The organism is Kitasatospora herbaricolor, from assembly GCF_030813695.1.
Taxonomy (GTDB): Bacteria; Actinomycetota; Actinomycetes; order Streptomycetales; family Streptomycetaceae; genus Kitasatospora; species Kitasatospora herbaricolor.
In genome coordinates this window covers 3,194,013-3,251,683 of the sequence record NZ_JAUSVA010000002.1, presented here as the reverse complement: position 1 = coordinate 3,251,683, position 57,671 = coordinate 3,194,013, and the positions used below count along the sequence as shown (strand labels likewise).

General features: G+C 71.5%; 46 protein-coding genes, 3 rRNA genes and 1 pseudogene (2 of these 50 cut by a window edge). 37 read left to right on the top strand and 13 right to left on the bottom strand.

The features are described from left to right. Positions 1-816, top strand: partial view of a hypothetical protein gene (locus J2S46_RS14590; RefSeq protein WP_191293160.1) — the 3' portion only. Its footprint begins 519 nt before the window's first position; the window shows 816 of its 1,335 coding nt (coding positions 520-1,335); its start codon lies off the left edge, out of view; its stop codon occupies positions 814-816. A gap of 141 nt (positions 817-957) precedes the next feature. Here the strand turns inward: J2S46_RS14590 and J2S46_RS14585 are convergent, their stop codons facing one another. Beyond that, positions 958-2,370, bottom strand: coding sequence for an APC family permease (locus tag J2S46_RS14585; protein ID WP_191293159.1), 1,413 nt, complete (start codon positions 2,368-2,370; stop codon positions 958-960). Positions 2,371-2,854: 484 nt separating this feature from the next. Next, positions 2,855-6,802, bottom strand: a complete 3,948-nt coding sequence (gene eccCa, locus J2S46_RS14580) for a type VII secretion protein EccCa (protein WP_191293158.1) — start codon at positions 6,800-6,802, stop codon at positions 2,855-2,857. Positions 6,803-7,311: 509 nt separating this feature from the next. Here eccCa and eccD point away from each other — a divergent pair. The 20 genes from eccD to J2S46_RS14480 all read left to right on the top strand — a co-directional run bounded on the left by eccD (position 7,312) and on the right by J2S46_RS14480 (position 32,240). Further along, complete coding sequence (gene eccD / locus J2S46_RS14575) at positions 7,312-8,772, top strand: type VII secretion integral membrane protein EccD (protein ID WP_073926541.1); 1,461 nt, start codon at positions 7,312-7,314, stop codon at positions 8,770-8,772. A 208-nt stretch (positions 8,773-8,980) separates the two neighbouring features. Next, entirely contained in the window at positions 8,981-9,271 is a 291-nt protein-coding gene (gene rpsO / locus J2S46_RS14570) for a 30S ribosomal protein S15 (protein ID WP_073926540.1), read from the top strand. Positions 9,272-9,712: 441 nt separating this feature from the next. Further along, on the top strand, positions 9,713-11,929 hold the full coding sequence (locus tag J2S46_RS14565; protein WP_073926539.1) for a polyribonucleotide nucleotidyltransferase: 2,217 nt from the start codon (positions 9,713-9,715) through the stop codon (positions 11,927-11,929). 93 nt (positions 11,930-12,022) lie between these two features. Continuing rightward, entirely contained in the window at positions 12,023-13,375 is a 1,353-nt protein-coding gene (locus J2S46_RS14560; protein ID WP_229913207.1) for a M16 family metallopeptidase, read from the top strand. A gap of 64 nt (positions 13,376-13,439) precedes the next feature. Then, on the top strand, positions 13,440-14,186 hold the full coding sequence (dapB, locus tag J2S46_RS14555; protein ID WP_191293156.1) for a 4-hydroxy-tetrahydrodipicolinate reductase: 747 nt from the start codon (positions 13,440-13,442) through the stop codon (positions 14,184-14,186). A gap of 7 nt (positions 14,187-14,193) precedes the next feature. After that, on the top strand, positions 14,194-14,655 hold the full coding sequence (locus J2S46_RS14550) for a tetratricopeptide repeat protein (RefSeq protein WP_191293155.1): 462 nt from the start codon (positions 14,194-14,196) through the stop codon (positions 14,653-14,655). Positions 14,656-14,699: 44 nt separating this feature from the next. Beyond that, positions 14,700-15,434 carry an FAD-dependent thymidylate synthase gene (gene thyX, locus J2S46_RS14545; protein WP_191293154.1) on the top strand — a complete coding sequence of 245 codons (735 nt, stop codon included), beginning with the start codon at positions 14,700-14,702 and terminating at the stop codon, positions 15,432-15,434. 239 nt (positions 15,435-15,673) lie between these two features. Continuing rightward, on the top strand, positions 15,674-16,573 hold the full coding sequence (gene dapA / locus J2S46_RS14540) for a 4-hydroxy-tetrahydrodipicolinate synthase (protein ID WP_191293153.1): 900 nt from the start codon (positions 15,674-15,676) through the stop codon (positions 16,571-16,573). A 172-nt stretch (positions 16,574-16,745) separates the two neighbouring features. Continuing rightward, positions 16,746-18,431, top strand: coding sequence for a ribonuclease J (locus J2S46_RS14535; RefSeq protein ID WP_073926534.1), 1,686 nt, complete (start codon positions 16,746-16,748; stop codon positions 18,429-18,431). Positions 18,432-18,913: 482 nt separating this feature from the next. After that, positions 18,914-20,437 (top strand): 16S ribosomal RNA (locus J2S46_RS14530). Positions 20,438-20,724: 287 nt separating this feature from the next. Beyond that, positions 20,725-23,846, top strand: a 23S ribosomal RNA gene (locus tag J2S46_RS14525). A gap of 91 nt (positions 23,847-23,937) precedes the next feature. Next, positions 23,938-24,054, top strand: a 5S ribosomal RNA gene (gene rrf, locus J2S46_RS14520). Together the 16S, 23S and 5S rRNA genes form the textbook arrangement of a ribosomal RNA operon. Before the next feature lie 176 nt (positions 24,055-24,230). Next, positions 24,231-24,953: a SigE family RNA polymerase sigma factor gene (locus J2S46_RS14515; RefSeq protein WP_229912568.1), complete on the top strand. Its 723-nt coding sequence runs from the start codon at positions 24,231-24,233 to the stop codon at positions 24,951-24,953. 16 nt (positions 24,954-24,969) lie between these two features. Next, positions 24,970-26,031: a hypothetical protein gene (locus tag J2S46_RS14510; protein WP_191289326.1), complete on the top strand. Its 1,062-nt coding sequence runs from the start codon at positions 24,970-24,972 to the stop codon at positions 26,029-26,031. Between the two features lie 416 nt (positions 26,032-26,447). Continuing rightward, complete coding sequence (locus tag J2S46_RS14505; protein WP_191289325.1) at positions 26,448-27,509, top strand: ABC transporter substrate-binding protein; 1,062 nt, start codon at positions 26,448-26,450, stop codon at positions 27,507-27,509. A gap of 6 nt (positions 27,510-27,515) precedes the next feature. After that, positions 27,516-28,340 (top strand): ABC transporter ATP-binding protein, encoded by an 825-nt coding sequence (locus J2S46_RS14500; protein WP_191289324.1) that lies wholly within the window; start codon positions 27,516-27,518, stop codon positions 28,338-28,340. After that, positions 28,337-29,311, top strand: a complete 975-nt coding sequence (locus J2S46_RS14495) for an ABC transporter permease (protein WP_229912567.1) — start codon at positions 28,337-28,339, stop codon at positions 29,309-29,311. Before J2S46_RS14500 ends, J2S46_RS14495 begins: the two co-directional genes overlap by 4 nt. A 10-nt stretch (positions 29,312-29,321) precedes the next feature. Then, on the top strand, positions 29,322-30,920 hold the full coding sequence (locus tag J2S46_RS14490; RefSeq protein WP_191289323.1) for an FAD-dependent oxidoreductase: 1,599 nt from the start codon (positions 29,322-29,324) through the stop codon (positions 30,918-30,920). Then, positions 30,917-31,276: a 4Fe-4S dicluster domain-containing protein gene (locus J2S46_RS14485; RefSeq protein WP_191289322.1), complete on the top strand. Its 360-nt coding sequence runs from the start codon at positions 30,917-30,919 to the stop codon at positions 31,274-31,276. Before J2S46_RS14490 ends, J2S46_RS14485 begins: the two co-directional genes overlap by 4 nt. Before the next feature lie 73 nt (positions 31,277-31,349). Then, positions 31,350-32,240 carry a TauD/TfdA dioxygenase family protein gene (locus J2S46_RS14480; RefSeq protein WP_191289321.1) on the top strand — a complete coding sequence of 297 codons (891 nt, stop codon included), beginning with the start codon at positions 31,350-31,352 and terminating at the stop codon, positions 32,238-32,240. 110 nt (positions 32,241-32,350) lie between these two features. Here the strand turns inward: J2S46_RS14480 and J2S46_RS14475 are convergent, their stop codons facing one another. Further along, positions 32,351-33,685 (bottom strand): LLM class flavin-dependent oxidoreductase, encoded by a 1,335-nt coding sequence (locus J2S46_RS14475; RefSeq protein ID WP_191289320.1) that lies wholly within the window; start codon positions 33,683-33,685, stop codon positions 32,351-32,353. Positions 33,686-33,809: 124 nt separating this feature from the next. Beyond that, entirely contained in the window at positions 33,810-35,030 is a 1,221-nt protein-coding gene (locus tag J2S46_RS14470) for an ROK family transcriptional regulator (RefSeq protein ID WP_191289319.1), read from the bottom strand. A 948-nt stretch (positions 35,031-35,978) separates the two neighbouring features. Here J2S46_RS14470 and J2S46_RS14465 point away from each other — a divergent pair. The 4 genes from J2S46_RS14465 (at position 35,979) to J2S46_RS14450 (ending at position 40,717) form a co-directional block, all read left to right on the top strand. Then, on the top strand, positions 35,979-38,615 hold the full coding sequence (locus tag J2S46_RS14465; RefSeq protein ID WP_191289318.1) for a DUF4118 domain-containing protein: 2,637 nt from the start codon (positions 35,979-35,981) through the stop codon (positions 38,613-38,615). A 158-nt stretch (positions 38,616-38,773) separates the two neighbouring features. Next, complete coding sequence (locus tag J2S46_RS14460; protein WP_073927870.1) at positions 38,774-39,454, top strand: response regulator; 681 nt, start codon at positions 38,774-38,776, stop codon at positions 39,452-39,454. Between the two features lie 67 nt (positions 39,455-39,521). Continuing rightward, positions 39,522-39,929 (top strand): OB-fold nucleic acid binding domain-containing protein, encoded by a 408-nt coding sequence (locus J2S46_RS14455; protein ID WP_190210074.1) that lies wholly within the window; start codon positions 39,522-39,524, stop codon positions 39,927-39,929. Further along, a complete protein-coding gene (locus J2S46_RS14450; RefSeq protein ID WP_191289317.1) occupies positions 39,926-40,717 on the top strand; it encodes a DUF3159 domain-containing protein in 792 nt (263 codons plus the stop codon). The genes J2S46_RS14455 and J2S46_RS14450 overlap by 4 nt, the downstream gene beginning before the upstream one ends. Before the next feature lie 113 nt (positions 40,718-40,830). Here J2S46_RS14450 and J2S46_RS14445 read toward each other — a convergent pair whose 3' ends face one another. After that, complete coding sequence (locus J2S46_RS14445; protein ID WP_073927868.1) at positions 40,831-41,508, bottom strand: potassium channel family protein; 678 nt, start codon at positions 41,506-41,508, stop codon at positions 40,831-40,833. Then, complete coding sequence (locus tag J2S46_RS14440) at positions 41,508-42,176, bottom strand: potassium channel family protein (RefSeq protein WP_073927867.1); 669 nt, start codon at positions 42,174-42,176, stop codon at positions 41,508-41,510. Before J2S46_RS14440 ends, J2S46_RS14445 begins: the two co-directional genes overlap by 1 nt. A gap of 236 nt (positions 42,177-42,412) precedes the next feature. Here J2S46_RS14440 and J2S46_RS14435 point away from each other — a divergent pair, with 236 nt between their 5' ends. Both J2S46_RS14435 and J2S46_RS14430 read left to right on the top strand, forming a co-directional pair. Then, positions 42,413-44,491 (top strand): APC family permease, encoded by a 2,079-nt coding sequence (locus J2S46_RS14435; protein WP_073927866.1) that lies wholly within the window; start codon positions 42,413-42,415, stop codon positions 44,489-44,491. Between the two features lie 392 nt (positions 44,492-44,883). Continuing rightward, the gene (locus J2S46_RS14430; RefSeq protein ID WP_073927945.1) at positions 44,884-46,248 is read left to right on the top strand and encodes a class I SAM-dependent RNA methyltransferase; all 1,365 of its coding nucleotides are present in this window, start codon (positions 44,884-44,886) and stop codon (positions 46,246-46,248) included. A gap of 293 nt (positions 46,249-46,541) precedes the next feature. On the opposite strand, the gene J2S46_RS14425 is transcribed toward J2S46_RS14430, so the two are convergent. Together J2S46_RS14425 and J2S46_RS40845 are read right to left on the bottom strand one after the other, a co-directional pair. Beyond that, positions 46,542-46,691, bottom strand: a complete 150-nt coding sequence (locus J2S46_RS14425; RefSeq protein WP_229912566.1) for a WD40 repeat domain-containing protein — start codon at positions 46,689-46,691, stop codon at positions 46,542-46,544. Positions 46,692-46,739: 48 nt separating this feature from the next. Then, positions 46,740-46,826, bottom strand: a pseudogene (locus tag J2S46_RS40845) (hypothetical protein); the annotation flags it as partial. Positions 46,827-47,075: 249 nt separating this feature from the next. Between J2S46_RS40845 and J2S46_RS14415 the strand changes: the two are divergent. Beyond that, on the top strand, positions 47,076-47,585 hold the full coding sequence (locus tag J2S46_RS14415; RefSeq protein WP_191289316.1) for a hypothetical protein: 510 nt from the start codon (positions 47,076-47,078) through the stop codon (positions 47,583-47,585). A gap of 125 nt (positions 47,586-47,710) precedes the next feature. Beyond that, the gene (locus J2S46_RS14410; RefSeq protein ID WP_191289315.1) at positions 47,711-48,007 is read left to right on the top strand and encodes a hypothetical protein; all 297 of its coding nucleotides are present in this window, start codon (positions 47,711-47,713) and stop codon (positions 48,005-48,007) included. Positions 48,008-48,168: 161 nt separating this feature from the next. Here J2S46_RS14410 and J2S46_RS14405 read toward each other — a convergent pair whose 3' ends face one another. From J2S46_RS14405 to J2S46_RS14390, 4 genes are all read right to left on the bottom strand, one after another. After that, a complete protein-coding gene (locus J2S46_RS14405) occupies positions 48,169-49,014 on the bottom strand; it encodes a hypothetical protein (protein WP_191289314.1) in 846 nt (281 codons plus the stop codon). Between the two features lie 271 nt (positions 49,015-49,285). Continuing rightward, complete coding sequence (locus tag J2S46_RS14400) at positions 49,286-49,474, bottom strand: DUF6126 family protein (RefSeq protein ID WP_191289313.1); 189 nt, start codon at positions 49,472-49,474, stop codon at positions 49,286-49,288. Beyond that, positions 49,471-49,860 carry an ArsR/SmtB family transcription factor gene (locus J2S46_RS14395; RefSeq protein WP_191289312.1) on the bottom strand — a complete coding sequence of 130 codons (390 nt, stop codon included), beginning with the start codon at positions 49,858-49,860 and terminating at the stop codon, positions 49,471-49,473. The genes J2S46_RS14400 and J2S46_RS14395 overlap by 4 nt, the downstream gene beginning before the upstream one ends. Positions 49,861-49,862: 2 nt before the next feature. Then, positions 49,863-50,057, bottom strand: coding sequence for a hypothetical protein (locus tag J2S46_RS14390; RefSeq protein ID WP_191289311.1), 195 nt, complete (start codon positions 50,055-50,057; stop codon positions 49,863-49,865). Between the two features lie 387 nt (positions 50,058-50,444). Between J2S46_RS14390 and J2S46_RS14385 the strand changes: the two genes are divergently transcribed. Together J2S46_RS14385 and J2S46_RS14380 are read left to right on the top strand one after the other, a co-directional pair. Further along, the gene (locus J2S46_RS14385; RefSeq protein ID WP_073927859.1) at positions 50,445-50,687 is read left to right on the top strand and encodes a toxin-antitoxin system HicB family antitoxin; all 243 of its coding nucleotides are present in this window, start codon (positions 50,445-50,447) and stop codon (positions 50,685-50,687) included. Then, positions 50,684-51,106 (top strand): fic family toxin-antitoxin system, toxin component, encoded by a 423-nt coding sequence (locus J2S46_RS14380; RefSeq protein ID WP_073927858.1) that lies wholly within the window; start codon positions 50,684-50,686, stop codon positions 51,104-51,106. The genes J2S46_RS14385 and J2S46_RS14380 overlap by 4 nt, the downstream gene beginning before the upstream one ends. Positions 51,107-51,210: 104 nt before the next feature. Here the strand turns inward: J2S46_RS14380 and J2S46_RS14375 are convergent, their stop codons facing one another. Continuing rightward, complete coding sequence (locus J2S46_RS14375; protein ID WP_229912562.1) at positions 51,211-52,086, bottom strand: GNAT family N-acetyltransferase; 876 nt, start codon at positions 52,084-52,086, stop codon at positions 51,211-51,213. 220 nt (positions 52,087-52,306) lie between these two features. Between J2S46_RS14375 and J2S46_RS14370 the strand changes: the two genes are divergently transcribed. From J2S46_RS14370 to J2S46_RS14345, 6 genes are all read left to right on the top strand, one after another. Then, positions 52,307-53,308, top strand: a complete 1,002-nt coding sequence (locus tag J2S46_RS14370) for an ATP-grasp domain-containing protein (protein ID WP_191289309.1) — start codon at positions 52,307-52,309, stop codon at positions 53,306-53,308. Further along, entirely contained in the window at positions 53,305-54,204 is a 900-nt protein-coding gene (locus J2S46_RS14365; protein WP_191289308.1) for an ATP-grasp domain-containing protein, read from the top strand. Before J2S46_RS14370 ends, J2S46_RS14365 begins: the two co-directional genes overlap by 4 nt. Before the next feature lie 97 nt (positions 54,205-54,301). Next, positions 54,302-55,129: a putative RNA methyltransferase gene (locus tag J2S46_RS14360; protein ID WP_191289307.1), complete on the top strand. Its 828-nt coding sequence runs from the start codon at positions 54,302-54,304 to the stop codon at positions 55,127-55,129. 84 nt (positions 55,130-55,213) lie between these two features. Continuing rightward, positions 55,214-56,797 carry an AAA family ATPase gene (locus J2S46_RS14355; RefSeq protein ID WP_191289306.1) on the top strand — a complete coding sequence of 528 codons (1,584 nt, stop codon included), beginning with the start codon at positions 55,214-55,216 and terminating at the stop codon, positions 56,795-56,797. After that, positions 56,794-57,180, top strand: coding sequence for a nucleotide pyrophosphohydrolase (locus J2S46_RS14350; protein WP_229912553.1), 387 nt, complete (start codon positions 56,794-56,796; stop codon positions 57,178-57,180). The genes J2S46_RS14355 and J2S46_RS14350 overlap by 4 nt, the downstream gene beginning before the upstream one ends. A gap of 152 nt (positions 57,181-57,332) precedes the next feature. Then, a protein-coding gene (locus tag J2S46_RS14345) for a DUF6099 family protein (RefSeq protein ID WP_191289305.1) crosses the window boundary here: on the top strand, positions 57,333-57,671 show its 5' portion. It continues 774 nt past the right edge of the window; the window shows 339 of its 1,113 coding nt (coding positions 1-339); its start codon is at positions 57,333-57,335; its stop codon lies beyond the right edge, outside the window.

The window sequence follows — 57,671 nt, the reverse complement described above, 5'->3', positions numbered from 1 at the left end:
CGGCAGGCCCCGGGTGACGAGTCGCTCCTGGAGCAGGTGAAGTGCCCGGACCTGAAGTTCCAGCCGCCCGGGGTCGTCTGCACCAGCGCGCCGCTCGCGGACGGCTCCACGCTGATGGTGCTGCAGGGGTACGAGTACCCGGACCGCCGGGTCGACACCTTGGCCTGGTCCGCCACGCTGGCCGGCAAGGACGGCCGGCTGATCCAGCTGCAGGAGTGGAACGCGGCGAAGGAGAAGGACGCGCCGGTCACCCGCCCGACCCCGCCGCTGACCCCCGCACAGCTCGGCGTCCTGGTCACGGACAAGTCCTGGGACACGGTGGTGGAGGCCCTGCCGACGCCCGCGCCGCAGCAGCGGAGTACCGGCAAGGAGTACTCCGCCGAGGAGATCCTGGCGATCACCGCGAAGCTGCTGCCGGCCGGGCTCACCGAGTCCGAGACGGGTGGGCAGCCCGGCTACGCCGACTTCGTGCTGAACGACGGCAAGGGCAAGAGCATGGTGGAGCTCAACGTCCAGGACTGGAGCCGGGAGCTCAAGGACCACCAGCAGGGTTCGGCGAAGAGCGGCGATGTGATCGAGCAGCTCTTCGCCAAGGCGAGGACGCTGCCGGACGGCACCAAGGTGGTCTTCGAGAAGGGCGGCGACAAGGCCGCGGTGTGGACGGTCGACAGCCTGCGTCCGGACGGCATGCGGGTGGTGGTCGGCGCGTACACCAGCGGTGGCCCCCACCAGCCCTCGGTGCGCAGCGCGCCGGTGCTGACCGAGGCCCAGCTGGAGGCGATCGCCACCAGCCCGCTCTGGGTGCTCAAGAAGTAGCCGCCCGCCGCCCGCGTCGTGCCCGGTCGGCGGGCCGGGTGACGGCCGTCCGCCCCCGGTGCGCCGCGCACCGGGGGCGGACGTGTCGGTGCCCCGGACTCGGCGGAAGTCCGGGGCACCGACGGATCGCGGCCGCGAGGGTCAGACCTGCTCGTCCTCGGGCAGGGTGATCACCCAGCGGGTGTCCTGGCGGGGGCGCAGGTAGAACAGCCAGTAGAGGGTGGCCGCCGCGGTGATGCCGCCGGTCCAGAGCAGCGGCTGGGCGCCGAGCTGGGTCATGATGCCGAGCAGCACCAGGATCAGCAGGACGGGCGCGGCCGGCCAGAGCGGCATCCGCCAGGCGGCGGCGTGCTTGTGGGCGCCGCGGCGGGAGAACAGCGTGGCGACGGCGACCAGCAAGTACATCCCGGTGACGGCGACGCCGGTGATCTCGGTCAGCATCTCCGCCTTGACGAAGCACAGGGCCGCGCCGGGCAGGCCGACCGCCAGGGTGGCGACCCAGGGGGAGCCGAACCGGCCCAGGGTGGAGAAGGCCTTGTTGACCGGCTCGGGCCAGGCCTTGTCGCGGGCCGAGGCGAACAGCACCCGGGAGTTCTGGATGACCATCACGATGCCGGCGTTGATGATGGCGAGCGCCACGCAGAGGCTGATGAAGGTGCCGACCGCGGAGTTGCTCCAGGCGGTGACCAGGCCGGAGATGTCGCCCTCGGTGAGGGTCTGCAGGTCGGGGGCGCCCACGGTGATGGCGGCGACCGGGACCAGGATGACGGCGGTCGAGATGGCGAGCGTCCACAGCACGGTGCGCGAGACGTTGCGGCGCGGGTTCTCCAGCTCCTCGGAGAGGTACACGGCGGTGCTGAAGCCCTGGGTGATGAAGAGCGCGATGCCGATGGCGCCGACGACGGCGCCCATGCTGACGGTGGTGGCGACGCCGCCGTCCCCGGCGACCACGCCGTGGATCAGGCTGGGGGCGCCGGCGTTGGCGTGGCTGAAGCCGAGCACCGAGACCACACCGGCCGCGATGACCTCCAGGACGAGGAAGATGCCGGTGATCCAGGCGTTGGCGCGCAGGTCCAGCAGGCCGGCCAGGGTGGCGGCGAGCATCACGGCGGCGCCGGCGACGGGCGCGCCGACGTGGACGATGGGCGCCAGGTAGTCGGCGGTGCCGAGGGCGATGACCGAGGGGACGATCATCACCACGATCAGCGACAGGACGAAGACCAGCCAGCCGGCCAGCCGCCCGGCGAGGGTGCCGACCATCGCGTACTCGCCGCCGGCGCTGGGGATCAGCGTGCCGAGTTCGGAGTAGCAGAACGCCACGGCGATGCAGAGGATCGAGCCGATGGCGATGGCGAGGGCGGTCGCGCTGCCGATGCTGGAGAAGAGGTCCGGGACGATGACGAAGAGCGTCGAGGCCGGGGTCACACAGGACAGCGTGAGCAGGGTGCCACCCACCACGCCGATCGAGCGCTTGAGCTTCTGGGGGTGGGTGCCGGCGCCGTCGAGCGCCGGGTCGGCGGCTACGGCGAGTGGCGGGCGAAGCGTGTCGGTCATGGGGCTTCCGATCGGCTCTGTGCGGTCCTGGGGAGGGGAGCGGTATCGCCTCCGCTGACTGGGTCTCGTGGGTGTTGGTCCTGTCGCTCCCGAGGCGCAATGGAACCTTGTGCGTATTGATTGCGTCAACGGCCGATCAGCTTCGGAATCCGTCGCCGAAGGCCGCTCAAACACTCGATCTCATGATCACTCTTCGTAATTGTCAACTATGTCCGACTTGTTAGTTCCCTTGATTCCGAGATGAATCCAAGGTGAACGGCGTATTGATCGGACGATTCAAAGGCCGATGGGCCTGATGGGGGTCGGTCGCCCAGGCGGGCTCCGGAGGCCCCCGCCGCCCAGGGCGGAGTGCGGGAACCGCAGCCCGCGCCCGGAAGAAACTCCATAACGTTTCGGCCCGTGGACACCGAAGGGCCGGACTCCCGAAGGAGTCCGGCCCTGGTGGTCACTACGGGTCACCGAACGGCGGGCCCGTGCCCCTGCGTCACGCCGACGGCAGCCAGCCCGTCTGGACCATCTGCCCGCTGGCGATCCGGCGCGAGACGAACATGCCGCGGCCCGGCGGCAGCTGCTGCGGCTTGACGGTGCCGAGCAGCGCGCCCTCGTCCTTGTTGCCGGACAGGATGATGCCCTGGCCGCCCAGCTCCTTCATCCGCTGCATGACCGGCTCGTACATCGAGCGGCTGGCGCCACCCGCGCTGCGGGCGATGATCACGCGCAGGCCGATGTCCCGGGCGAACGGCAGGAACTCGGCGAGCGGCGCCATCGGGTTGCCCGACTGGGTCGCCACCAGTTCGTAGTCGTCCACGATCACGAACATGTCCTTGCCGCTGTACCAGCTGCGGTTGCGCAGCTGCTCCGCGGTCACGTCCGGGCCGGGCAGACGGCGCGAGCAGGCGCCGCGCAGCATCTCCACGATGCTGGTCATCGCGGGGGCCGCCGCCGCGTACTCCACCAGGTACTCCGGCGGGACGGTGCCCAGCAGCGCGCGGCGGAAGTCGCCGACCACGATGCCGGCCTGGTCCGGGGTGTACCGCTCGGTGATCTGCTTGATCAGCATGCGCAGCAGCGCGGACTTGCCCGACTCGGTGTCGCCGAACACCATGAACAGCGGGTCGGTCTCGAAGTTGACGAAGGCCGGAGCCAGCTCCAGCTCGTCGACGCCGAAGGCCACGCCGCGCTCCGGGTGCTCGAAGCCCTTGGGCAGCGCGTTCCCGTCCAGCACCGTCGGCAGCATCCTGACCTGCGGCGCGCGCGGGCCGGTCCAGGCGGCGCCGACGGCCTGCACCAGGCCGGCCACGCCGTCCAGCAGGTCCGCCGCCGAGGACGAACCGTCCAGCCGCGGCAGGCCGGCCAGGAAGTGCAGCTTGCCCGCGGTGATGCCGCGGCCGGGCTGCCCGGCGGGCACGTTCTGGGCGACCTTGCGGTCCACCTCGGACTCCATCGCGTCGCCGAGGCGGAGCTCGGTGCGGTTCTGCAGCAGGTCCTTCAGCGCCGGGCGGACCTCGGCGTAGCGGGCGGCGGTGACCACCAGGTGGACGCCGTAGCCGAGACCGCGCTGGGCGATGTCGCCGATGATCGGCTCCAGCAGCTCGAACTCCTGCTTGAAGGTGAGCCAGCCGTCGATGACCAGGAAGACGTCGCCGAACTGCTCGTCGGGCAGCTGGCCGGCCGCCCGCCGGGTCCGGTAGGTGCCGATCGAGTCGATGCCGGTCGCGCGGAACAGCTCCTCGCGCCGGTTCAGGACCCCGTGCACCTCGCTGACCATGCGCCGGACCTTCTCGGCGTCCAGCCGGCCGGCCACCCCGCCGACGTGCGGCAGGTCCTGCAGGCCCTGGAAGCCGCCACCGCCGAAGTCCAGCAGGTAGAACTGCGTCTCCACCGGGGTGTGGGTGACGGCGAAGCCGGCCACCATGGTGCGCACCAGGGTGGACTTGCCGGACAGCGGGCCACCGACGATCAGACCGTGGCCGGCCGCGCCGGAGTAGTCCTGGTAGAGCACGTCACGGCGCTGGTCGCGCGGCTTGTCGACGATGCCGACCGGCACCACCAGGCGGCCCAGAGCGCCGAACTCGGGAGAGGTCAGGCCGCGTTCCGGCGTGGCCTGGAGCGGCGGGACGAGCTGGTCCACGCTGGGGGACTCGTCCAGCGGCGGCAGCCACACCTGGTGCGCGGCCGGGCCCTGGCCCTGCATCCGCTGCACGAACACGTCCAGCACGGTGTCGACCAGAGCGTCGTCGATCTCCTCGACCTCCGGCTCGATCTCCTGCACGACCGGCTCGACCACCGGCACCTCGGCGGCGGTGAACAGCACCGGCCGCGCGGTGACCACCCGGCCGCTGACCCGCTGCTGCCCGGGGGCGCGGTACGGGCCGGAGACGTACGCGGCCTTGAACCGGTCCATCACGTCGGTGCCGAACTTCAGGTAGCCGACACCGGGCACCGGCGGCAGGTGGTAGGCGTCCGGGACGCCGATCGCGGCGCGCGACTCGGCGGCCGAGAAGGTCCGCAGGCCGATCCGGTACGAGAGGTAGGTGTCCAGACCGCGGAGCTTGCCCTCCTCCAGACGCTGCGAGGCCAGCAGCAGGTGCACACCCAGGGATCGGCCGATTCGGCCGATCTGGATGAACATCTCGATGAAGTCCGGCTTGGCGGTGAGGAGTTCGGAGAACTCGTCGATGATCAGGACGAGCGAGGGCAGCGGGTCGAGCGCGGCGCCGGCCGCCCGGGCCCGCTCGTACTCGTTGAGGTTGGCGTAGTTGCCGGCCGACCGCAGCAGCTCCTGGCGGCGGTTCATCTCGCCCTCGATCGCGTCACGCATGCGGTCGACGAGGGTGAGCTCGCCCTCCAGGTTGGTGATCACGGCCGAGGTGTGCGGCATGTCCGCCATGCCGGCGAAGGTCGCACCGCCCTTGAAGTCGGCGAGGACGAAGTTGAGGATCTCCGAGGAGTGCGTCATCGCCAGCGCCAGCACCAGGGTGCGCAGCAGTTCGGACTTGCCGGAGCCGGTCGCGCCGACGCACAGGCCGTGCGGGCCCATGCCCTCCAGCGCGGCCTCCTTGATGTCCAGGTGGACCAGCTCGCCGTTGGCGCCGACGCCGATCGGCACCCGCAGCCGCTCGTGGCTGGGGCGCGGACGCCAGGTGCGGGAGACGTCGAAGGAGCCCGGGTCGCCGGAGCCCATCAGGTCGGTGAAGTCCAGGTTGGACAGCAGCGGTTCGTCGTCGCCGCCGGCCGAGATCCGGTACGGCGCCAGCTGGCGGGCCAGTGCCTCGGACTGCCAGGAGGAGAGCACGTCCGGCTGGCCGGTGTACGAGGCGCCGGAGGCGGACTGCAGCAGCAGTTCGTCCGGCGTGACGGTGACGACCAGGTGGCCGGTGGGCTCGTCCAGGTCACCGGGGACGACCTCGATGATGGTGACGCCGTGCACGCCCTCGGCGCTGGCCAGCAGCGAGTCGTGCGGCACGGCCGCACCGTCCATGATCACGATGATGTGCGGCTGGTCCGGGCTCGGCGTGGCGTCCCGGGTGAACCGCTGGCGGCCCGACAGCTCGTTGTCCAGCAGCAGCTCCAGCTCGCCCAGGCCGCCGGCGATCAGGCGGCGCGAGCCGGCCCCGTCGTTCTCCTTGCGGTGCTGGGTGTGCGGCAGCCACTTGGTCCACTCCCACTCGTCCACCGCGCCCGGGGCGGCGGCGACCGCCACCATCAGGTCCTCGGGCGAGTGCAGCGTGGTCAGCTGGGCGATCATCGCCCGGACGTTGCCGTACACGGTGTCCGGGTCGCCGCACACGGTGATGTGGTAGAACGCCCGCAGCGAGACGGCCAACGGCAGGTCCTGCAGCGTCCCGTGGGACTTCAGGAAGGTGTGCATCGCCGCCGCCGCCAGCGGCTCCAGCTCCTCCATCGGAGCGGTCTGCGGCGCGACCAGCGGCGTCGACAGCTGCTGGGGCCCGCGGCCCAGCCGGATCTGCGCGAAGTCGGGATCGCTCGGCCTGCGCTCCCACAGCCGCCGGCCCTCGGCCACGATCGACCACAGCTGGTCGGGCTCCGGGTGCAGGAACAACTGCGCACCGCGCTGGCGGTCGGCCGTGCGGCGGACCTGACGGCGCATCTGCTGCAGGTACTTCAGGTAGTCCCGGCGCTCGTCGGCGGTGCCGGAGTTGCCGCCCTTGCGGGAGCGGATGATCTGCGCGACCGCCATACCGACGGTCGAGGCGATCATCAGCCCGCCCATGATCTTCATCGGGCCCTGTGCGCCGGGCGAGAAGAAGAACGCCGCCGAACCGCCCATGCCGAGCAGCGGCAGCATGTTCATCATCCAGTCCTCGCCGCCCATCCTGGGCAGCTCGGGCGGAGTAACCAGCTCCACCGGCGCGTCCGGCACCGCGGGCGGATACGCCCTCGCCGGACGCTTGACGGTCACAACGCTCACAACAGCATCAGCCCTCACGCAACTGGATACGTACGGGTGAGGACGCCCCGTGTGATGACGCCGCCCCCGCTCCGCCGACCGCAGGCAGCACGGAGGGGCGCTTCCCACCCCCGTCGCCTTGCGCAGGGGCCGATCCTACTGGTCGCCCACGGACACCCCGCCGCCGGGCGGGCCCCGGGCCCCGGGGCGGCCGGGCCGTGCGCGCGAACCGCGAAGGATTCGTGTGCCCCGGCGGGACGACCCGCGCGGGTTCGGCGTGAACACCCGTCCCCCGCAACGGCGGCGGCCCGCCCCGCCCGTCCGGCGCCCGGGGAGCGCCGGGGCGGCCCGTCCGGAGCGGGCAGGGCCCCCGGACGACGGGGGCGGGGCGGGCGGTAGGGTAACGCCGCGCCAACTCTCGGCCGGATCGTGTCAGTTCCGCCGGTCCGGGGACCGGCGCGACACGGGAAGCTGACCGAAGCCCGCAGGGGCCTCAGTCAACGAGGCACAGTCAACGAGGGGGAGCGCTGGTGAGCGCCAACGCAACGACCGGGTTCTGCCGGGTCACCGTTGTGGCACCGGACAGCCGGATCGACGTCGCACTGCCGGAGGACGTCCCGCTCGCGGACGTCTATCCCGAGGTGCTGAGGCTGTCCGGGCAGACCCAGCCGGACGGCGCCCCGACCGGGTTCCACCTGGTGCGCCGCGACGGCACCGTGCTCGACAGCGGCCTGCCGCTGGCCGCCCAGCAGGTCCGCGACGGGGACCTGCTGAGCCTGCGTCCGTTCGCCGAGTCCCTGCCGCCGGCCGTCTACGACGACGTGGCCGACGCGATCGCCACCGCCGTGGAGGCCGACCGCCGGTTCTGGAGCCCCGAGCTGATGCGGGCCTTCGGCCTGATCGGCGCCGGCGTGCTGCTCGCACTGCTCGGCTTCGCGCTCTGGTTCTCCGACCTGCGGCACGACATGCACGGCCTGGCCGGGATCCTCTCCGGCGTGACCGCGGTGGTGCTCACCTCCTTCGCCGCCGTCCGGGCCCGGGTCTACCAGGACCACGACGCGGCGCTGGCGCTCGGCCTCGGCGCCCTGCCGCACGCCCTGATCGGCGGCAGCGGCATCATCGCCGTCGCCACCCTGGGCGACGGGCCGGGCCGGCTGCAGTTCCTGACCGGCTGCGTCGCCGTCCTGGTGGTGTCCGTCCTGCTGGTGGGCCTGCTGCCGGAGAAGGACTCCATCTTCGTCGCCTCCGCCTTCCTGGCGGCCGCCGGCACCCTCGCCACCTTCGCCGCCGTGCTGCTCCCGGGTACCGCGGCCAGCCACATCGCGGCCGTCACCGGCGTCGCCGCCGTCGCGGTGATCGGCTTCCTGCCGGGCCTGTCCGCCCGCTTCGCCCGGCTGCCCGTCGGCTTCAGCGCCCCGGGCCAGGCCCGGACCCGCAGCCGCGACTACGACGAGGAGAGCTCCCGCGCCGAGAGCGTCCAGTACGAGCGGATCGCGCAGCAGGCCCGCCGCGGCCACGAGGTGCTGGTCGGCCTGGTCGGCGGCTGCGCCGCGGTGATCGTCGGCGCCTGCACCGTGCTGGGCTTCACCGACGCGCTCTTCCCGCAGCTGCTCGCCCTGACCATCGGCATCTCGACCATGCTGCGGGCCCGGTTGTTCCGCTACACCGCGCAGGTCTTCAGCCTCACCATCGCCGGCCTGCTGGGTCTGTCGCTGCTGATCCTGGGCCTGTCGCTGCACACCCCGCTGTTCCTGCTGAAGGTCCACCCCGGCAGCACCTCGGCGGACCTGCGGACCATCTGGCTGGGTGCCTCGATCGCGTTCGGCGCGGCCGTGCTGACCGCGATCGCGCTGGTCGTCCCGCGGCTGGGCGTCTCGCCGTTCTGGGGCCGCATCCTCGACCTGGTCGACAGCCTCACCCTGATGGCGCTCGTCCCGTTGACACTGGCCGTGCTCGACATCTACAACCTGGTGCGCGGCGCCACCGGCTGACCGCCGCCGCCCGCAGGCCCGTCCGGTGCCCGCCGCCGACCCCGTCCGGGGACCGGTGGCGGGCACTGGTACGCTTGGCCATTGAGCGCAGCCGTGCGCCCTGGCCCGAGGCCGGGCGGTCGCGGCGGCGCCCGAAGTACGACACCGAGTCCTCTCAAGATCCTGTGCCGTAGACCAGGATCGCTCGGATCACCTTGAAGGAGTTGCTGTGGCTCTCGACGCCGCTGTCAAGAAGCAGATCTTCGCCGAGTTCGGCCAGAAGGAGGGCGACACCGGCTCCCCCGAGGTCCAGGTCGCCATGCTCTCGCGCCGTATCTCGGACCTGACCGAGCACCTCAAGCTGCACAAGCACGACCACCACTCGCGTCGTGGCCTGCTGATCCTCGTCGGTCAGCGTCGTCGCCTGCTGCAGTACCTGGCCAAGAAGGACATCGAGCGTTTCCGTACGCTCGTCGACCGTCTGGGCATCCGTCGCGGTGCCGCCGGCGGCGCCCGCTAAGACCGCCGCTCGGGGCGGCTCCCCACACCGGGGAGCCGCCCCTCGCGCGTATGCCGCCCGCGGTGGGCGGCACATAACAACTCGCGTCCACCTCCCCGGGTGGCCGAGGATTGCACCGTAGGGTTATGGGCATGCCGGGTGATGGCGCGAACGGAGCGCCGCCCGGGCACCAGCCCGAACCCCACGCGGGACGAAGGCTTCAAACGGAAGCCGCCCGCATCCAGGAGAGCGTCCAGCCGCGACCGCCGACCAAGGCCTGGCAGCCGAGAGTCGCCGGTCCTCGGTAGTGGCCGCCGGAAGCCCCGCAGATCGAGCGGGGCGCCCCGGAGGCTTCGATCGAAGACCGGCCCGACCGCCAGCCCTTGCAGAAGGGCCCAGGGCCACCGGCAGGCAAGCGCAGGGACGCTCTCCGGGAGACGTACGAAAGAGGAGATCTTCCAGGTGGAAGAGAACGTGTTCTACGCCGAGGCCGTCATCGACAACGGTTCCTTCGGCACCCGTACCATCCGCTTCGAGACCGGCCGTCTGGCCCGTCAGGCCGCCGGCTCCGCCGTGGCCTACCTCGACGACGACACCATGGTGCTGTCGGCCACCAGCGCGTCCAAGCAGCCGAAGGAGCACTTCGACTTCTTCCCGCTGACGGTGGACGTCGAGGAGCGGATGTACGCCGCGGGCCGGATCCCCGGTTCGTTCTTCCGTCGTGAGGGCCGGCCGTCCGAGGACGCCATCCTCACCTGCCGTCTGATCGACCGCCCGCTGCGCCCGTCCTTCGTCAAGGGCCTGCGCAACGAGATCCAGGTCGTCGTCACCGTGATGGCGCTCAACCCGGACCACCTGTACGACGTGGTGGCCATCAACGCCGCCTCAGCGTCCACCCAGCTGGCGGGCCTGCCGTTCTCCGGCCCGATCGGTGGCGTCCGCGTCGCGCTGATCAAGGGCCAGTGGGTGGCCTTCCCGACCCACAGCGAGCTCGAGGACGCCGTCTTCGACATGGTCGTGGCCGGCCGCACGCTGCCGGACGGCGACGTCGCGATCATGATGGTCGAGGCCGAGGCCACCGACAAGACGATCAAGCTCGTCGAGGGCGGCGCCGACGCGCCGACCGAGGACGTGGTCGCCGCCGGTCTGGACGCCGCGAAGCCGTTCATCAAGGTCCTGTGCGCCGCGCAGTCCCAGCTGGCCGCCCAGGCCGCCAAGCCCACCGGCGAGTTCCCGGTCTTCCTGGACTACCAGGACGACGTGTTCGCCGCCCTGACCAACGCGGTCAAGGACGAGCTGGCCCAGGCGCTGACCATCGCCGGCAAGCAGGAGCGCAACAACGAGCTGGACCGCGTCAAGGCGATCGCCGCCGAGAAGCTCCTGCCGGAGTTCGAGGGTCGCGAGAAGGAGATCAGCGCCGCGTACAACGCGCTGACCAAGAAGGTCGTGCGCGAGCGCGTCATCAAGGACAAGGTCCGCATCGACGGCCGCGGCGTGACGGACATCCGTACGCTGGCCGCCGAGGTCGAGGCCATCCCGCGCGTGCACGGCTCGGCCCTGTTCGAGCGTGGCGAGACCCAGATCCTGGGCGTCACCACCCTCAACATGCTCCGCATGGAGCAGCAGCTCGACACGCTCTCCCCGGAGACGCGTCGCCGCTACATGCACAACTACAACTTCCCGCCGTACTCGGTCGGCGAGACCGGCCGCGTGGGCTCGCCCAAGCGCCGCGAGATCGGCCACGGCGCGCTGGCGGAGCGGGCGATCATCCCCGTGCTGCCGACCCGCGAGGAGTTCCCCTACGCGATCCGCCAGGTCTCCGAGGCGCTGAGCTCCAACGGCTCCACCTCGATGGGCTCGGTCTGCGCCTCCACCATGTCGCTGCTGAACGCCGGTGTGCCGCTGAAGGCCGCCGTCGCCGGCATCGCCATGGGCCTCATCTCGCAGGAGATCGACGGTGAGACGCACTACGTCGCGCTGACCGACATCCTGGGCGCCGAGGACGCGTACGGCGACATGGACTTCAAGGTCGCCGGTACCCGCAACTTCATCACCGCCCTCCAGCTGGACACCAAGCTGAACGGCATCCCGGCCTCCGTCCTGGCCGCCGCGCTCAAGCAGGCCAAGGACGCCCGTCTGCACATCCTCGATGTGATGAACGAGGCCATCGACGCGCCCGACGAGATGTCGCCGAACGCGCCGCGCATCATCACCATCAAGATCCCGGTGGACAAGATCGGTGAGGTCATCGGCCCGAAGGGCAAGATGATCAACCAGATCCAGGAGGACACCGGCGCGGACATCACCATCGAGGACGACGGCACCATCTACATCGGTGCGGTCGACGGTCCCTCGGCGGAGGCTGCCCGTACGACGATCAACCAGATCGCCAACCCGACCATGCCGGAGGTCGGCGAGCGCTACCTGGGCACCGTGGTGAAGACCACGACGTTCGGCGCGTTCGTGTCGCTCATGCCGGGCAAGGACGGCCTGCTGCACATCTCGCAGATCCGCAAGCTCGCCGGTGGCAAGCGCGTGGAGAACGTCGAGGACGTGCTGGCCGTCGGCGCCAAGGTCCAGGTCGAGATCGCCGAGATCGACCCGCGCGGCAAGCTCTCGCTGATCCCGGTCGTCGAGGGCGAAGAGGGCGGCGAGGCCGCGTCCTCGGCGGCCGAGTGACGGTCCGCCCCTAGCTCACCGCGGCCCGCACACTCCGACTCGGAGCGTGCGGGCCGCACCCTGTTGTCATTGCATTGCTTGAGAGGAACACTCGTGGCCCAGGCCTCGGCTGCGAAGCAGCGCCCCGGCACCACCCGCACCCTGCTGAAGGGCACCGACGGAGCCGGCACCGTCCGCCGCACCGTCCTCCCCGGCGGCCTGCGGGTCGTCACCGAGACCCTGCCGACGGTGCGCTCCGCGACCTTCGGCATCTGGGTCGGCGTCGGTTCCCGGGACGAGACCCCGGTGCTGAACGGCGCCACCCACTACCTGGAGCACCTGCTCTTCAAGGGCACCGAGCGGCGCAACGCCCTGGACATCTCGGCCGCCCTGGACGCGGTCGGCGGCGAGATGAACGCCTTCACCGCCAAGGAGAACACCTGCTACTACGCGCGGGTGCTCGACACCGACCTGCCGCTGGCCATAGACGTGGTCTGCGACATGCTCACCGGCTCGCTGATCCGCCCCGAGGACGTGGAGGCCGAGCGCGGCGTCATCCTGGAGGAGATGGCGATGGCCGAGGACGACCCGGGCGACGTGGTGCACGACCTCTTCGCCAAGGTGATCTACGGCACCGGCCCGCTCGGCCGCCCGATCCTCGGCACCCAGGAGACGGTGAAGAACCTCTCCCGCGACCAGATCGCCGGCTTCTTCCAGCGCCGCTACCGGCCCGAGAACCTGGTCGTCGCGGCGGCGGGCAACCTGGACCACCGCAAGGTCGTCAAGCAGGTCGAGCAGGCCTTCGCGGCCGTCCTGGCCAAGTCCGACGCCGCCCCCACCGAGGCCCGCCGCGGGGTCAAGGCCCTGCGCACGGCCGGCCGGGTGGAGACCCTGAACCGCCCGACCGAGCAGGCCCACCTGGTGCTCGGCGTGCCCGGTGTGCCGCGCCACGACGAGCGCCGCTGGGCCCTGGGCGTGCTGAACGCCGTCCTCGGCGGCGGGATGAGCTCGCGGCTCTTCCAGGAGGTCCGGGAGAAGCGCGGCCTGGCCTACTCGGTGTACTCCTACTCCTCCTCGTACTCCGACAGCGGCCTGTTCGGCATCTACGCGGGCTGCCAGCCCAAGCGGGTGGAGCAGGTGCTGGAGATCTGCCGCGCCGAGCTCGCCAAGGTGATCGAGGAGGGCATCACCGAGGAGGAGCTGCGCCGCGCGATCGGCCAGATCTCCGGCTCCACCGTGCTCGGCATGGAGGACACCGGCTCGCTGATGAACCGGATCGGCAAGGCCGAGCTCAGCTACGGCCATCACCTGTCGGTCGACGACATGCTGGCGAAGATCGCCGCGGTCACCCTGGACGACGTCCAGGCGGTCGCGCGTGACGTGCTGGGCGCCCACCGGCCCTCGCTCGCGCTGATCGGCCCGATCACCGCCAAGCGGGCCGACAAGCTCGCCGACCTGCTCGCCTGAACCCGTCCGCTCGTACCGGGCGCCAAGCCCGGCTCGCTCGTTGCTCGTCGGAAAGGACGAACTCATGACGCTGCGCGTCGCCGTCATCGGTGCCAAGGGCCGGATCGGCTCGGAGGCGGTCAGGGCCGTCGAGGCGGCCCCCGACCTCGAACTGGTCGCCGCCCTCGGCCGGGACTCCGAGCTGGGCGAGCTGACCGACGCGGGGGCCGAGGTCGCCGTCGAACTGACCCACCCCGACTCGGTGATGCGCAACCTGGAGTTCTGCACCGCCAACGGCATCCACACCGTGGTCGGCACCACCGGCTGGACCCCGGAGCGGATCGAGCTGCTGGAGGGCTGGCTGGCCGCCGCCCCGGGCACCGGCACGCTGATCGCGCCCAACTTCTCCATCGGCGCCGTCCTCACCATGCAGTTCGCCCAGCAGGCGGCCAAGTACTTCGAGTCCGTCGAGGTCGTCGAGCTGCACCACAACCGGAAGGCCGACGCGCCCTCCGGCACCGCCACCCGGACCGCCCAGCTGATCGCCGCCGCCCGCGACGCCGCCGGCCTGCCCCGCCAGTCGGACCCGACCACGCACGGCCTGCCCGGCGCGCGCGGCGCCGATGTGGACGGGGTGCCGGTGCACGCCGTCCGGCTGCGCGGCCTGCTGGCGCACCAGGAGGTGCTGTTCGGCGACACCGGCGAGAGCCTGACGATCCGTCACGACTCCCTGCACCACAGCTGCTTCATGCCGGGCATCCTGCTCGGCGTGCGCCGGGTGGGGCAGACCCCGGGGCTGACCTTCGGCCTTGAGAACTTCCTGGACCTGTGAGCGCCGCATGACCTCCCGCACCGGATTCTTCGTCCTGTCCGCCGTCCTGCTGCTGGTCGCGGTGATCTGCGTCGGCGAGGGCGTCCAGCTGATCGCCACCGGCAAGCCGCTGGGGATCGGCCTGGGCGTCTGCGCCTTCGTCATCCCCGGAATCGGCGTGTGGTTCCTGCGCCAGACCGTCCGCTTCGGCCGGGCCAGCGAGCGGATGGCCCGCGAGCTGGAGGCCGAGGGCGGCCTGCCGGTGGACGAGCTGCGGCGCACCCCGGGCGGCCGGATCGACCGCGACTCGGCCGACGAGGTGTTCGCCCGCCGCCAGGAGGAGGCCGAGAGCGCCCCGGGGGACTGGCGGGTGTGGTTCCGCCTCGCCGTGGCGTACGCGGACGCGGGGGACACCCCCAGGGCCCGCAGGACCATGCAGCACGCCATCCGCCTGCATGCCGCGTCCGGCCCCGCGCCGGTCGCGGGCTAGGCTGTCGGCCGTCACGAAGCCTTACCTCTGGAGGAGATCCTCGCGTGAGCGACGAAGTGGGTACCGACCCGCAGTTCCGCAGCGACGTCACGGTGGAGCTGGTCCGCAGCGCCGCCGCCGACTCGGACGTCATCTGGGCGGCCCGGGTCTCGACCGCGGGCGAGCAGTCCCTGGAGGAGGTCCGCAAGGACCCGGAGAAGTCCAAGGGTCTGATCAACTTCCTGATGCGGGACCGGCACGGCACGCCCTTCGAGCACAACTCGATGACCTTCTTCATCAGCGCGCCGATCTTCGTGTTCCGCGAGTTCCACCGGCACCGCAGCGGGTGGTCGTACAACGAGGAGTCGGGCCGCTACCGCGAGCTGCAGCCGGTCTTCTACGTGCCGGGCGAGGAGCGCAAGCTCGTCCAGCAGGGCCGCCCCGGCAAGTACGAGTTCGTCGAGGGCACCGAGAAGCAGCACGCCGTCGTGGTCGAGCAGATGGCCGCCTCCTACCAGGCCTCCTACCGGGCCTACCAGGAGATGCTGCAGGCCGGCGTCGCCCGCGAGGTGGCCCGGGCCGTCCTGCCGGTCGGCCTGTTCTCCTCGATGTACGCGACCTGCAACGCGCGCTCGCTGATGCACTTCCTGTCGCTGCGGACCAAGGACGACCGGGCCACCGTGCCGTCCTTCCCGCAGCGCGAGATCGAGATGGTCGCGGAGCAGATGGAGGCGCAGTGGGCCGAGCTCATGCCGCTCACCCATGCGGCCTTCAACGCCCACGGCCGGGTCGCCCCCTGACCTGGGGCGATAGGCATATGGACGGTTTGCGGCCGATGTCTGGATTGCGGCTTTTCCAGCCGCTCCCTAGGCTCGAGCCACGGATTCCGGTGCTGCTTGAACCCCCGAGCATGCAGCACCGGAATCCCATGTCCGCCGGGTCCAGAGTCCCGCCGGCGACCGTCGTACCGGCTTCTCACCTGTCCGAACCCTGGACCGGCATGGGTACCCCCCCGCCGCCTACGAGTAGTTTTGGACGCATGGCTCCGACCTCCACCCCCCAGACACCCTTCGGCCGGGTCCTGACCGCGATGGTGACCCCGTTCACCGCCGACGGCGGTCTCGACCTCGACGGCGCGCAGCGCCTCGCCGCGCACCTCGTCGACTCCGGCAACGACGGCCTCGTCGTCAACGGCACCACCGGCGAATCGCCGACGACCAGTGACTCCGACAAGGCCCAGCTGGTCCGCGCCGTGGTGGAGGCGGTAGGGGACCGGGCCCACGTGGTCGCCGGCGTCGGCACCAACGACACCCGCCACAGCGCCGAGCTGGCCCGCCAGGCCGAGGCCGCCGGCGCGCACGGCCTGCTGGTGGTCACGCCGTACTACAGCAAGCCCCCGCAGGAGGGGCTCTACCGGCACACCGTGCACATCGCGGACTCCACCGGGCTGCCCGTGATGCTGTACGACATCCCCGGTCGCAGTGGCGTCCCGTTCAGCCACGAGACGCTGGTCCGGCTCGGCGAGCACCCGCGGATCGTCGCCAACAAGGACGCCAAGGGCGACCTGGGCGCCGCCGCCTGGGCGATCGCGCGTTCCGGCCTGGCCTGGTACTCGGGTGACGACATCCTGACCCTGCCGCTGCTCTCGGTCGGCGCGGTCGGCGTCGTCAGCGTGGTCGGTCACCTGGTCGCCCCCGAACTGCGGACCATGATCGACGCCTTCGCGGCGGGCGACACCGCCAAGGCGGTCGCCGTCCACCAGAGCCTGCTGCCGGTCTTCAGCGGTATGTTCCGCACCCAGGGAGTCATCCTCACCAAGGCCGCGCTGGAGCTCCAGCAGCTGCCCGGCGGCCCGCTGCGGCTTCCGCTGGTCGGGGCGACTCCCGAGGAGATTGCGCAATTGAAGGAGGATCTCGCCGCCGGCGGGGTACACCTGTAAGCAGACGTAGACGTGCGCGCCCCGGCTCGCCGGGTCCCCGTGGACCCGCCGCTGAACCGGACGACGGCGCGAGAGCACCAAGGCCTAGTAGGAAACCGACACTGAGTACGCACGCCATATGTCTCCAGGGGGAGGACCCCGGGCATATGGCGTGCGGTGCAAGGAGAGTCTTTTGAGCCACCCGCACCCTGAACTTGGCGCGCCCCCCGCACTGAAGGAGGGCGCCCTGCGCGTCACCCCGCTCGGCGGCCTCGGCGAGATCGGCCGTAATATGACGGTCCTCGAATTCGGCGGCCGCCTTCTCATCATCGACTGCGGCGTTCTCTTCCCCGAGGACGAGCAGCCCGGCGTGGACCTGATCCTGCCGGACTTCAGTTCCATCCGGGACCGCCTCGACAAGATCGACGGCATCGTCCTGACCCACGGGCACGAGGACCACATCGGTGCCGTCCCGTACCTGCTCCGGGAGAACCCGGACATCCCGCTGATCGGCTCCAAGCTGACCCTCGCGCTGATCGAGGCCAAGCTCGCCGAGCACCGGATCCGTCCGTACGTGCTGGAGGTCAAGGAGGGCGAGCGCGAGCGCATCGGCCCCTTCGACTGCGAGTTCATCGCGGTCAACCACTCCATCCCGGACGCCCTGGCCGTCGCCGTCCGCACCCCCGCGGGCATGGTCGTCGCCACCGGTGACTTCAAGATGGACCAGCTGCCGCTGGACGGCCGCCTCACCGACCTGCCGGCCTTCGCCAAGCTGGCGGAAGAGGGCATGGACCTGCTGCTGGTGGACTCCACCAACGCCGAGGTCCCCGGTTTCATCCCGCACGAGCGGGACATCTCGGCCGCCCTACGAAACGTTTTCGCAAGCGCCGAGAAGCGCATCATCGTGGCCTCGTTCGCGAGCCACGTGCACCGCATCCAGCAGGTGCTGGACGCCGCGCACGAGTACAAGCGCAAGGTCGCCTTCGTGGGCCGCTCGATGGTCCGCAACATGGGCATCGCCCGCGACCTCGGCTACCTGAAGGTCCCGGGGAACCTGATCGTCGACGTGAAGACGCTGGACGACCTCCCGGACAAGGACGTCGTGCTGGTCTGCACCGGCTCCCAGGGCGAGCCGATGGCGGCGCTGTCCCGGATGGCCAACCGCGACCACCAGATCCGGATCGTCGAGGGCGACACCGTGATCATGGCCTCCTCGCTCATCCCGGGCAACGAGACCGCGATCTACCGGGTCATCAACGGCCTGACCCGCTGGGGCGCCAACGTCGTCCACAAGGGCAACGCCAAGGTGCACGTCTCGGGCCACGCCTCGGCCGGCGAGCTGCTGTACTTCTTCAACATCTGCAAGCCGAAGAACCTGATGCCGGTCCACGGCGAATGGCGCCACCTGCGGGCCTGCGCCGACCTGGGGATCAAGACCGGTGTTCCGAAGGAGCGCACGGTCATCGCCGAGGACGGCGTGGTCGTCGACCTGGAGAACGGCATCGCGAAGATCGTCGGCAAGGTGCAGGCCGGCTACGTCTACGTGGACGGCTCCTCGGTCGGTGACATCACCGAGGCCTCGCTGAAGGACCGCCGGATCCTCGGCGAGGAGGGCTTCATCTCGGTCTTCGTCGTGGTGGACTCCAGCAGCGGCAAGATCGTGAGCGGCCCGACCATCCAGGCCCGCGGCTCCGGCATCGACGACAACGCCTTCGTGCCGGTCGTCGCCAAGCTGCAGGAGGCCCTGTCGCGCTCCGCCAACGACGGTGTCCTGGAGGTGCGCCAGATCCAGCAGCTGGTGCGCCGGGTCATCGGCAAGTGGGTGGCGGACAACTACCGTCGCCGGCCGATGATCGTGCCGGTCGTCGTCGAGGTCTGAGCCTCTGACCTGGTTTGACCTGGGGCAGCCCGGAGCGTAGTGTTCTCCGGGTTGCCCCAGTGGCAGCACGCTTCTCCCCGACCGATGTCGGATTCGAGTTCGGATTCAGATTCGGATTCGCGAGGGAAAAGCAGCCCGAGAAACTCTGATAGAGTTCGGGAGCGCCGAAAGGCCGAAGCACATCGGATGAACGAAGCCCCGGAAAACGGAGCGGAAAACATCTGATAAGCTTGAAACACGAAAGAACGAAGCGCCCGGAGAGTTCACGAGAGTGGCTCGAAGGAAGTGTCCGTTCCTTGAGAACTCAACAGCGTGCCAAAAGTCAACGCCAGATATGTTGACATCCCCGGCCTCGATCTCTGATCGGGGTTGGAGATTCCTTTAGTAACAAAACACTAGCGAGGACGCAGTGCGCGGGGCCGCCCTATTCCGGTGGTTGCCGTGCCGCTCAACGCGAGTGGCCGCTCGATTACGAGCAGACATTCACGGAGAGTTTGATCCTGGCTCAGGACGAACGCTGGCGGCGTGCTTAACACATGCAAGTCGAACGGTGAAGCCCTTCGGGGTGGATCAGTGGCGAACGGGTGAGTAACACGTGGGCAATCTGCCCTGCACTCTGGGACAAGCCCTGGAAACGGGGTCTAATACCGGATATGACCTTCCTCCGCATGGGGGTTGGTGTAAAGCTCCGGCGGTGCAGGATGAGCCCGCGGCCTATCAGCTTGTTGGTGGGGTAATGGCCTACCAAGGCGACGACGGGTAGCCGGCCTGAGAGGGCGACCGGCCACACTGGGACTGAGACACGGCCCAGACTCCTACGGGAGGCAGCAGTGGGGAATATTGCACAATGGGCGAAAGCCTGATGCAGCGACGCCGCGTGAGGGATGACGGCCTTCGGGTTGTAAACCTCTTTCAGCAGGGAAGAAGCGCAAGTGACGGTACCTGCAGAAGAAGCACCGGCTAACTACGTGCCAGCAGCCGCGGTAATACGTAGGGTGCGAGCGTTGTCCGGAATTATTGGGCGTAAAGAGCTCGTAGGCGGCCTGTCGCGTCGGATGTGAAAGCCCGGGGCTTAACCCCGGGTCTGCATTCGATACGGGCAGGCTAGAGTGTGGTAGGGGAGATCGGAATTCCTGGTGTAGCGGTGAAATGCGCAGATATCAGGAGGAACACCGGTGGCGAAGGCGGATCTCTGGGCCATTACTGACGCTGAGGAGCGAAAGCGTGGGGAGCGAACAGGATTAGATACCCTGGTAGTCCACGCCGTAAACGTTGGGAACTAGGTGTTGGCGACATTCCACGTCGTCGGTGCCGCAGCTAACGCATTAAGTTCCCCGCCTGGGGAGTACGGCCGCAAGGCTAAAACTCAAAGGAATTGACGGGGGCCCGCACAAGCAGCGGAGCATGTGGCTTAATTCGACGCAACGCGAAGAACCTTACCAAGGCTTGACATATACCGGAAACGGCCAGAGATGGTCGCCCCCTTGTGGTCGGTATACAGGTGGTGCATGGTTGTCGTCAGCTCGTGTCGTGAGATGTTGGGTTAAGTCCCGCAACGAGCGCAACCCTTGTTCTGTGTTGCCAGCATGCCTTTCGGGGTGATGGGGACTCACAGGAGACTGCCGGGGTCAACTCGGAGGAAGGTGGGGACGACGTCAAATCATCATGCCCCTTATGTCTTGGGCTGCACACGTGCTACAATGGTCGGTACAAAGGGCTGCGATGCCGCGAGGCGGAGCGAATCCCAAAAAGCCGGCCTCAGTTCGGATTGGGGTCTGCAACTCGACCCCATGAAGTTGGAGTTGCTAGTAATCGCAGATCAGCATGCTGCGGTGAATACGTTCCCGGGCCTTGTACACACCGCCCGTCACGTCACGAAAGTCGGTAACACCCGAAGCCGGTGGCCTAACCCGTAAGGGGAGGAGCCGTCGAAGGTGGGACCAGCGATTGGGACGAAGTCGTAACAAGGTAGCCGTACCGGAAGGTGCGGCTGGATCACCTCCTTTCTAAGGAGCACATGGCCGAATGCGAGCAAATGTCTCGCACGGTTGCTCATGGGTGGAACGTTGACTATTCGGCACGGTTCGGTCTCATCGACCGTAAGTACTGCGCTTCGGCGCGTGGAAAGCATCTGATGGGGTTGGGTCGTGTCGGGCACGTTGTTGGGTCCTGAGGGAACGGCCGTATGGTCGTTGCTTCAGTGCCGGTCCTACTTGATGATCCTCGTTTCGGGGGTTTGATGGTGGGTGACTGGTCGTTGTTTGAGAACTGCACAGTGGACGCGAGCATCTGTGGCCAAGTTTTTAAGGGCGCACGGTGGATGCCTTGGCACCAGGAACCGATGAAGGACGTGGGAGGCCACGATAGTCCCCGGGGAGCCGTCAACCAGGCTTTGATCCGGGGGTTTCCGAATGGGGAAACCCGGCAGTCGTCATGGGCTGTCACCCATACCTGAACACATAGGGTATGTGGAGGGAACGCGGGGAAGTGAAACATCTCAGTACCCGCAGGAAGAGAAAACAACCGTGATTCCGGGAGTAGTGGCGAGCGAAACCGGATGAGGCTAAACCTGATACGTGTGATACCCGGCAGGGGTTGCGTATGAGGGGTCGTGGGAAAGTTCTTCAGTCGTCTGCCGGCGGCTGGGTGAGTCAGAAACCGTTGGTGTAGTCGAAGGACATGCGAAAGGTCCGGCGTAGAGGGTAAGACCCCCGTAGACGAAACATCAGCGGCTCACTTGAGCTTCTCCCAAGTAGCACGGAGCCCGAGAAATTCCGTGTGAATCTGGCGGGACCACCCGCTAAGCCTAAATATTCCCTGGTGACCGATAGCGGATAGTACCGTGAGGGAATGGTGAAAAGTACCGCGGGAGCGGAGTGAAATAGTACCTGAAACCGTGTGCCTACAAGCCGTGGGAGCGTCGGACATGCAGCTTGCTGTGTGTCTCGTGACTGCGTGCCTTTTGAAGAATGAGCCTGCGAGTTTGCGGTGTGTAGCGAGGTTAACCCGTGTGGGGTAGCCGTAGCGAAAGCGAGTCCGAATAGGGCGTTTCAGTTGCATGCCCAAGACCCGAAGCGGAGTGATCTAGCCATGGGCAGGTTGAAGCGGAGGTAAGACTTCGTGGAGGACCGAACCCACCAGGGTTGAAAACCTGGGGGATGACCTGTGGTTAGGGGTGAAAGGCCAATCAAACTCCGTGATAGCTGGTTCTCCCCGAAATGCATTTAGGTGCAGCGTCACGTGTTTCTTGCCGGAGGTAGAGCACTGGATAGGCGATGGGCCTCACCGGGTTACTGACCTTAGCCAAACTCCGAATGCCGGTAAGTGAGAGCGTGGCAGTGAGACTGTGGGGGATAAGCTCCATGGTCGAGAGGGAAACAGCCCAGAACACCGACTAAGGTCCCTAAGCGTGTGCTAAGTGGGAAAGGATGTGGAGTCGCAGAGACAACCAGGAGGTTGGCTTAGAAGCAGCCACCCTTGAAAGAGTGCGTAATAGCTCACTGGTCAAGTGATTCCGCGCCGACAATGTAGCGGGGCTCAAGCACACCACCGAAGTCGTGTCATTGCAGCAACAGGGCCAACGCCTGCTGTGATGGGTAGGGGAGCGTCGTGTTCCGGGTGAAGCAGCGGAGGAATCCAGTTGTGGACGGGACACGAGTGAGAATGCAGGCATGAGTAGCGATACAAGAGTGAGAAACTCTTGCGCCGATTGACCAAGGGTTCCTGGGTCAAGCTGATCTGCCCAGGGTAAGTCGGGACCTAAGGCGAGGCCGACAGGCGTAGTCGATGGACAACGGGTTGATATTCCCGTACCCGCTTTGAAGCGCCAACGTCGAACCTCTGAATGCTAAAGCCGCGAAGCCGGCCCGGAGTCTTCGGACAATGGGACGTGGTGGAGCCGCTGACCCAACAGGGTAGTAGGTGAGCGATGGGGTGACGCAGGAAGGTAGTCCAGCCCGGGCGGTGGTTGTCCCGGGGTAAGGGTGTAGGCCGAGTGATAGGCAAATCCGTCACTCATTAAGGCTGAGACCTGATGCCGAGCCGATTGTGGTGAAGTGGATGATCCTATGCTGTCGAGAAAAGCCTCTAGCGAGTTTCATGGCGGCCCGTACCCCAAACCGACTCAGGTGGTCAGGTAGAGAATACCGAGGCGTTCGGGTGAACTATGGTTAAGGAACTCGGCAAAATGCCCCCGTAACTTCGGGAGAAGGGGGGCCGGAACTGGTGATCGGATTTACTCCGTGAGCTGGGGCCGGCCGCAGAGACCAGCGAGAAGCGACTGTTTACTAAAAACACAGGTCCGTGCGAAGCCGTAAGGCGATGTATACGGACTGACGCCTGCCCGGTGCTGGAACGTTAAGGGGACCGGTTAGTCGAGATTCGTCTCGGCGAAGCTGAGAACTTAAGCGCCAGTAAACGGCGGTGGTAACTATAACCATCCTAAGGTAGCGAAATTCCTTGTCGGGTAAGTTCCGACCTGCACGAATGGCGTAACGACTTCTCGACTGTCTCAACCATAGGCCCGGTGAAATTGCATTACGAGTAAAGATGCTCGTTTCGCGCAGCAGGACGGAAAGACCCCGGGACCTTTACTATAGCTTGATATTGGTGTTCGGTTCGGCTTGTGTAGGATAGGTGGGAGACTTTGAAGCAGCCACGCCAGTGGTTGTGGAGTCGACGTTGAAATACCACTCTGGTCGTGCTGGATGTCTAACCTGGGTCCGTGATCCGGATCAGGGACAGTGTCTGGTGGGTAGTTTAACTGGGGCGGTTGCCTCCTAAAGAGTAACGGAGGCGCCCAAAGGTTCCCTCAGCCTGGTTGGCAATCAGGTGTTGAGTGTAAGTGCACAAGGGAGCTTGACTGTGAGACCGACGGGTCGAGCAGGTGCGAAAGCAGGGACTAGTGATCCGGCGGTGGCTTGTGGAAGCGCCGTCGCTCAACGGATAAAAGGTACCCCGGGGATAACAGGCTGATCTTCCCCAAGAGTCCATATCGACGGGATGGTTTGGCACCTCGATGTCGGCTCGTCGCATCCTGGGGCTGGAGTAGGTCCCAAGGGTTGGGCTGTTCGCCCATTAAAGCGGTACGCGAGCTGGGTTTAGAACGTCGTGAGACAGTTCGGTCCCTATCCGCTGTGCGCGTAGGAATATTGAGAAGGGCTGTCCCTAGTACGAGAGGACCGGGACGGACGAACCTCTGGTGTGCCAGTTGTCCTGCCAAGGGCATGGCTGGTTGGCTACGTTCGGGAGGGATAACCGCTGAAAGCATCTAAGCGGGAAGCCTGCTTCGAGATGAGTATTCCCACCTCCTTGAGAGGGTAAGGCTCCCAGTAGACGACTGGGTTGATAGGCCGGATGTGGAAGCCCTGTAAGGGGTGGAGCTGACCGGTACTAATAGGCCGAGGGCTTGTCCTCAGTTGCTCGCGTCCACTGTGTTGTTCTGAAACAACGACCCCGCATGTCCCGGGCCACGGGACGGTGCGGTGCGGTGACAGTTTCATAGTGTTTCGGTGGTCATAGCGTGAGGGAAACGCCCGGTTACATTCCGAACCCGGAAGCTAAGCCTTACAGCGCCGATGGTACTGCAGGGGGGACCCTGTGGGAGAGTAGGACGCCGCCGAACAATCATTGTGGAGAAGCCCTGCCGGGTAACCGGCAGGGCTTCTCTGCGTTTCCGGACCGGAGCGGTTTCGCGTGGTTGCCCGGGGCGGACCGGGCAGGCAGGATGGACGGATCACCGGTTGGTCCAGTCCAGTTCGTACGGGCCGCTTCGTGGGGGTGGGCAGGAAGGTGGGGGACGTGGGCGGATCCGGCGATGCCGAGGATTTCAATTCTTTCTACGAGGCTTCGTACGGTCAGCTGGTCGCGCACCTCTATGCCCTGACCGGTGATCTGGGCGAGGCGCAGGACGCGGCGCAGGAGGCCTTCATCCGGGCCTGGGACCGCTGGCACCAGGTCAGTACCCATGACAACCCCGTGGCCTGGGTGCGGCTGACCGGGCAGCGGGTGGCGATCAGCCGTTGGCGGCGGGCGCGGACGGCGGTACGGAGCTGGGTCCGGCACGGGCCGGTCGGGCCGATCGCGGGCCCCGGGCCGGACACGGTGGCCCTGGTGGAGGCGCTTCGGCAGTTGCCGGAGGCCCAGCGTTCGGCACTCGTCCTGCATCACATGGGCGGTAGGTCGGTGGCGGAGATCGCCGCCGACGCCGGCGTTCCGGTGGGCACGGTGAAGGCGCGTCTGCACCGGGGACGGCAGGCCCTCGCCCTGCTGCTGGGCGAGGAACCGGCCGAGGCGGGGCATCCCGTGCGCGACACCTTCCGTCAGGCGGCGGAGGACGCGGGGAGCCAGGAGGGGCCGCGGCGAGCGGCGCCTGAACCGGGACGAGTACCGCCCCAGGCCGTCGGCGGGGAGGAGCAGGTCTCGCCGGCCGCCGGCCGCACGTCGGCGGCCCTGGACCAGGCGGGCACCCTTCCGGAGGCGGAGTGGGCAGCCGAAGCGGCGGGACTGACCACCCATGCGTGACAGAACGCTGAGAAGGATGGGCCGGTCCGAACCGTCCGGGATCGGCACGGCCCGGATCGAGCAACTCTTCGAGACCCTGCGCAGCGATGTGACGACGACGGTGCAGCCGCCGGTCCCGGCCCAGCGGATCCGTAGGGCGGCCGCTCGCCGCCGTCATCGTCGCCGGGCGGTGCTGGGAGCGGGATGCGCGGTCGCCGCGCTCGCGCTGTGGGGTGTCCGGGGGCTCGTCCCGGTGCCGCTCGAAGGGAGCGCCGGCGCCTCGCCGGCCGACCGGCGGATCGTTGCCGAGATGTCGCTGCCCGGCCAGGAGAGCCGTGCCGACCTCGATCTGCTCCTCCCCACCGAGGACCTGCCGGTCGCCGAGGGTGCCTACGGTCCCTGGCTGCTGAAGAACGAGGGCGAGGTGGACGGCCCCGCCGCCGGGGAGAGCCAGACTGCCACGGCCGCGGGTACGCCGTCCGGAGGTCCTTCGAGCCAGGCGGACGACGCCGGCCGGTCGGCCACCTGCCTGGGGCAGGTGGCGGGTTCGGTCGGAGCCACCAGCCTTTGGGGGCGCTCCTACTCGGACTTCGGCGGCTACGGGGCCGTCGCCGCCGAGTACGTCCTGGCGTTCCCCACGGTGGAGGAGGCCGGCAGGGCGGCCGAACGGTTGCGCGCCGCCATGGAGTGCGGTCCTGCCGGTGTGACCGCCCTGTCCTGTTCGACGGACGTCATCGCCCTCCAGACGTGGCGGCATGACCGGGGGCCGGTCGAGGTCGAGGAGATCACCGTCCAGCAGGCCGGCACCAGGCTGGTGGCGCTGGCCGTGCACCGGCTCGCCGATGCGACGACGGCGCTGCCGGGCGGGCAGAAGCCGCAGCAGGAGGGTCTGGTGCGGCCGGAGTTCCACACCGCCGCCGACTCGCTCCGGGCCCGGCTGGCGGCGGCCGCCGCCGGAGACGGCGCGCCCTCCGGCCCGTCCGCAGGGGCGACCCCGGACGGGTATACGGGTGCTTCCTCGGGCCCGGCCTCTCCCGAGCCGGCCGCCGTCACCGCCAAGGCGACCGCTGCCGGCCCGGGCCACTGCCAAGGCGCGTAGCACCGTCCGGAGCGGCCGGGGCGGGTTTCTTCCGGCGGCTGAACATTCGTTGACCCCACTCCGGGCAGCTGCCAGGCTGTCGGACGTGAGCCAATCCGAGCGCCTTGTGGGCCGCCTGCACGTCGATCTGCGACGTCACGCGAGCGCCATCTGTGCTGTCTGCCACTGACCGGCGCTCCTTCGCGCTGACGCGCATCTCTCACCTGCCGGCCTGAACCCGCACAGCCGTCCCACCGGCGCGGCCGGCCTTCCGGCTGTCGCCGCACCCGGCCGTGCCGTCCTCTCGGCCCCGCCCCGGCCCGTCCGCCGGGTGCTCCCGTCCACCTTCCGGCCGTTCACCCCGGCCTCGCCGCGTGACGGGCAGCCCGCTGCCCGTCCCCGTCGGCGTACCCTGCCGACCCCGCAAAGGACCTCCCATGCCCGTGACCTCATGGCCCGCTCCCCGGCCCACCTCCCGACGCCAGTTCCTCACGCTGGCCGCGGTCGCGGCGGCGGCGGCCGCCTGCGGCCGGGCGACGGCCGCGGGCGGTGCCGAGACGAAGAAGCTGCGCTACCAGGGCTGGGTGGGCCAGGTGACCCTGCCCGAACTGGCCGAGGACCTGGGCTACTTCGGCGACGTCAAGCTGGAGTGGGTGGGCAACACGATCAGCGGTCCGCAGGACATCCAGTCGGCGGCGACCGGCCAGACGGACTTCGGCGGGGCGTTCAACGGCGCCGTCGTCAAGCTGATCGCGGCCGGGGCGCCGGTGAAGGCGGCGATCAGCTACTACGGCGTCGACGCCGCCTCCTACAACGGCTACTACGTGCTGGAGGACAGCCCGATCCGCTCCGCCCGCGACCTGGTCGGCAAGAAGGTCGGGATGAACACGCTCGGCGCCCACGTCGAGGCGGTACTCGACACCTACCTCCAGCGCAACGGCTTCGCCGCACCGGAGTTGGGCCGGGTCGAGCGGATCGTCGTGCCGCCGGTCAACACCGAGCAGTCGCTGCGGCAGAAGCAGATCGAGGTGGCCTCGCTGGGCGGCGTCCTGCGGGACAAGGCGCTGGCGGCGGGCGGGATCAGGCCGCTGTTCAGCGACTTCGACCTGCTGGGCGCCTTCAGCGCCGGCACGTACGTGCTGACCGACAGGTTCCTGAAGCAGAACCCGAACACGTCGAAGGCCTTCGTGACGGGGGTCGCGAAGGCGATCGAATGGGCCAGGACGACGCCCCGTGAGGAGGTGATCGCCCGCAGCACGGACATCATCAAGCGGCGCGGCCGGAACGAGGACGTCGCGGCGCTGCAGTACTGGAAGTCCTTCGGCGTCGCCGAACCCGGCGGGCGGATCACGGACCGGACCTTCCAGCTCTGGATCGACTGGCTGACCGCCCACGGTGACATCAAGGCCGGGCAGGTCAAGGCGGCCGACCTGTACACCAACCAGTTCAACGGTTACTCGGGCGACTCGGCCGCCTCGCCCACCGCCGCCAGGAGTTGAGCCCGGATGCCCGATCACATCAGCTTTCGCCAGGTCACCAAGACCTTCCCGGTGCGGGGACGCGCGGGGGACCGCAGGCCCGCCGGGTTCACCGCCCTCGACTCGATCGAACTCGACGTCGCCAAGGGCGAGTTCCTGGCGGTGGTCGGCCCCAGCGGCTGCGGCAAGTCCACCCTGCTGGATCTCCTCGGGGGTCTGACGGCACCGACCTCCGGCGAGATCCTGCTGGACGGCCGGCCGGTCACCGGCCCGGGGGTGGACCGCAGCATCGTCTTCCAGCAGTACGCGCTGCTGCCGTGGCGGACGGCCCAGGGCAACGTGGAGTTCGGCCTGGAGGCCACCGGCGTGCCGAGGCGTCAACGGGCCTCCAGAGCGAAGGAGTACCTCGACCTGGTCGGTCTCACCGGCTTCGAGGACCGCCACCCGCACGAGCTGTCCGGCGGGATGAAGCAGCGGGTCGCGATCGCCCGCAGCCTCGCCTACGACCCGGCCGTCCTGCTGATGGACGAGCCGTTCGCGGCGCTCGACGCGCAGACCCGCGAGTCGCTCCAGGACGAACTGCTGCGGATCTGGCAACGGACCGGCAAGACGGTCGTGTTCATCACCCACGGCATCGAGGAGGCGGTCTACCTGGGCGGCCGGGTCGCGGTGCTCACCTCGCGCCCGGGCCGGGTGAAGGAGGTCGTCCCGATCGATCTGGGCGAGCGTGCGGCCGGCCAGGACCTGCGCTCCAGCCCGGAGTTCGCCCGCTACCGCCACCAGATCTGGAGTCTGCTGCACGACGAGGTCAGCCGTGCGCAGCAGTTGGAGAGAGAGGTCAGCCACGTATGAGCACCGACCTGAACCCCCCGCGCCCGGCGGTGGCCGTGCGGACGGCCACCGCCGAACCCCGGCCCGTGGCGGAGCCGGCCCGAGCCCCCGGCACCGAAGCCGATCCGGCGCTGCTCCCGGTTGCGCCCGCCGGGCCGGTGGACCGGGCTCCCGGTGCGAAGCGAGCGCCCGATCCGGCCCGCGGGCCGGGCCTGCTGCGGCGGCTCTCCGGGCTGCTGCTGCGCGGGGCCGTGAAGTCCGTGGCGATCCTCGCCCTGCTGCTGCTCTGGGAGCTGGCCCCGCGCTTCGAACTGGTGGACCCGACCTTCCTGCCGCCGTTCAGCGAGGTCCTGGACGCCTGGTACGGGCTGCTGCAGAACGGCCAGTTGGCCGACAACACGGCCGCCAGTCTGACCCGTTCGCTCAGCGGCTTCGGTCTGGCGGTGGTGATCGGGGTGCCGCTCGGCCTGCTGATCGGCTGGTACCGGCCGGTCGCCAACCTGCTCAGCCCGCTGCTGGAGCTTTTCCGCAACACGGCGGCCCTCGCCCTGCTCCCGGTGTTCGTGCTGATCCTCGGCATCGGCGAGACCTCCAAGATCTCGATCGTGCTGTACGCCTGCCTCTGGCCGGTCCTGCTCAACACCATCAGCGCGGTGCGCAGCGTGGATCCGACGCTGATCCGGCTGGCCCGCTCGCTGGATCTCTCCGCGCCCCGGTTGTTCCAGAAGGTGATCCTGCCCGCCTCGGTACCGGTGATCTTCACCGGTGTCCGGCTCGCCGGGGCGGTGTCGATCCTGGTGCTGGTGGCCGCCGAGATGGTGGGGGCGAAGGCCGGGCTCGGCTATCTGATCAACGCGTCGCAGTACAACTTCGCGATCCCGCAGATGTACGCGGGCATCGTGACGATCTCCGTCATCGGGCTGGTCTTCAACCAGCTGTTGGTCGCGCTGGAGCGCCGGTTCACCGCCTGGCGCGCCCCGCTGGTCGGTTGAGAGGTGTGGCGTGAGTACGCAACGGGATTTCGCGGCCGACGTCCTGGTGGTCGGGGGCGGTCCGGCGGCCACCTGGGCGGCACTGGACGCGGCCCGCGCGGGCGCGGACGTCGTCCTGGCCGACAAGGGGTACTGCGGGACCAGCGGCTCGACGGCGGCCGGCGGCACCGGCGTCTGGTACGTGGAACCGGAGCCGGCGCTGCGCGAGGCGGCGATGGCGAGCCGGGAGGCGCTGGGCGGCCACCTGGCCGACCGGCGCTGGATGGCCAGGGTCCTCGACCAGACCTACGCCAACATGAACGAGTTGGCCCGGACGAGGAGTTATCCCTTCCCGGCCGGTCCGGACGGCCGCCAGCTGCGGAACGGCCTGCAGGGCCCCGAGTACATGCGCCGGATGCGGATCCGGGTGCGGCGCGCGGGTGTCCGCATCCTCGACCACAGCCCCGTGACCGAACTGCTCACCGCCGCCGACGGGTCGGTCGCCGGCGCGGCGGGCCACCGCCGGCAGGCCGGGCACCCCTTCCTGGTGCGGGCGGGCGCCGTGGTGCTCGCCACCGGGGGCTGCGCGTTCCTCAGCAAGGCGCTCGGCACCGACACCAACACCGGGGACGGCGCCCTGTACGCGGCGGAGGTGGGCGCCGAGCTCTCCGGGATGGAGTTCTCCAACGCCTACGGCATCGCGCCGGAGCACACCTCGGTCACCAAGACCGCCTTCTACGCGTACGCCACGTTCACCACCGGGGACGGCGCCGCGCTGGAGGGTGCCGCCAGTCAGGGCGGCCGCTCGGTGATCGCCCGTACGCTGCTGGCCGGGGAGAAGGTGTACTGCCGGCTGGACCGCGCCGACGAGGCGGCCCGCCGCGCGATGCGCCTGGCCCAGCCGAACTTCTTCCTGACCTTCGACCGGCTCGGCATCGACCCGTTCACCGACCGCTTCGCCGTCACCCTGCTCGCCGAGGGGACGGTGCGCGGCACCGGTGGCATCCGGATCGCCGGCGACGACTGCCGCACCACCGTCCCCGGCCTGTTCGCGGCCGGCGACGCCGCCACCCGGGAGGAGATCTGCGGGGGGTTCACCGGCGGTGGCAGCCACAACGCGGCCTGGGCGATGTCCTCGGGCACCTGGGCCGGGCGGGGCGCCGCCGGGTACGCCCGCGCGCTCGGGCCCGGCGCCCACCGCCGCACGCTCGCCCCGGCCGGCCGGGCCGGGCTGCGTCCGACCGGCGTGCCCGGCGGCACGCCGGTCGGGGACGCCCGGGACATCGTCGCGGCGGTCCAGCGCGAGGTGCTCCCGTACGACAAGAACTACCTGCGGCACGGGGACGGCCTCACCGGGGCGCTCACCGTGCTGGACGACACCTGGGCGAGGCTGCGGGCCGGGCTGCGGGCCACCGGTGCGGACGCGGTCCGGGCCCGGCAGGCGGCGGCGCTCGCCGCGAACGCCCGCTGGATGTACCGCTCCGCGCTGGCCCGTACCGAATCCCGGGGGATGGCCCGCCGGCTCGACCACCCCGACCAGGATCCGGCGCAGCACCACCGGATCGCCACCGGCGGGCTGGACGAGGTCTGGACCCGCCCGCTCGCCCGAGCCACGGAGGCCGCCGCGTGATCGAACTCGTCTCCCCGGAGCGCTGCATCGCCTGCGACCGGTGCATCAGGGTCTGTCCGACCGACGTCTTCGAGCGGGGCGCGGACGGCATCCCGTCGATCGCCCGGCAGGACGACTGCCAGACCTGCTTCCAGTGCGAGGCCAACTGCCCGGTGGACGCGCTGTTCGTCTCCCCGTACACCCACCCGCAGCCGCAGGACCCGGCCGTCCACGACGAGCGGCGGCTGGCCGACGCCGGGCTGCTCGGCAGTTACCGCGCGCAGATCGGCTGGGGCCGGGGCCGGACCCCGGGCGCGCTGCGCGCGATCGGCCCGGCCTTCGGGCCGGCCGCCTCGGCCACTCCCATCACCTCCTGACGCACCGCCCGGACCACCTCCTGACGCACCTCCTGAACGTCCGCACCGCAACCACCGTCCGAAGGGAAAACCGATGACCAGCACCTTCGAGATCCGCAAGGTCGGCGGCCGGATCGGCGCCGAGATCCTCGGCGTCGACACCGCCGCCGAACTCGACCCGGACACCGTCGAGCAGCTCAACGCCGCCCTGGTGGAGCACAAGGCGCTCTTCTTCCGCGGCCAGCAGCTGGACGACGACGGCCAGACCCGCTTCGCCGCCAACTTCGGCACCCTCACCACGGCGCACCCGACCGTCCCCGCGCTCGACGGGCAGCCGAACGTGCTGGCGGTGGACAGCGAGGACGGCGGCCGGGCCAACCGCTGGCACACCGACGTCACCTTCGTCCGCACGCCGCCGAAGGCCAGCACCCTGCGCAGCCTGATCGTCCCGCCGTACGGCGGCAACACGCTGATCGCCAACACCCAGACCGCGTACCAGGACCTGCCGGAGCAGCTGCGCGAGTTCGCCGACCGGCTCTGGGCCGTGCACACCAACGACTACGACTACGCGCAGGGCAAGGAGCTGGACGCGGCGGACCAGGAGCGCCGCCGGGTCTTCACCGCCCGCACGTACCGCACCGCCCACCCGGTGGTGCGGGTGCACCCGGAGAGCGGTGAGCGCGGGCTGTTCATCGGGGGCTTCGCGCAGTCGGTCGTCGGCCTGCCGAGCGCCGAGTCGCACGATCTGCTGCGCAGCCTGCAGGCGTACGTCACGCGGCCCGAGAACGTGGTCCGCTGGCGCTGGGAGCTCGGGGACGTGGTGCTCTTCGACAACCGCGCCACCCAGCACTACGCGCCGGACGACTACGACGACCTGCCGCGTCGCCTGCACCGGGTCACCGTGGCCGGTGACGTCCCGGTGGGCGTCACGGGGGAGTCCAGCCAGGTGCTGGAGGGTGACGACGCCTCGCACTACACCGCCTGAGCACCGCCCGGCCGCGCGGAGGGGGTCCGCGCGGCCGGTCCACGGGGAAGGCCCGGACCACCTGGTCCGGGCCTTCCCCGTGAGGCCGAGCCGGGCCCGGCGCCGGGCCGTCATGCCGTGGCGTACCGCCCGGCCGGGCGCGGCAGGCCGTAGTGCTCGCGCAGGGTGCTGCCGGTGTAGCCCTCGCGGAACAGGCCGCGTGCCCGCAGGATCGGCACCACCTGCTCGACGAAGTCGTCGAGGCCGCCGGGCAGGACGGGCGGCATGATGTTGAAGCCGTCGGCCGCGCCCTGGGTGAACCAGGTCCCGATGTGGTCGGCGAGCTGCTCGGGGGTGCCGACCACGACCTGGTGGCCGCGGCCGCCGCCGAGCCGCCCGACGAGTTGGCGCAGGGTCAGCCGGTCGCGCTCGGCGAGGTCGCGGATCAGCTCGAAGCGGCTCTTGGCGCCGTTGATCGCGGTGACCGGCGGCAGCGGTGGCAGCGGCTCGTCCAGCGGGTGGTCGGTGAGGTCGACGCCGAGGACGGTGGAGAGCACGCCGACCGCCCGGGCCGGGCTGATCAGGGCGTCCAGCTCCTCGTCGAGGGCGCGGGCCTCGGCCTCGGTGGAGCCGAGCACGGGGACGACGCCGGGCAGGATCTTCACCTGTGCCGGGTCGCGGCCGGCCTCGGCGGCCTGCCGCTTGAGATCGCCGTAGAAGGCCTGCCCCTCCGCCAGGGTCTGCTGCGCGGTGAACACCGCCTCCGCCCAGCGGGCGGCGAAGGCCCTGCCGTTGTCGGAGGAGCCGGCCTGCACGAGCAGCGGGTGCCCCTGCGGGCTGCGCGGGATGTTCAGCGGCCCGCGCACCTGGAAGTGCTTGCCGACGTGGTCGATGTCGTGCACCCGGCCGGGGGCGGCGAACGCCCCGCTCGCGCGGTCCAGCAGCAGCGCGTCGTCCTCCCAGCTGTCCCACAGCGCGGTGACCACGTCCAGGAACTCGGCGGCCCGCTCGTACCGTACGGCGTGGTCCTGGTTGGCGCTGCGGCCGAAGTTCTGGGCGGCGCGGTCGCCGGCCGAGGTGACGATGTTCCAGCCGGCCCGCCCGTGGCTGATGTGGTCCAGCGAGGCGAACTGGCGGGCCAGGTTGTAGGGCTCGGAGAAGCCGGTGGAGACGGTGCCGATCAGGCCGATCCGGGTGGTCACCGCGGCCAGCGCGGTGAGCAGGGTGAACGGTTCGAAGTGGCTGATCAGGCCCCAGCCGCCGTCGGATCGGGCCTCGACGCCGTCGGCGAGGAACACCGAGTCGAAGGAGGCCGCCTCGGCGGCTCGGGCGAGCCGCTGGAAGTGCGCGACGTCCCCGGCGGCGGACGGGTCGGTGCGGGGGTGGCGCCAGGCGGCCTCGTGGTGGCCGACGCCCATCAGGAAGAGGTTGAAGTGGAGTTGGCGCTCGGCGGCGTTCTCGGGCATGGCGGATCACTCCGTGGCTCGGAAGTCGGGCGGGAGAAAGGGGGATTGACCCGATTCTCCGGCCCGTTCCGCGGCCGTTCAACGATTCACCTGGCCGTGGAATTAATGCGCCGTTGACGAGGGCTCAACGCATCGTCCGGGCGGTCGCGCGCCCGGCCGTCCGCAGTTCCATCGGCCGCTGGTAGACGCTGTCGAGCACCCCGGCGCAGGCCGCCACCGCCAGCACCTCGACACCGAACGCGGTCGCGGTGACGAACTGTTCGGGTGCGGCGTTGGAGTGCAGCCGGATCTGCTCGGCCAGGTACGGGCGCAGGCAGGGGGCGACCGACAGGCCGGCTTCACTGACCACCAGGACCTCGGGGTTGAGGACGTCCAGCAGCAGGCCGGCGGCGGGCGCGACGAGCCGCAGCCGCTCCTCGAAGAGCCGGATCGCGGCGGGGTTCCCGGTGCCGGTCAGTTCCAGCAGCAGGTCGAAGTCGGGGCCGGGGATCAGGCCGAGGGCGTGGGCCCGGCGGGCGAGGGTCCGGTCCGCGACGGTGGCCTGGAGGCAGCCGGTGCGCCCGCAGGAGCAGGGCTCGGTGGAGCCGGGTACGGCGAGGTGGCCGATGTCGCCGGCGCGGGAGCGGCGCCCGCGCAGCACGCTGCCGCCGGTGGCGATGGCCGCGTCGACGACGTTGCCGACGAAGAGCTGGACCAGTTCGGTGGCCGTGCTGCCGGCGCCGAACAGCAGCTCCGCCTGGGCCAGTGCCCGGGCGTGGCTGTCGACGTGCACCGGCAGCCGGGTGGCGTCGGCCAGGATGTCGCGGACGGGGACGTCGTGCCAGCCGAGCGGGCCGTGGGCGACGACGCTGCCGCTCTCGGAGTCCACCCAGCCGCCGGTGACCACGCCGAGGCCGAGCAGGGAGTGGCCGGCGGCCCGGCGGGCCAGGAAGCCCGGCAGGTAGGCCCGGATGGTGCCGAGGACGGCGGCGGCGTCCCCGCGCCGGGGCAGTCGCTCGTGGGCGACCACCCGTCCGCGCAGGTCCAGCAGGGCGAAGGTGAGCCAGGGCACGCCGATGTGCACGCCGCAGGTGAGGTGGTGACGGGTGTCGATGTCCAGCGGCAGCTGCGGGCGGCCCGCCCTGGGCGGCCCGTCCGGCGGGGGGAGTTCGCGCAGCAGCCCGAGCCCGGTGAGGTCGGCGGTGTGCCGGGAGACGGCGGCCGGGCTGAGGCCGGTGGCCCGGCCGACCGCGCTGCGGGTCAGCGGGCCGCCGGCCAGTACCGCGCGCAGCACGGCCCCGGCCCCGCCGCCCTCGGTGGGCAGCGGGGTCCTGCCGTGCGTGGGCGGTGCGACCAGGGAGAGCATGCGGTCGATGCTCCCAGCGGCGTGTTGCACGGGCGTGGCGAGGGCGTGAAGCGGCCCGCGGCGGGTCCGGCGGCCCTGGTACGGGTTCCTTCGAAGAGCCGCCCGCCTCCTCACGCCCGGCCGCGGCCGCCTGGAAGGATGCGGGGCTCACCCGCTCGCTCCCGGCGAGGTCCCGGCCGGCCTCGGCCCGGCGCGTCGCGAGGTCGGTCTCGACGTCCTGCGTCGCCTGGGCGGCCTCGGCGCGGGTTTCCTGGAAGAGCGTCTGGGCGGCCTGCCGCTCGGCTCCGGCGTCGCGGTTCGCCCCGGCGGGCGGCGCGGCACTGTCGGTCATGGCCTTCTCCATGATCCGCGGTCCTCGGCCTCCCCCGGGTCGAGTGCCACGGTGCGATCGGACGGACCGGACCCGGGTGCGCCGTGGCGCAGGGTCGGGCTGTGGACGAGGGTCGGGCGCTGCGCGTACCGGAGGATGCCGCGCACAGCCGGGCCGAGGCCTGGCCGACGGTTCGTTGGCGGCTCGCGGGTTCCTTCGGCGGCAGGTCCAGGACGAGCTGGTCGATCTCTCGCGGCAGCCCGGCGCGCAGCCCGCTCGGTGACGTCGGAACCGCCTGTCGCCCAGCGGGGCCGAGGGGGGTGACGGTTCGTCATTACCGGCGTGCAGGTGTCCGACGTGCTCCGATCGGTGGGTGGCGGGCGGCCACCGGTGTGGCCGCCGGCCGGCCTACGGGCGGCAGGCCGGTGCGGACGCAGGCGGCGGGGCAGGCCGCCGGGCGGTCGCCGCCGGGGCCGGGCCGCCGGCCCCCTCGGGCGGCCCGGCCGTCAAAATCGCGCTAAGACTGGCCGTCCGGCGCCCCGATCAGCGGCGGAGCGGCCGGCGCGCCGTAGTCTCGAAGGGGCCGAACAGATGTCCGGGGCTGGCTCCCCGACGGGACCGGATCAAGAATGGTGCACATGGGACGCGGCAGGCTGCGGATCTACCTCGGGGCCGCCCCCGGGGTGGGGAAGACCTACGCCATGCTCGCCGAGGCGCACCGCCGGGCCGGGCGCGGCACCGACGTGGTGGCCGGCTTCGTGGAGCACCACGGCCGGGAGCACACGCTGGCCCGGGCCGAGGGCCTGGAGTTCGTCCCGCGCCGGGAGCTGGTGCACCGGGGCGCCGTCTTCACCGAGATGGACCTGGACGCCGTGCTGGCCCGCCGTCCGCAGGTCGCGCTGGTCGACGAGCTCGCGCACAGCAACGTCCCCGGCAGCCGCAACGCCAAGCGCTGGCAGGACGTGGAGGAGTTGCTGGCGGCCGGGGTGGACGTCGTCTCGACGGTCAACATCCAGCACCTGGAGTCGCTCGGCGACGTGGTCGAGGGCATCACCGGCGTGCGCCAGCGGGAGACCGTCCCGGACGACGTGGTGCGGCGGGCCGACCAGATCGAGCTGGTGGACATGTCGCCGCAGGCGTTGCGCCGCCGGCTGGCGCACGGCAACGTCTACGCGCCGGAGAAGATCGACGCCGCGCTCTCCAACTACTTCCGGCCCGGCAACCTCACCGCGCTGCGGGAGCTGGCCCTGCTCTGGACGGCCGACCGGGTCGACGAGTACCTGCAGACCTACCGGGCCGAGCAGGGCATACAGGGCACCTGGCAGACCCGGGAGCGGATCGTGGTCGGCCTGACCGGCGGGCCGGAGGGCGCGACGCTGATCCGGCGCGCCGCCCGGATCGCCGCGCGCGGGTCCGGTGGCGAGCTGCTCGCCGTGCACATCACCCGCTCGGACGGACTGGCCGGCGCCGGGTCCCCGCAGGCGCTGATCGAACAGCGGGCCCTGCTGGAGAGCCTCGGCGGCACCTTCCACACGGTGCTCGGTGAGGACCCGGCGGCCGGGCTGCTGGACTTCGCGCGGGGCGTCAACGCCACCCAGGTGGTGCTCGGCTCCAGTCGCCGCAAGGCCTGGCAGTACGTCTACGGTCCCGGGGTGGGTGCCACCGTCACCCGGGACAGCGGCGACATCGACGTCCACATCGTGACCCACGAGCACGCCGCGAAGGGGCGCGGGCGCGTCCCGATCCGCCGGGTCACCGATCTCGGGCGCCGGCGCGCGGTGGCCGGCTGGCTGATCGGGGTGGCCGGCCCGCTGCTGCTGGCCCTGCTGCTGACCCATGTGAACGGGCTCGGGCTCTCCACCGACATGCTGCTGTTCCTGACGGTCACGGTGTGCGCCGCGCTGGTCGGCGGGCTGTTCCCGGCGATCGCCTCGGCGCTGGTCGGCTCCTCGGCGCTGAACTACTGGTTCACGCCGCCGACCCACACCTTCTCGATCAGCGAGCCGCAGAACATCCTGGCGGTGGCGATCTTCACGGCGGTGGGCATCGCCGTGGCCTCGGTGGTGGACCTGGCGGCCCGCCGCACCCACCAGGCGGCCCGTAGCCAGACCGAGGCGCAGACCCTCAGCGCCCTGGCCGGGACGGTGCTGCGCGGCGCGCCCACCGGCGAGGGCGTGCTCACCGCGCTGCTGGACCAGGTCAGGGAGACCTTCCAGCAGGACTCCGCCGCCCTGCTGGAGCGGACGGACGAGCACAGCCCGTGGCACCGCACCGCCGCGAGCGGCCCGCACCCGCCGGACCGGCCGGAGCAGGCCGACGTGGACGTGCCGGTCGGTGAGCACCTGGCGCTCGTCCTGGCCGGCCGGGTGCTGCCCGCCGAGGACCGCCGGCTGCTCGGCGCGTTCGCCGCCCAGGCCGCCGTCCTGCTGGAGCGCCGCCGGCTCGCGGGGGAGGCCGCCGCCGCCCGCCGGGAGGCCGAGGGCAACCGGATCCGCACGGCCCTGCTGGCGGCCGTCTCGCACGACCTGCGCACCCCGCTGGCCGGCATCAAGGCGGCCGTCAGCTCCTTGCGGTCCGAGGACGTGGAGTGGGACGAGGCGGACGAGGCGGAGCTGCTGGCCGGCATCGAGGAGGGGGCCGACCGGCTGGACCACCTGATCAACAACCTGCTCGACATGAGCCGGCTGCAGACCGGCACCGTCACCCCGCTCATCCAGGAGACCGACCTCGACGAGGTCGTGCCCTTCGCCCTGGCCGGCGTGCCGCCGGACTCGGTGCGGCTGGACGTCCCGGAGTCGCTGCCGATGATCTTCGCGGACGCCGGCCTGCTGGAGCGCTCGCTGGCCAACCTGATCGAGAACGCCGTCAAGTACAGCCCGGCGGGGGTGCGGGTGTACGTCCGGGCGGACGCACTGCACCCGGTGGGCGGCGCGGCCCGGATGGAGCTGCGGATCGTCGACCGCGGCCCGGGCGTCCCGGAGGAGGCCAAGGAGCGGATCTTCGCTCCCTTCCAGCGCTACGGCGACGCCCCGCGCGGCGCCGGCGTCGGGCTCGGCCTCGCCGTGGCCCGGGGCTTCGTGGAGGCGATGGACGGCACCGTGGCCGCCGAGGACACCCCGGGCGGCGGGCTCACCATGGTGGTCACCCTGCCGGCTGTGGAGCGCCCTCCCGAGCCGGCCTCCTGGCCGGGTGCGGGCCCCGCGGTGCGGGCCGCCCCCGCGGTCGCCGGGGCGGCCCGGGACCCGGACGGGGCGCCGCACGAGTCCCGGGCGTGACGCCGCGTACCGGCCCCGGACGGCCGGCGGCGCCGGAACCGTGGCCGTGCCCGCGCCGGCCCGCACCCCGCACCGGCGCCCCGCAGTCACCGGCGCCCCGCAGCACACCCCTGCCGGCCCCGAACACCCATTCCGACACCCCGAAAGGCGGAGCCCGTATGACCCGGGTCCTCGTCGTGGACGACGAACCTCAGATCGTCCGCGCGCTGGTGATCAACCTCAAGGCCCGCAAGTACGAGGTCGACGCGGCCCACGACGGCGCGAGCGCGCTGGAACTCGCGGCCGCCCGGCACCCCGACGTGGTCGTGCTCGACCTGGGTCTGCCGGACATGGACGGCGTCGAGGTGATCAAGGGCCTGCGCGGCTGGACCCGCGTCCCGATCATCGTGCTCTCCGCCCGGCACGCCTCCGACGAGAAGGTCGAGGCACTGGACGCCGGCGCCGACGACTACGTCACCAAGCCCTTCGGCATGGACGAACTGCTCGCCCGGATGCGGGCGGCCGTCCGCCGGGCCGAGCCGGTCACCGGCGAGGACGACTCGATGGTGGTCACCGACGGGTTCACCGTCGACCTGGCGGCGAAGAAGGTCAACCGGGGCGGCACCGACGTACGCCTCACGCCGACCGAGTGGCACCTGCTGGAGGTGCTCGTCCGCAACGCCGGCCGGCTGGTCAGCCAGACCCAGCTGCTCCAGGAGGTGTGGGGACCGGCCTACCGCACCGAGACCAACTACCTGCGGGTCTACCTCGCCCAGCTGCGCCGCAAGCTGGAGGCAGACCCCTCGCACCCGCGGCACTTCATCACCGAGCCGGGCATGGGATACCGCTTCGAGGCCTGAGCGCGCTCCGGGGCGTGCGGACCTCCGGCCCTGCCGTCGGACCCCCTTGAACCGGTACCCTTCGGGCATGAGTGGTGACATCAGCAGCGACCAGCCGCAGGGCCGCTTCCGCCGCATGCTCAGCCGGTTGACCTCCTCCACCGAGGAGCTCCAGGCCGAGGAACTGCGGCAGGAGAGCGCGGCGGAGTCGGGCTGCACTCCGATCGCCAGTTGCAGTGACCGCGCACTGGTCACCGTGGCGGGCACCCTGCGCACCGTGACGCTCCGCCCCCGGGCCGGCGTGCCCGCGCTGGAGGCGGAACTCTTCGACGGCACCGAGGCCCTCGACGTGGTCTGGCTCGGCCGGCGCTCCATCGCGGGCATAGAACCGGGCCGCCGGCTCGTCGCCAGTGGCCGGATCAGCCACGCACGCGGGCGCCGCGTGCTGTTCAACCCCCGCTACGAGCTGCGTCCGGTAGGACACGGGAGCGAATGAGCGTGAGCAACCTGCCCGGCGGCGACCCCGCCGCCCAGCTCGACCTGGCCAAACCCGCCGAGGCGAGCGGTCACCCCTACGAGCGTTCCGCCGGGGGGCCCGGCCTCGACGGTCCCGCCGCCCCGGAGAGCGCGGAGGAGGTGGCGGCCCGTGAGGCGGCGGCCTCCCGGGAGGCCGCGGACACGGTGATGCAGGCCTTCGGCGGCGTCCGCGGCATGATCGACATGACGCTGCCCGGCCTGGTCTTCATCATCACGTACAACATCACCCACCAGGTCTCCACCGCCGCTTGGGCGGCACTGGGCCTGAGCGCGCTCTTCGTGGTGGTCCGGCTGTTCAAGCGCGAGACCATCCAGCACGCCTTCAGCGGCGTCTTCGGCGTGGCGATCGGCGCCTGGATCTCGATGAAGACCGGCAAGGCCGAGAACTTCTACCTCCCGGGCCTGCTCTGGAGCGTCGGCTACTGCCTGGGCCTGGCGGTGTCGGCGCTCGTCCGCTGGCCCCTGATCGGGGTGATGCTCGGCCCGGTCACCGGCGAGATGTTCACCTGGCGGACCCAGAACCCGGGCCGGCTCGCCGCGTACACCAAGGCCACCTGGGCCTGGGTGGTGATCATGGGCATCAAGCCGGTGATCCTCTTCCCGCTGTACTTCACCGGCAACGTGAACCTGCTCGGCTGGCTGAAGGTGGCGCTCGGCATCCCCCCGATGCTGCTGGCGATGTACATCACCTGGCAGATCCTGCTGAAGGCGCCGCCGCCGATCAAGGCCGTCGTCGAGGACGAGTAGCCCGGACGCCCCGGCGGGGCGGTCCGACAGGACGGCAGGACGTACGACGACGTACGAGGAGGGGCCCACCCGCGCGGGTGGGCCCCTCCTCGTACGTCCGCGTCGCGCGTGCGTCAGCCGGTGCCGGCCCCGCCGCCGGTCAGCAGCAGGTTCTCCAGCTCCTCCTCGCGCTCCTGGGCGGCGACGAAGAGCAGCTCGTCGCCGCCCTCCAGGGTGTCGTCGCCACTGGGCACCAGGACCCGGCCCTCGCGGATGATGGTCACCAGCGCGGTGTCCTGCGGCCACTCCACGTCGCCGACCCGGGTGCCCACCAGCTCGGTGTCGGCGGCCAGGGTCAGCTCGACCAGGTTGGCGTTGCCCTGGCTGAAGCGCATCAGCCGGACCAGGTCACCGACGCTGACGGCCTCCTCGACCAGGGCCGACATCAGGCGCGGCGTCGACACCGCGACGTCCACGCCCCAGGACTCGTTGAAGAGCCACTCGTTCTTCGGGTTGTTCACCCGGGCGACCACCCGGGGAACGCCGTACTCGGTCTTCGCCAGCAGCGAGACGACCATGTTGACCTTGTCGTCGCCGGTCGCGGCGATCACCACGTGGCAGCGCTGCAGGGCGGCCTCGTCCAGCGAGGTGATCTCGCAGGCGTCCGCCAGCAGCCACTCGGCCATCGGCACCCGCTCCACCGAGATGGAGTTCGGGTTCTTGTCGATCAGCAGGACCTCGTGGCCGTTCTCCAGCAGCTCGCCCGCGATCGAGCGGCCGACGGCACCGGCCCCGGCAATTGCGACCCGCATCAGTGACCCTCCTCGTTCGGGCCCTGGGCGAACGCGGCCTCGACCGCCGCCAGATCCTCGCGGCGCAGCGTCACGTGCACCAGATCACCCTCCTGGACCACCATCTGCGGCGTGGGGAGCACGCTCTCGCCGAGCCGCGTGACGAACGCCACGCGCGCCCCGGAGGCCTCCTCCAGCGCGCTCAGCCGGTGCCCGACCCAGGACGGCGCGTACGCCACCTCGGCCATCTGCACGCTGCCGGTCGGGTCCTGCCAGAGCGTCTCGGCGCCGCTGGGCAGCAGCCGGCGCAGCATCTGGTCGGCCGTCCAGCGGACGGTGGCCACGGTGGGGATGCCCAGGCGCTGGTAGACCTCGGCGCGCCGCGGGTCGTAGATCCGGGCCGCGACGTTCTCCACGCCGAAGTTCTCCCGGGCCACCCTCGCGGCGATGATGTTGGAGTTGTCGCCGCTGCTGACCGCCGCGAACGCGCCCGCCTCCTCGATGCCGGCCTCGCGCAGGGTGTCCTGGTCGAAGCCGACCCCGGTCACCCGCCGGCCGTTGAACCCGGCGCCCAGGCGTCGGAACGCCGTCGGGTCCTGGTCGACCACTGCCACCGAGTGGCCCTGTTTCTCCAGCGCTCTCGCGAGGGCGGAGCCCACGCGGCCGCAGCCCATGATGACGATGTGCACTGAGCGCTACCTCACCCGGTCCGTTGGGGTCTTGACCTGCGCAAACACCGTTCATCGTCCTTCCGCACCCCGAGGTGGGGGTGACTCTTGTCGGCGGCTTTCGCGTGACAACTGGAGTGTTGCCCGCCGGCCCTTCATGCGACACGCTAGCCGGTCTCCCGAACACAGTCCCGACGAAGGGGGGGACGTAGGTCGGACTCGCCCGCGAGTACCCCCTACGATTCCTTACCGTGCCTATGCCGACTGACCTTCCGAAACGCATCCTGATCGGGCGTGCCCTGCGGAGCGACAAGCTCGGGGAAACCCTGCTCCCGAAGCGCATCGCGCTGCCCGTTTTCGCCTCGGACGCGCTCTCCTCGGTGGCGTACGCGCCCGAGGAGATCCTGCTCACCCTCTCCCTGGCAGGTGCCTCGGCGATCCACTTCTCGTGGCAGATCGGCGTGGTCGTCGCCATCGTGATGCTCGCGGTGGTCGCCTCGTACCGGCAGAACGTGCACGCCTACCCGAGCGGCGGCGGCGACTACGAGGTCGCCACGGTGAACCACGGCCCCAAGTCGGGCCTGGTGGTCGCGAGCGCGCTGCTCGTCGACTACATCCTCACCGTCGCCGTCTCGACCACCTCGGGCGTGGCGAACGTCGTCTCCGCCGTCCCCGCGCTGCGCGGCCACGAGCTGGGCCTGTCGGTCACGCTGGTGATCCTGCTGATGGGCATGAACCTGCGCGGCGTCCGCGAGTCGGGCACCGCCTTCGCCATCCCGACGTACGCCTTCATGGTCGGCGTGATGGGCATGGTCGGCTACGGCCTGGTGCGGCACCTGGTCTTCGGCGCCGACATGCCGGCCGAGAGCTCGGGCTTCCACCTGGAGGCCACCCCCGGCAACGAGTCGCTGGCCGGGTTCGCCCTGGTGTTCCTGCTGCTCAAGGCCTTCTCCTCGGGCTGCGCGGCGCTCACCGGTGTCGAGGCGATCAGCAACGGCGTGCCGGCCTTCCGCAAGCCGAAGAGCAAGAACGCCGCGACCACCCTGCTGATGATGGCGGGCTTCGCCGTGGTGATGTTCATGGGCATCATCTACCTGGCCCACCTGACCGGCGCGCAGATGGCCGAGAACCCGGCCGAGCAGCTGGTCGGCGCGCCCGCCGACTACCACCAGAAGACCGCGCTGGCCCAGATCAGCGAGGCCGTGTTCTCGAACTTCACGCCCGGCTTCTACTTCATCGCGGCCGTCACCGGCCTGATCCTGGTGCTGGCCGCCAACACCGCCTTCAACGGGTTCCCGGTGCTCGGCTCGATCCTCGCCCAGGACCGCTACCTGCCGCGCCAGCTGCACACCCGCGGTGACCGGCTGGCCTTCTCCAACGGCATCATCCTGCTGGCGCTGGCCGCGATCCTGTTCATCGTCGCCTTCGACGCCGACCCGACCAGGCTGATCCAGCTGTACATCGTCGGCGTCTTCGTCTCGTTCAACATGAGCCAGTCCGGGATGATCCGGCACTGGACCCGCCTGCTGCGCACCGAGACCGACCAGGCCAAGCGCTCCCACATGCAGCGCAGCCGGGCGATCAACGCCTTCGGCCTGGTGATGACCTCGGCCGTGCTGATCGTGGTGCTGGCCACCAAGATCAGCCACGCCTGGATCGCGATCGCCACCATGGTCGCGCTGTTCGTGCTGATGAAGGCGATCCGCCGGCACTACGACCGGGTCTCCCGGGAGCTGGTCGCCGCCGAGGAGCCCGACGACGTGGTGCTGCCCACCCGGGTGCACGCCATCGTGCTGGTCTCCAAGCTGCACAAGCCGGCCCTGCGCGCCCTCGCCTACGCCCGGCTGGCGCGCGCCCACACCCTGGAGGCGGTCTCGGTCAACGTCGACCCGGCGGACACCGAGGCGCTGCGCCGCGAGTGGGACGAGCGGGGCATCGAGGTGCCGCTCAAGGTGCTGGACTCGCCGTTCCGCGAGATCACCGGCCCGGTCCTGGACTACGTCAAGAACCTGCGCCGCAGCAGCCCGCGCGACGTGGTCTCGGTCTACATCCCCGAGTACGTGGTCGGTCACTGGTACGAGCACCTGCTGCACAACCAGAGCGCGCTGCGCCTCAAGGGCCGGCTGCTCTTCAAGCCCGGTGTGATGGTCACCTCGGTGCCCTGGCAGCTGGAGTCCTCCGAGCGGCGCAAGCCGCAGAAGGCCTGGTCGGCGCCGGGTGCCGTGCGACGCGGTGAGCCGCGTCGGCCGCAGGCCGTAAAGTCGAAGGTCTCCGGTACCTCCGACCCGGGCAGCTCCGACGGCCCCGCTGACGCCAGCAAGGACACCACCAAGTGACCCGCAACACCCCGCCCCGCTCCAACGGCAAGTCGGGCCAGGCCCGCAAGGGCGCCAAGCCCGGTCAGGTCGCCCGTCCGCGCTGGGCCGCCAGGCCCGCCCGCCCCGAGGCGACCGACCGCGACGGCTACACCGCGCAGACCGCGCCGCTGGCGCCGGGCGAGGCGCCGCGCACCGACGAGACCCGCCCCGAGGGCGCTCGCGGCGGTGCGCAGGCCCGTGGCGGTGCCGGTGCGGCCAAGGCCGCCGGCGCGAAGCAGTCCGGTGCGAAGGCCGGCGGTCCCAGGGCCGGCGGGTCGAGGCCCGCCGGCGCCGGCCAGGGATCCGGCCCGCAGGGGGACAAGCCCCGCGGCGCCGGCCCGCGCAAGCAGACCGTCAAGGCGCCGAAGCTGCTGCGCACCCCGAAGGCGCCTAAGGCCGAGCCGGCCCCGCGCGGCCCCGGCGGCGACCCGCTGGTCGGCGAGCGGTACGAGGTCGAGGTCGGCGCCGTCGCGCACGGCGGCGGCCACTGCGTCGCCCGGCACGAGGGGCGGGTGCTGTTCGTCCGGCACGCGCTGCCCGGCGAGAAGGTGATCGCCCAGGTCACCGAGGGCACCACCAAGTCGCGCTTCCTGCGGGCCGACGCGGTGGAGATCCTGGAGCCCGCCAAGGACCGGATCGCGCCGCCCTGCCCGTTCTCCGGCCCCGGCAAGTGCGGCGGCTGCGACTGGCAGCACGTCACCCCGGGCGGCCAGCGCAAGCTCAAGGTGCAGGTCCTCACCGAGCAGCTGGCCAAGCTGGCCGGCCTCACCCCGGTCGAGGCCGGCTGGGACGGCAGCGTCGAGCCGGTGGGCGGCAAGCTCCCGGCCGGCGAGGTGCCGGCCTGGCGCAGCCGGGTCCAGTACGCGGTCGACCCGGCCACCGGCAAGGTCGGGCTGCGCAAGCACCGCTCGCACGACCTGCAGCCGATCGACCGCTGCCTGATCGCCGCGCCGGGGGTCACCGAGCTGGGCATCGAGTCCCGCGAGTGGCCGGGGGTCGCCTCGGTGGACGCGATCGCCGCCACCGGCTCCTCGGACCGCCAGGTGGTGCTCGTCCCGCGGCCCGGCGCCCAGCTGCCGATCGTGGAGCTGGACAAGCCGGTCTCGATCTCCCGGATCGACGAGCACGAGGGCTTCCACCGCGTGCACGGCCGCACCTTCGTCCGCGAGGTCGCGGTGGGCCGCACCTGGCGGGTCAGCAACGGCGGCTTCTGGCAGATCCACCCGGAGGCCCCCGACACGCTGGTGAACGCCGTCCTGGACGGTCTGGACCCGCAGTACGGGGAGAACGCGCTGGACCTCTACTGCGGCGTGGGCCTGTTCGCGGGCGCGCTGGCCGACCGGGTCGGCGAGGAGGGCGCGGTGCTCGGCATCGAGTCCGGCAAGCAGGCCGTGGTCGACGCCCGGCACAACCTGGCGGCGCTGGAGAACGTCCGGATCGAGTGCGACAAGGTCGAGAGCCTGCTCCCGCGGACCGGGATCACCGCCACCGACCTGATCGTCCTCGACCCGCCGCGGGCCGGCGCCGGCCGCGAGACGGTCGCCCACCTGGTCGGCCTGGAGGCCCGCCGGATCGCGTACGTCGCCTGTGACCCCGCCGCGCTCGCCCGGGACCTCGCGTTCTTCCGCGAGGGCGGCTACCGGCCGGTCTCGCTGCGCGCCTTCGACCTCTTCCCGATGACCCACCACTTCGAGTGCGTGGCCATCCTGGAGCCGATCGGCGAGCCGGTCGCGTAACGCGCCCCGGCACGGACGGGCGGTGGGCGGACGTACTCGCCCACCGCCCGTCGGCGTTCGCGGGGCGGGCGGCCAGGGGCCGAGGGCGCCCGGGCGGAACGCGTACAGCCCGGGCCCGTGGGCGCCGCCCACGGCGGGTCCACGGCCGTCAGGGGTCCAGGCGCAGGCGTCCGCCTGCCCTTCGAACCGCAGCAGCGCGGCCGGCCGGCCGGCCGTGCGGTCCCAGATCCGCACAGTCCGGTCGTTGCCGCCGCTGGCGAGCCAGCGGCCGTCGGGGGCGACGGCGACCGCCTTCACCTGGCCGGTGTGGGTGCCGGCGCGGCCATGGCGCCGGTGCGCCGGTCCTGGATCCGCAGCCGCCCGTCCTGCCCGGTGACGGCGAGCCACGATCCGTCGGGGGCGATCGCCACCGAGGCCACCCGGCCGCTGTGCCCCGTGAGCACCGTGGCAGCGTCACCGTCGCCGGTGTCCCAGGTGCGGGCGGTGCCGTCGTCGCCGGCGGTGGCGAGCTGGCTGCCGTCGGGGAGATCGCCACCGAGGCGATCGGGCCGGTGTGGCCGGAGAGGACGGCGGTGCAGGTGCAGGTCGCCCGGTCCCAGATCCTGGCCGTGCCGTCCCGGCTGCCGCTGGCGAGCCGGCTTCCGTCGGGGGAGAACGCCACCGAGGTGACGAGCCGGGTGTGACCGGCGAACGAGGCGGTGCAGATACCCGTGGTGAGGTCCCAGACGCGCACCTGGCGGTCGTCGCAGGGCGCAGGCGCCCGTGCTCACCTCCCGGATGCGGATCGTCCCGTCCAGGCCGCTGGTGGCGAGCCGGGTGCCGTCCTGGTGCCGCTCTGCGGGGCCGCCGGCCTGCTGCTGGGGCCGGGCGCCCGTGACGCGGGCCGGGCCGCCCCGGCGCCCACCTCCCCGGCCTGGCCGGCCGCGACGGCTGCGGGCTCCGGCGTCGCCGTCCGGGCCGTCGGCCAGCCGTACGACATCGGTGGCGGGCGGGAGTTGACGCTGACGGTACGGGGTGCGGAGATCTCCGCACCGGCGGGCGGCGCCACTTTGTGGACCGCTCAGGTCGACCAGGTCCCGCCGGGGGAGATCACGTTGACCGTCCTCGGCGACGGCCCGTCGGCGCCGGCCGTGGGCCTCTACCGGGGGCCGGGGGCGGCGGCCCGGGTCACGGTCGAACTCGGCGGCCGGAGCGTCGAGGCACAGCTGGTGGCCCCGGCAGGCGGACCGGGCTGGTGCGCCTTCGTCGCCGACGGCGCCGGGAACGGCATGACGCCGTCGGTCACCGTCTCCGCGGCGGACGGCGGCGTGCTCGCCCGCCTGACCAAGCAGCGGTGACGCCTGTCCCTCCGCCCGGGCGGCGGCGGTTCCGGTGGGCGTATTCGTCATTACCACCAAGGTCACCAATGCGGCTTCCGTGTAGAATATAAAGATGATCTTACCCCGTCGACAGGGGAGCAGTCATGATCGGTGTCACCGTTACCTTCTCCTATCCCAGCGGCTTCGACCGCTCACGGATCGTCGACGTCGCCGGGAATGCACGCGGCATGTTCGAAGGCATGCCGGGCGTGCGGTTCAAGTTCTTCACCTTCAGTGAGAAGCACCAGCAGGCGGTCAACTTCTACGTCTGGGAGTCCAAGGAGGAGGCGGAGCAGTTCTTCTCCCCGGAGCTGATCGAGCGCGTGACCGGCCTCTACGGTGCGGCGCCGTCCATCGAATTCGTGGAGATCGCCGAAATCGTCGACAATTCGAAGAACTGAAGAAATCGACGGGCTTGTTCGCGCGGTTTGTTCAAGTATTCCGGCGCGGCCTCGGCGTCATATCGCCTTGAGGCCTGCCTGCCACGGGTGTGCGGCGACTGCCCGGCGCGCGGGGCGTCTCGGCGCGACGCTGCACGGGCCACGGGGCGGGGGCGGACCGGTCAGGACGCGGTGCCGAGCAGCGCGGTGCCGAGCAGAGTGCGCAGGGCTGTCTCCGGGTCGACCCCCGAGCAGTCGCGGCAACGGCCCGGTTCGGCGGCGCGGAAGGCGCGTTCGCAGCCGCCGTAGCAGGTCTGCCAGGGCGGGACGGCCCCGCCGGGCGGCAACGTGGGTGCGGAGAGGGGGACTTCGGCGGGGGCGAGTCGGGCCACGTCCTGCCGGGAGACGTCAGCCGGGGGTCGTGGGCGCGCAGCGAGGCGAGTACGGAGACGGCCAGCGGATCGGCTTCGCCGGCCGGCGGCACCGGGGCGGGCGCCCGTACGGGGCCGGGCGGCGCTGCGGGTGCCGGCGGCGGAGGCGTCGAGGGTGGCGTGGCGGGTGCCGCTGCCCGGTCCGGCTGGTCCGGCGGGGGTTGGTCGGACGGGTGGGACCGGGCGGACCAGGCGAACAGGGCGGGCCGCCCGGGTGGCCTCGGCCGGACCGGGGGTCGACGGCCCCAGGCCGGGGAGGTCGTAGGCGTACGTCCGGGTGCGGATCATGCCGTCGGGCAGGCGCTCGCGCCGCCGCTCCAGGAAGCCCGCCGCCTCCAGGTCACGCAGTGCCCGCGAGATGACGGTCTCGTCCTCGGTGAAGTGCGCGCGCAGGGCGGCGATGCTGACGGGTGCGCCGTCCGGCAGGGAGAGGATGTACACCGCGACGCCCACCGTGACCGCGCTGCCGCGCCGCTGGGCGAGGGCGTTGGCGACGACGGTGAAGTTGGCGGTGAGCCGGGTGCGGATGTGCAGCACGCCGGAGGTCGGCGCCCAACTGCGGGCGCGCGACAGCGCGTTGGAATGCGGTCCAGCCATGGGGAAGGTGCTACTTCCCGCTTGGTCAGGCCCTCGTTCGGGATTGCCGTCCCGGCGGGGGCCGTCTTGCTGTCCGGACGTCGGTGGTCCGGTGCGGTGCCTGTCGGGGCGAACCCAGCCGCCCGCCTCCCGGCGTCGCAAGCAGTGCACCCTTGTGGGTGGACTGCGGTGGGAGGGAGGGTCGGTGGTTCTTTCTTCCGGGTTCTTCGGGTGGGTGCGAGTCGCACCGGCTCCCGGCCGGCCGGGAGCCGGTGGCCCGGCCCGGCCGGCCTCAGCGCTTGCCGAGGGTGAAGACGAGGATCATGAATCCGGCCCAGAGATGGGTCGCGGCGATATAGATCACGGCGCGGATCGTCATCGCCTTGCGACGGCTCCTCTCGTCGTTCCGGGCGGTGTTCCGGGCGTCCTGCGGAGCCCCGGCGACGGTTGCGGCCACGGCGTCCGGCGTGGGGTCGGTCATGCGAGCAGGGTCCTGTCCTTGCCGGGGCGGGCGGCTTTCGTGGCGTGGTCGTGGCCGTCGGCGTCGGTGCGGAGCTGGTCCAGCAGCAGGCCTTGGTCAGTGATCATCTCGGTGAGGATGGTGCGGGCGGCGCGGAGCAGGTCCGACACGTCCGGGGTGCTCAGGGCGTAGACCACGGTGTTGCCGTCGCGGGTGGCGGTGACCAGCTGGGTCCGCCGCAGGACGGCGAGTTGCTGGGAGAGGCTGGACGCCTCTATGTCGATCGCGGCGAGCAGCTCGCGCACCGGGCGGGGGCCGTCCTGGAGGAGTTCCAGCACCCGGATCCGGGCCGGGTGGCCCAGGGTGCGGAAGAACTCCGCCTTCGCCTGGTACAGCGGGACCGGCATGGTCAGCTCTCTCCCTGTTCCTCTTCGGCGGTGTGCGGCAGTTCGATCCCGTGCTGGGAGGCGAGCCTCAGCAGCGAGGCTACCCGCCCCAGGTACGCCTGGACGCCGTCGGCGTCCGCGGCCGCCCGGGCGGCGGCCAGCTCCTCGCGGGCGCGGGCGAGCTGCTCGCGCAGTTCCTCGTCGAACATCGCCGTCATCGCCGACCTCCACGCCGGCCGATGGGGTTCGCTGCCGGTGCCCAACAGATTCTATGAATATGAAGAATTCTTCAAGTCCTTCTGCGGGCGCCGCCGGGGCCGGGCGGCCCGGGGCAGAGTGTGGTCGCGGTGGTGGAGTGCGGTCGCGGTGGTGGAGGCCGGCGCTCCGCCGGGCGGGCTCGCCCCTGCTGTCCGGGCGGCGGATGCCCCAGGGCGGTTTTCGGTCACCGGTCGGCGTGGCCCGGCCTGATCCGGGGCATGACGGAGGGGACGGCGCAGTCGCGGGGGAGGAGCGGCGCGGGGTACGGCGCGGGTGTTGACGGGAGGGCGCGGGGGCGGTGCGCGTGCGCCCTTGTTGTGCTAGCAGTTCAGCGCTAGCTTGAAGGCATGGCCAAGAAGCAGCTGAACGTACGGGTGGACGCGACCACCGCGGAGATGGCCCGCGAGCGGGCGGAGCAGCAGGGGATCAGCATGAACCAGTACATCGAACGGCTCGTGCAGCAGGACATGGGCGAGGCCGGACGACTCTTCGTCGACTCGGCGGCGCAGTTCATGAAGGAGTACGAGACGGCGTTCCTGGCCGAGTTCGGGGACCGCTCCCCGGCCGACCTGCAGGACGTGCGCCGTTGAACCTGGAGATCGACCTCTCGTGGCTGCTCATGACCGCGGAGCAGTACACCCCCGGTGACCCCCAGGTCACCGACTACGGATCGCTGTTGGCCGCGGTCGCCCGGCACCAGGCCGAGATCTTCGACATCGCCGTCTACCCCGAGCCGCAGGACCGCGCCGCGGCCCTGATGCACCAGCTCATCCGGGTGCCGGCCCTGGAGCGCACGAACGAACTCTTCGCCACCGCCGCCGCCTACGCCTACCTGGTGGCCAGCGGTTGCACCGTCGCGACCACCGCCCGCGAGGTGCGCAGCCTGGCACGGGCCATCCGGGAGGGCAAGATCGGCGTCTCCGGGGTGTCCGAGCGGCTGGCCGCGTGGGTGGTGGACGAGGCCGAGGAGGAAGAGGTCAGCGGCGAGGACGACGAGGACTCCGACTGAACGCCGGAGCCGGTCCGCGCCGGGGGAGCCGCCCGGCCCGGGCGGTCGCCCGGGCCGCCCGCGGCGGACGGCGGGCCGGTCCGACCGGCCGCCCGCCCGGGGGCTCAGGACGCCGGCTCGGCGATCAGCGCGGTCGCGGTGTTCCGGAACCCGGCCCGGCGGTAGATCCGCGCCACGTCCTCGTCGGCGGCCGAGAGGAAGACCGTCCGGACGCCGCGCGCCCGGGCGTCCGCCACCAGCGCCGAGGTGACGGCGAGTGCGAGCCCGCGCCGGCGCGCCGACGGCAGGGTGCCGACCCCGACGATCTCGCAGACCGGGCCGACCCGCTGGTACTGGCCCGAGCACAGTGCCGAACCGTTCTCGACGACCGCCGCCACGGCGGCCACTCCCGCCCCGATCCGGGCCGCCGCCCGCTCCACCGCGCCCTCGGCGACGGCCTGCAGGGCGGCCTCGGCCAGCTCGGCGGGCCCGGCCTTCCCGAGCGCCGTGCCGGGGTCGGCGAAAGCCAGGTTGGGGGCGGCGACGGCGCTGGCGAGCGCGGGGTCGTCGGCGCCGAGGACGCGGGCCCGGACGCCGTCGGGCAGCGGGTCGGGCGCCAGCCCGTCGTCCTGCCCCTCGGGCAGCACCAGCAGGGGGTGCTCGTGGACGGCCAGTCCGGCCTGCTCGATCGCGGCCCGCAGGCCCGGGGTGTGCTCGGCCACCCACTCGAAGCTCTCCGGCAGCCCGAGTTCGCGCTGCCGGGCGAGCACCCGCCGGACGTCCTCCGCGGTGGCGGGGGCGCCGGTCCAGCCCAGGGTGGGCCGGGCGTAGAACGGCCAGCCCTCGCCCTCGCGGACGAAGAGGGTGAGCGGGCCGAAGTCCTCGGCGCGGGCGCCCTTGCGCGGCACCGCGTCGTAGAACTCGTCCAGCTCGGCGAGCAGGGCCTGCTGGTGGCGGCTCCGCGGGTCGAGCTGCTGCTGTTCGGGGTTCAGTGAAGTCACAGCGAGCATCCAAGCAGCGCTTGTCCTGGTCCTGCCACCGGTTTCGGGTCCGCGCCGCCGGGCCGGCGCGACCTGGTCGGCCCGGGCATTTCGGGCCTACTGTTGCCGAATGCTTACAGTCCGGGCGATCTTGCGTTGACGACGCGTGGCATCCTGGGGCGTCACCAACTCTGCCGGACCGGATCGGCGGACGTTCGGGTGGGGAAAACGGGGAACACCGATGAGACTCTGCTTCCTGGTGGAGGAGCACTACCGCCACGACGGCATGCCGCTGGACGTCGTCCGCCGGCTGACCGCCTGGGGTCACCAGGTGGATGTGCTGCGTCCCGGGAACTCGCTGCTCGCGGTCTCCGAGGCGGTCCGCGCGGGCAGCCACGACGCCTGGGTGCTCAAGACGGTCTCCGGCGGGCCCGGACTCACCCTGCTGGAAGCAGCCGCGGCCGTCGGCCTCACCACGGTGAACGACGCCCGCTCGATCCGCGGAGTCCGGGACAAGGCGCTGGCCTCGGTGATCGCCCGCAACAGCGGCCTGCCCGTCCCGGTGACGTACGCGGCCGCCCGCTGGGAGCGCCTGGCGGAGATCCCGGAGTCCGAGTTCCCGCTGGTGGTCAAGCCCGCGGACGGCAGCTCCGGCCGGGCGGTGCGCTTCGTCCCGACCCCCGGCCACCTGGCCGAACTCGGGCCCGAGCTGGCCGGCGAAGGCCTGCTGATCGCCCAGCCGTACGTCCCCAATTCCGGCACCGACCTCAAGGTCTACTGCGTCGGCGGCGAGCTGTACGCGACCGAGCGGTCATCGCCGCTGCACCCCGGCCGGCCCGTCCGGGAGCGCCAGGTGCCGCTCGGCCGCGAGGTGGAGCGGATAGTCGCCGAGGTCGGCACCGTCTTCGGTCTCGACCTCTACGGCGTCGACGTGCTGCTCGGGCCGGACGGGCCGATGGTGGTCGACATCAACGACTTCCCGAGCTTCCGGCAGGTGCCGGACGCGGTGTCCCGGGTCGCCCGGGCCGTCCTGCAACTGGCCGGCGGGAACGGCGTGGACCTGCCGACCGGCCTGCCCGCGCAGCTCTCGGCCCCGGCCGAGCCGTCGGCGCACCCCGAGGACGTCACCGCGACCGTGGCGGGGGCAACAGCGCACACGGGCACGCACCCCGGCGCGCACCCCGGCGCGTCGTCGCGCACGGGGGTGGCCGCCCAGGCCGCGGCGCCGGTCGGCGGAGCATGAGGATCTGCCTGCTCACCCCGGAGCCCGGCCACCCGCTGCTGGCGGCCACCACCGCGCTGCTGACGCCCCGGCACCAGGTCGAGCCGCTCGACCCCGGCACCGCCGACCCGGCCCGGCCGGACTGTGCCCCGCTCGCCGACGTCTACCTGCTGAAGGCGCGGACACCCCGGGCGCTCGCGCTGGCCCGCCGGCTGGAGGCCCTCGGCGCCCCCGTGGTCAACTCGGCGGCGGCCACCGAACTCTGCCAGGACCGCACCAGGATGGCCGAGCTGGCGCAGGCCGCCGGCCTGCCCTTCGCGGCGACCCGCACCGCCGGCTCGATCGGCGAACTCACCGGCCCCGGCGGCCTCACCGCGGCCGACTTCCCGCTGGTGGTGAAGAGCAGGCACAGCCGCCGCCACGACCTGGTCGCCAAGGCCGAGGACGTGGCCCGGCTGGAGCAGCTCGCCCGGGACCGGCCGGACGAACCCGTCGTCGTCCAGCCCTTCACCCCCAACGACGGCTGGGACCAGAAGCTCTGGGTGATCGCCGGACAGGTCTTCGCCGCCCGCCGCCGCTCCGAGCTGGCCGCCGCCGACCGTGGGCCGGCCCGGCCGCTCACCGCCGCGGACCTGCCCGCCGACCGGCTCGACCTGGTCCGCCGGGTCGGGGAGGTCTTCGGCCTCGACGTGTACGGGGTGGACCTGCTCGACGGCGCCGGCGAACCGCTGATCGTCGACGTCAACGCCTTCCCCGGGATCCGCGGCCAGGCCGGCGCCCCCGAGGCGCTCGCGGCACTCGCCCTGCGGGCCGCCGCGGGTGCCGCGACCAGGAGCTCGGCCGGCCCTGCGCCGTCCGCGCCGTCGGTACTGCCCGGGCAGCCGCGCGCCGGAGCCCCGGCCCAGGTGGACGCGTAGCCCGGGTGAGCGGGACGCCCGCGGGCAGTCGTTAGGCTTGAGCCCTCGGCCGGCCGGAACCCTCGGCCGACGGCTGACGCGCGGGAGAAGACGGACCTTGCTGCAGGACATCGAGCGCTACCTGGCCTGCCCGCACTGCGGACAGGGGCTGGCCCTCGGCGGGCGCACGCTGCGCTGCCCGGCCGGGCACAGCTTCGACCTCGCCAAACAGGGCTACGTCAGCCTGCTGGCCGGCGACGCCCACACCGGCACCGGGGACACCGCCGACATGGTGTCCGCCCGTACCGACTTCCTCGCCGCCGGCCACTACCGGCCGATCGCCGACGCGCTCGCCGAGGCCGCCGTCGCGGCGTCCCCCGAGGGGCTGGTCGCCGACCTGGGCGCGGGTACCGGCTACTACCTCTCCCACGTCCTGGACGCCTTGCCCGCCAACCCCGGCGCCGCCCTCGACATCTCCAAGTTCGCGCTCCGCCGGGCCGCCCGCGCCCACCCCCGGATCGGCGCGGTGGTCTGCGACGCCTGGCGCCCGCTGCCCCTGCGGGAGGCTTCGGCCGGACTGGTCCTCAACGTCTTCGCGCCGCGCAACGGCCCGGAGATCCGCCGCGCGCTGCGCCCCGGCGGCACCCTGCTGCTGGTCTCCCCCACCTCCCGGCACCTGCGCGAACTCGTCGGCGCCCTCGGCCTGCTGTCGGTGGACGAGGACAAGCAGCGCCGGATCGAGGAGAAGCTCGGCCCCTACCTGGCGCCCGCCGAACGGCTGGAGGTGGAGTTCCCGATGCGGCTCTGCGCCGCCGACGTGCGGACGGTCGTCGCGATGGGGCCGAGCGCCTGGCACACCGACCGGGCGCAGCTCGACGCCCGGCTGGCGGCGCTGCCCGACCCGGTCGAGGTGACCGCCTCGGTGACGGTGGCCGCGTACCGCTGACCCGGCCCGCAGGGCCCGACCCGTTGGGATGAATCTCCTGAGCAGGCACGTTTCTGCCGAGGGGGCCGCGGCTAGGGTCCCGGGGTGAACCGCGAAGCAGTCCAGCCCACTTCCGTCGCGCCCACGTCCGTCGCGCCAGCCTTCGTGGCGCCCGCCTTCGTCGCGCCGACCGGGCCCCCGGCCGGCCGGCCGCAGGCCGACCCTCCGCCCCCGGCGGCCCCGCCCGCCCCGTCCCCGGTCGTCCTGCCTCCGGTGGCGCCCCACCGCTCCGCCCTGCCGCACCCCGGCCGGGTCGCGGCCGGGCCCGCCGGCGACGGCGCCCCGGCCGCCGACGGCTTCGTGGAGCGCCCCACCGTCGAGGAACTACGGCTCACCTCGTTCAAGTCGTACCGGCGGGCCACCCTCGGGCTGTCCCCGCTCACCGTCCTGTACGGGCCGTCCGGAGTCGGAAAGTCGAACGCGCTCGACGCCCTCGCCGTGCTCTCCCGGCTGGCCCTCGGCGAGGAGATCACCGACTCCCTGGACGGCATGCCCGCAACGGCCGGCCCGCTGGCGGCGCCGGTGCGCGGCGGTCTGCTCGGCTGCGTCCCGCACGGCCGCGACGCCGTCATCCTGGGCTGCACCGTGCGGTCCGGCGCCGGCCCCGTCCGGCTGGAGGTGGTGATCCGCACCGACGGCCCGGTCCGGATCGCCAGGGAGCGGCTGACGCTCCACGGGCAGGTCCTGGTGGAGACCGGCGAGCAGGACGTCCGCAACCGCCGGATCAACGTGACCTGGCACAACGACACCCGGCAGGGCGACATCCGGGCGCCCTTCCCCAGCGGCAGCCTGATCACCAGCCAGCTCCCGCTCCGGGTGGCCGGCTCCTCGGCGGGCGAGCGCAAGGTGCTGGCCGCGAGCGAGCACTTGCTCACCGCCCTGCGCGAGGTCTTCCCGCTGCACCCCGTGCCCGCGCTGATGCGCGACTGGACCCCGGCCGACCCGCAGGCCCGGCTGCTCGGCACGGCGGCCAACATCTCGGCCCTGCTCGGCCGCCTCAAGAACGAGTGCGCCCGCCGGTACGGGCACCTGCTCAAGGTCGTCCAGTCCGCCGCCCCGCACCCGCTGCTCGGCCTCGACGTCGCCCGGCGCGGCACCGGCACGGACGAGCGGGTGCTCGCCGTCTTCGACGAGGGAGTGCTCGGCCGGACCGGCGCCGACCAGGCCTCGGACGGCATGCTGCGCCACCTCGCCTTCGCCGCCGTCCTGCTCACCGGCGCCGGCGTGCTGGACGTCGACCCGGCCGCCGAGGTGCCCTGGGCGCACCGGCAGCTGACCGTGCTCGCGGAGGACCTCGGCGCCGGGCTCGGCGCCGAGCAGACCGCCTCGCTGCTGCGGCTGGCCCGCGAGGTGTGCGGACGCCGGGACGTGCGGCTGCTGGCCGCGCTGCAGGACCCGGGGGCCGCCCGCGAGGCACTGGGCGAGGCGGCCGGACCGGGCGGCCCTGACCTGGTCGAGTGCCGCCGGGACCCGGCTACCGGCCACAGCGTGCTGCGGCCGGAATCGGCCCGGGTGCCGGCCCAGTTCGCGCGCGGGGCGGGCGAGGGGGACCAGCCGGGCGGGGCGGACCGGCCGGGGGAGGGCGCGGTCACGGTGGCCGGCACGGGTGCGGTAGACCTGGGCAGGTGACCGATCCGAGCGTAGTACCCGACGACCACTCCCTGGACGGCCTGCGGCAGCGCCTGTCGCGGTTCGCCGCCGCGCGCGACTGGCAGCCCTTCCACACGCCGAAGAACCTGGCCGCCGCGCTGAGCGTGGAGGCCGGGGAACTGCTGGAGATCTTCCAGTGGCTGACGCCGGACCAGGCGGAGGCGGTGATGTCCGACCCGGACACCGCGCATCGCGTCCGGGACGAGGTCGCCGACGTGCTGGCCTACCTGTTGCAGTTCTGCACGGTGACCGGGGTCGACCCGTTGGCGGCGCTGGCGGCCAAGATCGACCGGAACGAGCTCCGCTTCCCGGCCCCCGGCCGACCGGACGGGCCTCGAAAGTCCGATGGACTGATCGGCTGATCGGTGGCCGGGTGGTTGTCCACAGCCCCGGGGTTGTCCACAGCTTTCGAGTGGGTGGCTGCGCGGATCTCCCGGCCGTCGCAAGCTTTCGCCGTGACCCGCCGTCCGGGGAGACCAGGACGGCACGGAGCGAGCGAGGGGAGCGGCCACTCATGGACGCGCTGCGACTGATCAAGACGGCCAGGCACGCCATGGCCGAGGCCAGGGACGTGCCGGACGTGCTGCTGGAGGCGTGGCAGGCCGGCCTGCTCACCGAGGCCGTCGGCAGCCGGCTGGCCGAGCGCGGGGACGGGGAGGTGGCGGCGCTCGGCCAGCTGCTCTCCGAGGCGGGTGCCCAGGTGGCGAGCTGCCTGGAGCCGTCCCCGGAGAGCGCCGCCGCGGTGGACTTCGGCGGCAGCGGCCGGGCCTCCCGCCTGACCGACCTGGGGGTCCTCGACCCGCTGTTGGAGGAGCTGGCCCGGCTGCTGCACGACACGACCGAGACGCTGGTC

Excerpts from the sequence above, each read along its gene's own strand:
- J2S46_RS14585 (WP_191293159.1), bottom strand. The coding sequence starts at position 2,370 with ATGACCGACACGCTTCGCCCGCCACTCGCCGTAGCCGCCGACCCGGCG.
- J2S46_RS14385 (WP_073927859.1), top strand. The coding sequence starts at position 50,445 with ATGGCCAAGAAGCAGCTGAACGTACGGGTGGACGCGACCACCGCGGAG.
- J2S46_RS14475 (WP_191289320.1), bottom strand. The coding sequence starts at position 33,685 with ATGCCCGAGAACGCCGCCGAGCGCCAACTCCACTTCAACCTCTTCCTG.
- J2S46_RS14455 (WP_190210074.1), top strand. The coding sequence starts at position 39,522 with ATGAGTGGTGACATCAGCAGCGACCAGCCGCAGGGCCGCTTCCGCCGC.
- J2S46_RS14395 (WP_191289312.1), bottom strand. The coding sequence starts at position 49,860 with ATGCCGGTCCCGCTGTACCAGGCGAAGGCGGAGTTCTTCCGCACCCTG.
- J2S46_RS14505 (WP_191289325.1), top strand. The coding sequence starts at position 26,448 with ATGCCCGTGACCTCATGGCCCGCTCCCCGGCCCACCTCCCGACGCCAG.
- J2S46_RS14390 (WP_191289311.1), bottom strand. The coding sequence starts at position 50,057 with ATGACGGCGATGTTCGACGAGGAACTGCGCGAGCAGCTCGCCCGCGCC.
- dapB (WP_191293156.1), top strand. The coding sequence starts at position 13,440 with ATGACGCTGCGCGTCGCCGTCATCGGTGCCAAGGGCCGGATCGGCTCG.
- J2S46_RS14495 (WP_229912567.1), top strand. The coding sequence starts at position 28,337 with ATGAGCACCGACCTGAACCCCCCGCGCCCGGCGGTGGCCGTGCGGACG.
- J2S46_RS14460 (WP_073927870.1), top strand. The coding sequence starts at position 38,774 with ATGACCCGGGTCCTCGTCGTGGACGACGAACCTCAGATCGTCCGCGCG.
- J2S46_RS14480 (WP_191289321.1), top strand. The coding sequence starts at position 31,350 with ATGACCAGCACCTTCGAGATCCGCAAGGTCGGCGGCCGGATCGGCGCC.
- J2S46_RS14500 (WP_191289324.1), top strand. The coding sequence starts at position 27,516 with ATGCCCGATCACATCAGCTTTCGCCAGGTCACCAAGACCTTCCCGGTG.
- J2S46_RS14510 (WP_191289326.1), top strand. The coding sequence starts at position 24,970 with ATGGGCCGGTCCGAACCGTCCGGGATCGGCACGGCCCGGATCGAGCAA.
- J2S46_RS14400 (WP_191289313.1), bottom strand. The coding sequence starts at position 49,474 with ATGACCGACCCCACGCCGGACGCCGTGGCCGCAACCGTCGCCGGGGCT.
- dapA (WP_191293153.1), top strand. The coding sequence starts at position 15,674 with ATGGCTCCGACCTCCACCCCCCAGACACCCTTCGGCCGGGTCCTGACC.
- J2S46_RS14365 (WP_191289308.1), top strand. The coding sequence starts at position 53,305 with ATGAGGATCTGCCTGCTCACCCCGGAGCCCGGCCACCCGCTGCTGGCG.
- J2S46_RS14405 (WP_191289314.1), bottom strand. The coding sequence starts at position 49,014 with ATGGCTGGACCGCATTCCAACGCGCTGTCGCGCGCCCGCAGTTGGGCG.
- J2S46_RS14410 (WP_191289315.1), top strand. The coding sequence starts at position 47,711 with ATGATCGGTGTCACCGTTACCTTCTCCTATCCCAGCGGCTTCGACCGC.
- J2S46_RS14550 (WP_191293155.1), top strand. The coding sequence starts at position 14,194 with ATGACCTCCCGCACCGGATTCTTCGTCCTGTCCGCCGTCCTGCTGCTG.
- J2S46_RS14370 (WP_191289309.1), top strand. The coding sequence starts at position 52,307 with ATGAGACTCTGCTTCCTGGTGGAGGAGCACTACCGCCACGACGGCATG.
- J2S46_RS14435 (WP_073927866.1), top strand. The coding sequence starts at position 42,413 with ATGCCGACTGACCTTCCGAAACGCATCCTGATCGGGCGTGCCCTGCGG.
- J2S46_RS14470 (WP_191289319.1), bottom strand. The coding sequence starts at position 35,030 with ATGCTCTCCCTGGTCGCACCGCCCACGCACGGCAGGACCCCGCTGCCC.
- J2S46_RS14465 (WP_191289318.1), top strand. The coding sequence starts at position 35,979 with ATGGGACGCGGCAGGCTGCGGATCTACCTCGGGGCCGCCCCCGGGGTG.
- J2S46_RS14445 (WP_073927868.1), bottom strand. The coding sequence starts at position 41,508 with ATGCGGGTCGCAATTGCCGGGGCCGGTGCCGTCGGCCGCTCGATCGCG.
- J2S46_RS14450 (WP_191289317.1), top strand. The coding sequence starts at position 39,926 with ATGAGCGTGAGCAACCTGCCCGGCGGCGACCCCGCCGCCCAGCTCGAC.